Raw genomic sequence first — 57,671 nt, forward strand, 5'->3', positions numbered from 1 at the left:
GTCCGAGTTTGATGTAGTCGAGTCCCACCGCACGCAGCGTTTCCAGCTTGCGCGCGATCACCGGCACGTTCTCGAACAGCTTGAACGCGTCTTCCACCGTCATGTCGAGCACGTCGGCGATGGTGTGGCCCTTGTACATGACCTCCAGCGTTTCCCGGTTGTAGCGCTTGCCGTGGCACACGTCGCAGGGCACGTACACGTCGGGGAGGAAATGCATTTCCACCTTGATCATGCCGTCGCCTTCGCAGGCCTCGCAGCGGCCGCCGCGCACGTTGAAGCTGAAGCGGCCCGGCGTGTAGCCGCGCTGGCGCGATTCCGGCACCTGCGCATACAGCTCGCGCAGCGGCGTGAACAGGCCGGTGTACGTGGCCGGGTTCGAACGCGGCGTACGGCCGATTGGCGACTGGTCGATGTCCACGACCTTGTCGAACAGCTCCAGGCCCTCGATGGATTCGTACGGTGCCGGCTGCTCGCCCGCGCCGTTGAGTTCCATCGCGGCCAGGCGGTAGAACGTGTCGTTGATGAGGGTGGACTTGCCGGAACCGGACACGCCCGTTACGCACGTGAAGGTGCCCACCGGGATGCGCACGTCCACGTCCTTCAGATTGTTGCCGCTGGCGCCCTTGAGCTCGATCCACTGGTCGTCGCGCGCCTGGCGGCGCTTCTCGGGCACCTGGATGCCACGTTCGCCGCTAAGGTACTTCGCAGTGACCGACGCCGGCGACGCCAGCACCTGGTCGAGCGTGCCCTCGGCGACGATGTGCCCGCCGTGCACGCCCGCGCCGGGGCCGATGTCCAGGATATGGTCGGCCGCGCGGATGGCGTCCTCGTCGTGTTCCACCACGATGACCGTGTTGCCGAGGTCGCGCAGGCGGGTAAGCGTGCCGAGCAGGCGTTCGTTGTCGCGCTGGTGCAGGCCGATCGACGGCTCGTCGAGCACGTACATCACGCCCACGAGGCCGGCACCGATCTGGCTGGCCAGGCGGATGCGCTGTGCCTCGCCGCCGGAGAGCGAATCCGCCTGGCGGTCGAGCGTGAGGTAGTTGAGGCCCACGTCGTTCAGGAAGGTGAGTCGCTCGCGGATCTCCTTCACGATCTTCACCGCGATCTCGCCGCGCCAGCCCGGCAGCTTCAGCTTCTCGAAGAAGGTGAGCGCCGAGTCGATCGCCAGGGACGTGAGCTCGGGTATCGCACGGTCGGCCACGAAGACATTGCGCGCCGACGGATTCAGGCGCTGGCCTTGGCAATCGGGGCAGGGATGGTCCGCGATGTAGCGCGAGAGTTCTTCGCGCACGGCGGCCGATTCGGTTTCGCGGTAACGGCGTTCCAGGTTCGGCAGGATGCCCTCGAACTTGTGTTCGCGGGTGACCTTGCCGCCGCGCTCGGTGATGTAGCGGAACGGAATCAGTTCACGGCCGGAACCGTTGAGCACCGCGTTCTGCGCGGACTTCGGAAGCTCGCGCCAGGGCGTCTCCGGATCGAAGCCGTAGTGCTTCGCCAGCGAGGTCACCATCTGGTAGTAGTACGGATTGCGGCGGTCCCAGCCGCGAATGGCGCCGCCCGCGAGGCTGAGCTCCGGATGGCCCACGACACGCGCGGGATCGAACACCTGGGTGATGCCCAGGCCGTCGCAGGTGGGGCAGGCGCCCACCGGGGAATTGAACGAGAAGAGGCGTGGCTCCAGCTCCGGCAGCGAGTAGTCGCACATCGGGCAGGAATAGCGCGAGGAGAACAGCTGTTCCTGCGCCTTGGCATCGTCCATGTCCACGAGGATCACGATGCCGTCGCCGAGGCGCAGCGCTGTCTCGAAGGACTCCGCGAGGCGCTGCTTGATGTCGTCGCGCGGACGGAAGCGGTCGATCACCGCCTCGATCGTGTGCTTCTGGCGCAGTGTGAGCGGCGGCACGGCGTCGAGGTCGTAGACCTCGCCGTCCACGCGGGCACGCACGAAGCCCTGGGCGCGCAGCTGTTCGAACACCTGCACGTGCTCGCCCTTGCGCTCGCGGATCACCGGCGCCAGGAGCATCCACCGCTTGTCGGCATCCAGCGCCAGCGCGGTGTCCACCATCTGGCTGACGGTCTGCGCCTCGAGCGGAATGCCGTGGTTCGGGCACCGGGGAGTGCCTACACGCGCATAGAGCAGGCGCAGGTAGTCGTACACCTCGGTGATCGTACCGACGGTGGAGCGTGGGTTGTGCGACGTGGACTTCTGCTCGATCGAGATGGCGGGCGAGAGCCCTTCGATCGTGTCCACGTCCGGCTTTTCCATCATCGAGAGGAACTGCCGGGCATAAGCCGACAGCGACTCGACGTAACGGCGCTGGCCTTCGGCATAGATCGTGTCGAAGGCCAGCGAGGATTTGCCGGACCCGGACAATCCCGTGATCACGATCAGGCGATCGCGGGGCAGGTCGAGGTCGATATTCTTGAGATTGTGCGTGCGGGCGCCGCGGATGCGAATGCTGTCCATGTGCCGACGTAAATGGGGGAAGTCGATGACTATACCAAGGGTTTCCGGCCTTCATGCCGCGTGGACTTTTGACGGTTCATCACATTTGTTATGAGGGACTGGCAGCCAGCCGGGCGAGGGTGACCAGGCGCCGGCGGCGGGGCTACCATGGCGCGATCCCGGGGAGGGATCAGAGCCAATCATCCGAAGAGGAAGACACGCATGCGTAAGTGGACAGGGATTGCCGCCGGCCTCGTGCTGGCGGGTTGTGCGGGCCAGGCGCTGGCGGCCGTGCCCTCCGAGCAGCAGGTGCGGCAGCTGATGGACGCGGTGGGCATGGGGCGCATGCTCAGCCAGATGAACAGCCAGATGGCGGGGGTGATGCAGAACGCGCTGCCGTGCGTGCCGGCAAGCTACTGGCAGGGCTTCGTGGACGCCAACGCCACCAACCAGCTGATCGGCCGCATGGTGCCGGTCTACCAGAAGCATTTCACGGCCGAGGACATCGACGGCCTGCTCAAGTTCTACCGCTCGCCGCTGGGCCAGAAGGTGATCACGCAGATGCCGGCCACGATGGCCGAGGGCATGCAGATCGGCAAGCAGTGGGGCCAGGAGCGCGGCAAGCAGATGATTGCCCAGCTGCAGAGCCAGGGCACCCTGAACCAGCAGGGCCAGTGCCCGGCCACGGGCGCGGCCAAGCCGGCGCCCGCCCCGGCCCCGAAGAAGTAAGTTGTCAAAGGGTGGGAGCCGGCTATGTCGGCGATCCCGCGGCAGCGGGCAGGCTGCCGCGAGCACCCATCGCCTCTGAAGCGGCTCCCACGGTGCGCCTTTGAAGGTGGCTATCTAAGTGCCTGATCAGTAACGATTATCGTGCGACCGGCGATATGGGGACGCCTGAGAGGTTTATTCTTAACCGCCTGATTGACCTTGCCTTTTGCGGCCCGCTATAATTCGCGGTTCGTACGACCCGCAACACCCAAAAAGAACTACATAATCAGCAACAGGAAACTCCCATGAGCTACGCAGTCATCAAGACCGGTGGCAAGCAGTATCGCGTGATGGCAGGCGAAGTCCTGCGCGTCGAACTGCTCAACGCCGAAGTCGATTCCACCATCCAGTTCGACCAGGTCCTCCTCGTCGGCGAAGGTGAGTCGATCACCGTTGGCGCCCCGCTGGTCGCCGGTGCCACCGTCAGCGCGAAGGTTCGCGCCCACGGCCGCGCCGATAAGATCCGCATCGTCAAGTTCCGTCGTCGCAAGCACTACAAGCGCACGCAGGGACACCGTCAGCATTACACCGAAATCGAGATCACGGGCATCAACGCCTGAGTCGCCGGAGGATATAAGTCATGGCACATAAAAAAGGCGTAGGTTCCAGCCGTAACGGCCGCGATTCGAACCCGAAGTACCTCGGCGTGAAGATCTACGGTGGCCAGGCTGTCGAAGCCGGTAACATCATCGTTCGCCAGCGTGGTACCAAGTTCCACGCCGGCGTGGGCGTCGGCCTCGGCCGCGACCACACCCTGTTCGCGCTGGTCGACGGCACCGTGTCGTTCAAGACCCGCGGCGACAAGGGCCGCAAGTTCGTCGACGTCGTCCAGGCGTAAGCCTTCCCGACGCGATAGCGAAGGCCCCGCCATAGGCGGGGCTTTTCGTTTCTACGGCGGCATCAACTCCATCCAGGTCTCCCTTCCATGAAATTCGTCGACGAAGCGCAAATCAGAGTCTCGGCCGGTGACGGCGGCAACGGCTGCGTGAGCTTCCGGCGCGAGAAATTCATCCCCTTCGGCGGCCCGGACGGCGGCGACGGCGGCAGCGGAGGCTCGGTGTGGCTGGTTGCCGACGAGGGCCTCAACACGCTCGTCGACTTCCGCCACATGCGCTCGTTCAAGGCCCCGCGCGGCCAGGGCGGCATGGGCAGCCAGATGTACGGCAAGGGCGGCGAGGACATCGAGGTTCGCGTGCCCGTGGGCACGGTGGTCACCAACGTCGACACCGACGAAGTGATCGGCGACCTCACCGCGCACGGCCAGCGCCTGAAGGTGGCGCAGGGCGGTCGCGGTGGCCTCGGCAACATCCATTTCAAGAGCTCGGTGAACCGCGCTCCGCGCAAGTCCACCCCGGGCACGCCGGGCGAAGTGCGCGACCTCAAGCTGGAACTCCGCCTGCTCGCCGACGTGGGCCTGCTGGGCTTCCCCAATGCGGGCAAGAGCACGTTCATTCGTGCCGTTTCGGCGGCAACGCCGCGCGTGGCCGACTACCCGTTCACCACGCTGCATCCGAACCTGGGCGTGGTGCGCATCGGCACCGACCAGAGCTTCGTGATCGCCGACATCCCCGGCATCATCGAGGGGGCCGCGGACGGCGCGGGCCTGGGCATCCAGTTCCTCCGTCACGTCTCGCGCACCAGCCTGCTGCTGCACGTGGTCGATATCCGCCCCATCGACGGTTCCGACCCGGTGGAGCAGGTGCGGGCCATCGAGCACGAGCTCCAGCAATTCGACAGCGAACTGGTCGAGCGCCCGCGTTGGCTGGTGATCAACAAGTCCGACGTCATCGACGACGAGGACGAGCTGAAGAGCGTGGTGGACGATATCGTCGCTCGTCTCGAATGGACGGCTCCGTGGTTCGTGGTGTCGGCGGCGGGCGAGGTGGGTACCTGGGATGTATGCCTGAAGGTGCAGCAGTTCTTCGACGCGGAACGCGCGGCACGACGCGAGCGGACGGAAGCGGCGGACGACGTCCGCATGCGCGGCGAATGAGTGGCGCTTGTGTGGGAGCCGCTTCAGCGGCGATGGGTGCTTGCGGTAAGTTGGCCCGCTGCCGCGGGATCGCCGCTGAAGCGGCTCCCACAAAGAGCGGCTCCCATAAAGTGGCTCCTACAAGAAGCGGTTCCCGTAGGAAGGGACCCCAGGCAAGGAGCAACAAAAAAGCCGGCTTAAGCCGGCTTTTTTGCAACAGCGATGTCGCGCAGGCTTACGCCAGGTCGCGGATCTTCGCGTTCAGGCGGCTCTTGTGGCGAGCGGCCTTGTTCTTGTGGATGAGGCCACGGGCAGCGTAACGATCCATCACCGGCACGGCGACGGCGTAGGCGCTGACGGCGCCGGCCTTATCCTTGGCGTCGATCGCCTTGACGACCTTCTTCAGTGCGGAACGCACCATGGAACGCGCGCTGACGTTGCGCAGACGGCGCTGCTCCGACTGACGCGCACGCTTCTTCGCGGACTTGATGTTGGCCAAGGTAAAGCTCCAGAGTTCGGTTGGTTTTAAAAAAGACGCTCATTTTGGAGCCAAAGGCGGGCCGCGTCAATAGCTTAGGGCCTGCTTCCCCTGTGGGAGCCGCTTCAGCGGCGATGGGTGCTTGCGGCAAGCTGACCCGCTGCCGCGGTATCGCCGGCGTAGCCGGCTCCCACAAGGGATTTTAACCGTCATGGCCCGCGAATTTTCAGAAGCCGGACTGTCCTCCGCCCCGGCGTCACTGTCAAACTAGGGGTTTGCGGCGGCTTCCCGAGCCGTGCTGATCGTCACAAGGCAGCTTTCGACCGGATGAAAACCCCCAGTCTCCTACGCGGCGTGCTCAGCTTCAGCGGCATGACCATGGTTTCGCGCGTGCTCGGGCTGGTGCGCGACATGGCCATCAACGCCTCCTTCGGCGCCAACGCGGCCACGGACGCGTTCTGGGTCGCCTTCCGCATCCCCAACTTCATGCGCCGGCTGTTCGCCGAAGGCTCGTTCTCCACCGCCTTCGTGCCGGTTTTCACCGAGGTGAAGGAAACCCGGCCGCATGCCGACCTGAAGCGGCTGATGGCGCTCACCTCGGGCACGCTCGGCGGCGTGCTCACGGTGGTGGTGGCGCTGGGAGTGATCTTCGCCCCGCAGGTCACCGCACTGTTCTCGCCGGGCGCCATCGAGGCGCCCGACAAGTTCGAACTCACCGTGGACCTGCTGCGGCTGACCTTCCCGTTCCTGCTTTTCGTGTCGCTCACCGCGCTGTCGGGCGGGGCGCTGAACAGCTTCCACCGCTTCGGGCTTCCGGCACTCACGCCCGTCATCCTCAACCTGTGCATGATCGCCGGCGCTCTATGGCTGGCGCCGCGCCTGCACACGCCGATCATGGCCATGGGCTGGGCGATCCTGCTGGCCGGCGCCCTGCAACTGGCCTTCCAGCTGCCCGCCTTGCGCAGCCTCGACCTGCTGGCGCTGCCGCGTTGGGGCTGGAGCTCGCCGGACGTGCGGCGGATCATGACGCTGATGGTGCCGACGCTGTTCGGTTCGTCGGTGGCCCAGATCAATTTGCTGCTGGACACGGTGATCGCCTCGCTGCTGATCGCCGGTTCGCAGAGCTGGCTGTCGCAGGCCGACCGCTTCCTCGAGCTGCCGCTCGGCGTGTTCGGCGTGGCCCTCGGCACGGTGATCCTGCCATCGCTGTCGCGCCACCATGTGGCGACGGACAAGGACGGCTTCTCGCGGGCACTCGACTGGGGCCTGCGTACCACCCTGCTGATCGCCGTGCCGGCGATGTTCGCGCTGATGATCCTTTCCGTGCCGCTCGTGGCCACGATCTTCCAGCACGGCCGCTTCACCGCTTTCGACACGAAGATGGCCTCGTTGTCCATTTCGGCGCTGAGCTTCGGCCTGCCGGCCTTCGCGCTCGTGAAGGTGGTGCTGCCCGCGTTCTACGCACGCAAGGACACGAGGACGCCCGTGCGCGCCGGCGTGGCATCGCTGGTGGCGAACATGGTGTTCAACGTCGCCTTCCTGGCGCTGCTGTTTTTCCTCTGGGCGAGCCCGGCGCAGAAGGCGGGCTCGTGGATGCAGGCGATCGCCACCATTCCCGGCCTGCACATGGCCCTGGGCATGGCGAGCGCACTGGCGAGCTACCTCAACCTGCTCCTGCTCTGGCGCTGGCTGGGCAAGGCAGGGGTGTACACGCGCCAGCCGGGGTGGGGGCGTCACCTCGTTCGCCTCGCCGTTGCCTGCGGTGCCATGGTGGCGGTGCTTCTCGCCGGCCTGTACGTCTGGCCCGACTGGAGCGGTGTCGAGAAGTGGGAGAGGGTGTGGCGCCTGACCGTGCTGGTCTGCGCCGGCGGCAGTGCCTATCTCGCCACCTTGTTCGCACTCGGTTTCCGCCTGCGCGACCTGCGCGCCCACTGACGGTCCGCAGCGGGCACGGGGGCCGCTATACTGGCCCGATGGCTTTCATTCCGCATCGATTCCAGGGTGCCCCGGCATGACGCTGCGACTTCATCGCGACGTCGACGGGCCCTGCCTCACGCCCGGTGGCAGCATCGTCGCCATCGGCGCGTTCGACGGGTTGCACCTCGGACACCAGGCGATCCTCTCCGAGGTGCGCCGCCGTGCCGAGGCCGCCGGCCTGGTGCCCGCCGTGATCACCTTCGATCCGCTTCCCCGCGCTTACTTCTCGAAAGAGCCGGTGCCGCGGCTGTCCGGCATGCGCGAGAAGGCCGAGGGCATGACGGCGGCGGGCATCCGCGAGCTGTTGTCCTTGCGCTTCGATCGCGCGTTAACCGAGATGTCCGCGGAAGACTTCGTGCGCAAGGTCATCGTCGGCCGCATGGCTGCCCGTGAGGTATGGGTAGGCGAGGATTTCCGCTTCGGCCACCGCCGCGGCGGCGATTTCGCCCTCCTGCAGGCGATGGGCGCCGAACTGGGCTTCACCGCCCACGCGGTGCCGCCGGTGATCGTCGACGGCGAGCGCGTGTCCTCGTCCCGCGTGCGCACGCTGCTGGCCGAAGGCGACTTCGCCGGTGCCACGCGGCTGCTGGGCCGGCCCTTCGTCATCGATGGCCACGTCGAGCGCGGCAAGCAGCTCGGCCGCACGCTCGGCTACCCCACGGCCAACGTGCACCTCGGCGACCGCATCAGCCCGATCCTCGGTATCTTCGCAGTGCGGATCGGCATCGGCGACGGTCCGTGCAGCTGGCCGGGCGTGGCCAGCCTCGGCTTCCGCCCCACGGTGAACGAGGTGCGCGAGCCGCTGCTGGAAGCACACCTGTTCGATTTCTCCGGCGACCTCTACGGCCAGCGCATCGGCGTGGAGTTCGTGCGGAAGCTGCGCGACGAAGAAAAATTCGACGGCCTCGACGCCCTGACCGCGCAGATGCGCCAGGACGAGATCGCCGCCCGGCAGGCCCTTGGGATGAACCCCATACTTGTCGAAGCCCCATAAATCCCACGGTTCCCCGCGATGACCCAGGACTACAAGAACACCATCAACCTGCCGCAGACGGATTTCCCGATGCGTGGCGACCTGCCCAAGCGCGAGCCGGGCTGGCTGGCCTCGTGGGAGCGCGTGGGCCGCTATGCGCAGATCCAGGAACGCACCGCCGGGCGCGACAAGGTCTTCGTGCTGCACGACGGCCCGCCGTACGCGAATGGCGCGATCCACCTCGGTCACGCCGTGAACAAGGTGCTGAAGGACGTGGTGGTGAAGTCGAAGCTGATGGCAGGCTATCGGGCACCTTACGTGCCGGGCTGGGACTGCCACGGGCTGCCCATCGAGATCGCCATCGAGAAGAAGTTCGGCAAGGCGGGCGACAAGCTCAACGCCGCTGAATTCCGGCAGAAGTGCCGCGAGTACGCCATGGCGCAGATCGACCTGCAGCGCGTGGACTTCAAGCGCCTGGGCGTGCTCGGCGACTGGGAAAAGCCCTACCGCACGCTCGACTTCACCTATGAAGCGGACATGATCCGCGCGCTGGCGCGCATCGTGGCGAACGGCCATGTGGTGCGCGGCGCCAAGCCCGTGTACTGGTGCTTCGACTGCGGCTCGGCGCTCGCCGAGGCGGAAATCGAATACGCCGACAAGACCTCGCCGGCCATCGACGTGGCATATGACGCCGTCGATCCGGTGTCCTTCGGCGCGCTGTTCGGCATTGCCGCCGGCGACGCGTCCATCGCCGTACCCATCTGGACCACCACGCCGTGGACGCTGCCGTCCAGCCAGGCGGTGTCGCTCGGTGGCGAGATCGAATACGTCCTCGTCGAAGGTCCGTCGCGCAACGGCAAGCCGCTGCTGCTGGTGATTGCCGCCGCGCTCGCGGAGAAGGCACTCGCACGCTACGGCGTGGACACGGTGAACGTGCTCGGCCGCGTGCAGGGCGCCGTGCTCGAGAACCAGCCGTTGCGTCATCCGTTCTACGACAAGCACGTGCCCATCATCCTCGGCGATCACGTGTCGGACGAGGACGGCACGGGTGCCGTGCATACCGCGCCCGACCACGGCGCGGAGGACTTCGTCGTGGGCCAGAACTACGGCATTGGCACGCTGAATTACGTGGACGGCCGCGGCGTGTACCGCGCCGACCTGCCGCTTGCCGGCGATGTGTCCTTCGCCGGCGTGCACATCTGGAAAGCCAACGACCAGATCGTCGACCTGCTGCGCGATCGCGGCGTGCTTTTGGCGTCGGCGAAGCTCACGCACAGCTATCCGCATTGCTGGCGGCACAAGACGCCGGTGATCTTCCGCGCCACGCCGCAGTGGTTCATCGGCATGGAGCAGGCCGACCTGCGCCGCACCGCGCTCACTTCCATCAAGGCCGTGCGCTGGGTGCCCGGCTGGGGCGAAGAGCGCATCGCCGGCATGGTCGAAGGCCGCCCGGACTGGTGCATCTCGCGCCAGCGCACCTGGGGCGTGCCGATCACGCTGTTCATCGACAAGGACACGCACGAACCGCATCCGGACAGCGTCCAGCTGATGGAAAAGGTGGCCAAGAAGGTCGCCCTGGAAGGGATCGACTGCTGGTTCACCCTCGATCCGCGCGAACTGCTCGGCGACGATGCCGACCGGTACGAGAAGGTGACCGACGTGCTCGACGTCTGGTTCGACTCCGGCGTGAGCCATTTCGCGGTAGTGGGAGCGCGTCCCGAGCTGCAGGCTGGCGACGCCAGCGAATACAAGGTGATGTACCTGGAAGGCTCGGACCAGCATCGCGGCTGGTTCCAGTCCTCGTTGCTCACGTCGGCGGCCATCCACGGCCGCGCGCCTTACGACCACGTGCTGACCCACGGCTTCACGGTGGACGCGCAGGGCCGCAAGATGTCCAAGTCGCTGGGCAACGGTATCGAGCCGCAGGACATCATGAAGACCCTCGGCGCGGACATCCTGCGCCTGTGGATCTGCTCCACCGACTACCGCAACGAGATGTCGCTCTCGGACGAAATCCTGAAGCGTGTGGCGGATACGTACCGGCGCATCCGCAACACCACGCGCTTCCTGCTCGGCAACCTCGACGGCTTCGATCCGGACAGGCACCTGCTCGCCACCGACGCCTGCCTCGACCTCGACCGCTGGGCCGTGCAGCAGGCCGCCGATGTGCAGGCCGCCATCGTCGCGGCGTATGAGCGTTACGACTTCCCCGAGATCGTGCAGCGCGTGCAGAACTTCTGCACGAACGAACTCGGCGCGTTGTACCTCGACATCACGAAGGACCGGCTCTACACGATGCCGACCGACAGCCTCGGCCGGCGTAGCGCGCAGAGCGCGATGTACCGCATCCTCGAGGGTCTGCTGCGCTGGCTGGCGCCCATCGTCAGCTTCACCGCCGAGGAAGCCTGGGCGGCCATGCCGGGCACGCGCGACGAATCGGTGCTGTTCGAGACCTTCTACGAAGGCCTGGACGTGCGCCAGGACGGCGATACGCGCGCCTGGTGGGCGACGCTGCTCGCCATTCGCGAGACGGCGTCGCGCGTGCTCGAAGGCATGCGCAAGGCGGGCCAGATCGGTGCGTCGCTCGATGCCACGCTCACCATCCATGCCGACACCGCCACGCAGGCTGCCCTGGCCGAATCCGCTTCGGAATTGCGCTTCTTCTTCATCACGTCCGACGTGACGCTCGCGCCGCTGGAGGGCCGTCCGGCCACGGCGGAACGCGTGGAACTCGACGGGGCGGAGGTTTACGTGTCCGCGGCGGTGAGCGACGCGGTGAAGTGCATCCGTTGCTGGCACCATCGTCCCGATGTCGGTATCGACCCGGCGCATCCCGAGATCTGCGGCCGCTGCGTGGAAAACGTGACGGGGCAGGGCGAGGACCGTCGCTACTTCTAGCGGGCCGATATCCGCAGCACCCCGCGCCGTTCACGGCGCGGGCTTCCGTCACGAATGGCTTACCGAATGACCGCACGCCCGAAACCGAACGCCCTCTCCTGGCTCTGGCTTGCCGCCGCCATGATCGTGCTCGACCAGCTGACCAAGTGGTGGGCACTCACGGCGCTGCAGCCGGCGGAGACGCCGCATCCGGTGATCCCGGGCATCCTCAACTGGACGCTCACCTTCAACACCGGTGCGGCGTTCAGTTTCCTTGCCGACAGCGCCGGCTGGCAGCGGTGGTTCTTCGTGCTGCTGGCCGCGGGTGTGAGTGCCACCCTGGGCGTGTGGCTCTCGCGCACCCCGCGAGGCGACTGGCGCACGGCCGCGCCGCTGGCGCTTATCCTTGGCGGGGCCCTGGGCAACGTCATCGACCGGCTGCACGCCGCCAAGGTCACCGACTTCATCCAGGTGTTCCTGGGCAGCTATCCCTTCCCGGTCTTCAACGTCGCCGATTCGGCCATCAGCGTGGGTGCCGTGGCGTTGATCGTGTTCAGCATGTTCGGCGGCCAGAAACCCGCGACACCCTGACCGCCGCCCCTGTAGGAGCCGCCATGGCGGCGAGGGGAGACTTGCCACGGTTCGCGAGGTTTCCTCGCCGCCATGGCGGCTCCTACACAGGTCCCGGTCAGCGGCTCGTGCGATAATCGTCTCGTTCATGCGCCCACCAGCGCTCAAGCCCGCTATCACGGCCCCTCAGGGCCCCGAGGTTCCCTTGGACATCATCCTCGCCAATCCCCGCGGATTCTGCGCCGGCGTCGATCGCGCCATCGCCATCGTCGAGCGTGCCCTGGAATCCTATGGCGCGCCCATCTATGTGCGCCACGAAGTGGTGCATAACCGCTATGTCGTGGAGCGCCTGCGTGCCGACGGCGCGGTGTTCGTCGAGGAACTGCACGAAGTGCCGGACGGCGCCACGGTGATCTTCAGCGCGCATGGCGTGCCGAAGGCCGTGCGCGAAGAAGCCGACCGCCGCCGACTCAACGTGTTCGACGCCACCTGCCCGCTGGTGACGAAGGTACACATGGAAGTCGCGCGCCTCGGTCGCGCCGGCCACGACGTGGTGCTGATCGGCCACGCCGGCCATCCGGAAGTGGAAGGCACGATGGGGCAGTGGAACCCCGGCAACAGCGGCAGCATCTACCTCGTGGAATCGGTGGAAGACGTCGAGGCCCTGCAGCCGAAGCAGCCGGACAAGCTGGCCTTCGTCACCCAGACCACGCTGTCGGTGGACGACACCATCGCCATCATCGGCGCGCTGCGCGCGAAGTTCGCCACCATCGAGGGCCCGCGCAAGGACGACATCTGCTACGCCACGCAGAACCGCCAGGACGCCGTGCGCCGCCTGGCCGACGCCGTGGACCTGGTGCTCGTCGTCGGCTCGGTGAACAGCTCGAACTCGAACCGCCTGAAGGAACTGGCCGAGAAGCAGGGTGTCACGTCCTACCTCATCGACGGCGCCGAGCACATCGAGCGCAGCTGGCTCGAAGGCAAGTCACGCATCGGCGTCACCGCGGGAGCCTCGGCACCCGAGAAGCTGGTGCAGGAAGTCATCGCCCGCCTGCAGTCCTGGGGTTCCGGCATCGTCCGCGAACTGGACGGCGAGGCCGAGAACATCACCTTCGCGCTTCCCAAGGAACTGCGGATGGCCGGCTGAAGCCGGCCCGCATCTTCTAAGCGGCGTCCACGGGACGCCGCTCCATCTATTGCAGGCGCACGCGATGCATGCGCCTGCCCTCGATCAGCCCAGCTTCGCGATCGCTTCGGCCACGCCGCGGCCGTAGTCCGGATGGCAGGCCGTGCAGTTGGCGATGTGCCGCTGCACCACCTGCTCGGACGCGCCCTTGATCGCCCTTGCCGTGTTGCCGAACAGAGCCTCGCGCTGGGCCGGCGTCATCATTTCGAAGAGCTTGCGCGGCTGCGAGAAATAATCCGTGTCCTCGCGGTGGTTCCAACGCTTCGCCACGGCTTCGCCGAGGTCCAGCGGTGGCTCCGAGTAATCCGGCTGCGCCTGGAGTGCGCCATAGCTGTTCGGCTCGTAGCTGGTGGACCCGCCGCCGTTGCCGTCGACGCGCATCGCGCCGTCGCGGTGATAGGCGTGGACGGGGCAGCGCGCCGCGTTGACGGGGATCTGCGCGTAGTTCACACCGAGCCGGTAGCGCTGCGTGTCGCCGTAGGAGAACAGCCGGCCCTGGAGCATCTTGTCGGGCGAGAAGCCGATGCCCGGCACGATAATGGCCGGCGCGAACGCCGCCTGCTCGATGTCCTGGAAATAGTTCTCAGGATTGCGGTTGAGCTCCATCACGCCCACTTCGATCAGCGGGTAGTCGGCGTGCGGCCACACCTTCGTGAGGTCGAACGGGTTGTAGGGCGTGTTCGCGGCTTCGGCCTCCGGCATCACCTGGATGTACATCGTCCAGCGTGGGAACTCGTTGCGTTCGATGGCCTCGTACAGGTCGCGGTGATGGCTCTCGCGATCGTGCGCCACCACGGCGGCCGCCTCGTCGTCGGTGAGGTTCTGGATGCCTTGCTGCGTCTTCAGCGTGAACTTGACCCAGAAACGCTCGTTGTTGGCGTTGATGAAGCTGTACGTATGGCTGCCGAAGCCATGCATGTGCCGGTAGCTCTTCGGCACGCCGCGCTCGCTCATCACGATGGTGACCTGGTGCAGTGCCTCGGGCAGCAGGGTCCAATAGTCCCAGTTGTTGTTGGCGCTGCGCAGGCCCGTGCGCGGGTCGCGCTTGATGGCGTGGTTGAGGTCCGGGAACTTGAGCGGATCGCGGATGAAGAACACCGGCGTGTTGTTGCCGACGAGGTCCCAGTTGCCTTCCTCGGTATAGAACTTCAGCGCGAAGCCGCGGATGTCGCGCTCCGCGTCAGCGGCGCCGCGCTCTCCCGCCACCGTGGAAAAGCGCGCCATCATCTCGGTGCGCTTGCCCACCTCGGAGAAGATCTTCGCGCGCGTGTAGCGGGTAATGTCGTGGGTAACGGTGAATGTGCCGAACGCACCCGCGCCCTTGGCATGCATGCGCCGCTCGGGAATCACCTCGCGGTCGAAGTGGGCAAGCTTCTCCAGGAACCACACGTCCTGGAGGAGGGCGGGCCCACGCGGTCCCGCGGTCATGGTGTTGTTGTCGTCGACGACGGGAGCGCCGAAGGCGGTGGTCAGCTTGCTCATGCTCGTACCTTGCAGGGGAAGAGGGCGCGGATGCGCGGGTGACGGAACGGTAAGCGCGGGCCGCCGATTTGGGAAATTCATTCTCACGACTGAGTCGATAGGTGTCGGCTATCGATGATCGATCCGTCTGTGCGCGGGCGATGATCGCGTCGGGGGCGGCGGGGCGGCTTGGAAGATCTTCCGCCGCCATGGCGCGCGCGCCGCGCTGCCTGGGGACGTGCCCGCCGGATCGGCGGCGCCCCCTTCTTGCGCACCGCCGCCTGGTCCCCTAGAATTCCGCTTCTCGCCGGAATAGCTCAGTTGGTAGAGCGCGTCATTCGTAATGATGAGGTCGTAGGTTCGATTCCTATTTCCGGCACCACGAACTAGTCCAAGGGCGTCCACACGAGTCCACAGGCAGCAACTAAACCAGCGGAAATGCTGGTTTTTTTGTGCCCAGACGTACAAGGCCGTCCACCCGCATCCATCTCAGTGTGTGAGTACCGATGTGAGTACAGTCCGCGAAATCGTCCTCGCCGGGATTCTGTACTCACGTGCCCGCGCTGACCGCCGTCCGCATTCGCTCCCTGAAACCGCGCCCGAAACGCTACCGTGTCGCCGGCAAGGCAAACCTGCTGGATATTGGCCACAATCCAGAGGTGGCGCTCCAGGAGGCGTAAAAGGAACGCGATCGTCAGCGCTCTGCTCGCGCAGGTCGCCGCGGATTCCACTCGATAGTGTCACCCCTCCTCAACGAGGAGGGGTTCAATGGCGACTAGATCGAGCGGCATCCGCCGCACTGTGAAATGGTTGGAGCGCGCGGCCTACAACCACCTCCAATAACATGCCTAAACCCCAAAAAATGACGCAGGCATGGGTTGGGCTTCGACACACCAAAGGCTGTCGTGATGTGGTGAACTTGCACCGACGAAGGACGTAATATCGGCGCATGAGGAAGGGGAAGCGTCAATGAGGCTTATCTTAGATCCGACCCCTGTTGCGGGTCATCCGGTATATCTCGATTGGTCGTTTTGGGCCGTCGTCGTCGCGACTCTCGCGCTTGTTCTTTCCCAGTTACCGCCGTTGGTCACGTTGTTTAGGCGTGGGAGCCTTGATGTTTTCGTTCATAAGATTGTTGCCATTACCCACAAAGTGGGAAATCCGAATCTAATGACTTTCGTGGCCATCTCCCATCGCGGCGGTAGAGAGGTGCAAATTGATCATATGCACGCAGTCCTGAGAAGGGACGGTGCTCAGCTCGTCGATTTAGATGCACAAGGATACTTTGAGAGACAAGCAGATCAGAACTCATTGCTCTTTGTCCCCTTTCGTTTAAAGGCTAAGGGGCGCTGGGCACACGTTGTTGCGATCCATAATGTGCTGAGCCGTCAAGCAGATAAAGATTTTCGGAAAGCGCTTTCAGTCCTTCAGGCCGACATCGAACAGAAATTGAAAGCTAGACCAATCGACGATAAGAACTTGGTCGTGGCTGACCCGAACAATGTGCAGTTTTTTCTTGACCTCTTCGAACAGCAATTTGTATGGACCCCGGGCGAGTACGAGCTGGACCTGATAGTGACGTGTATACCTGCGGCATCGTCCGTTACAAAGCGGTATCGTTTCACGCTTTTTGAGTCCGATACAGAAGACCTAAGGCGCCACGTGGAAGATTACAAGTACGGTGGTGGTGGTATTACATTCGAATCGGACAAGACGTTCAGGGCTTTCATTCCGTTGCAGCCACGCGATTGAGCTACGCGGCATATTGCTTGTCGCGAGAAGAGTGATGAGCGCATCGATCAATACTTGGATTTCGATATCGACCCTGGCTTCTATTCAATTCTAAACTCGAATCGTAGATCGTTGCCCCGCTACTCATTGAGCTGAGCGGCCCCTCCCCTGGCAGGGGGATGAAATCGGGCTTCGCTCCAAGTTCGAGCTCAGGGTTGCCGCCAGTTGCGCGCAATGGATGACCTCGGTACATGACTGTCGCTTGGTGCGATGGTCAGATTGATGTGGGTGAGCAAGTCGGTTGCCGGGCTCAAGGAACCGGCGGCCATGCCGATATCCAAAGGGACCAAGAGGGGGCGAAACAAATGCCGAGACCGCTGAAATGCTTCGACAAGTCGGCGCCTGCCGATGCTCCGCCGGTCACGGTGCCCAAAGCGGAGGCAACAGGTATACCTGCGGCAGATCAGGCGGTTTGTGATCAATTCCTGATGCTGCACCACGCGAGTAATGCGGCGGTGGCTGGTCGTTACGTTGTAGCTGCCGACGAGATATTGAGCTTGTTTCTCTACATGACTTTACCCGGCCTTTGGAGGGTGGTGCCCATAATTATGGCGGTCATCGGGGCAGTGTATGGCGTTGTTACATTTGTCTCCGAATTGAATGCGATGCATCCGTGAGGCGCTCGATCCGTAGGTGAAAGAGCCTCTAAAAACAGTCATTGCGGGGCCGCACGGCCGCATTCATCACGGTGCAAATCTCTGGAAGCGCCTACGCGCTGTCGGTACTTCTAAAGGATGTGGCTATGTCGTGCGCTGCCCTCTCACCTTCGGCAGCACTACGGCCACGGCTACGCGGCTGTTCTCACGTGCCACGGTGGGCGTCGCCTGTGCGGTGATTGATGATGTAGAACATCCAGTGTGGGGAGGCCGCAAATGAAATTACTACAGGAGGCGAGGTCCAGGTGGCTATGTGGCAATTTTCTGGCCGCTTGTTATCGCCGCTCGCAAGCGGCGCCTGCTCAGGGCTGGCTTTTTTTTCATCAATTTACACATGACGAAAAATAAAGGGCCTCCACCGTTGCAGGCCGTTTTAAGTGCCTAATGCCCGAAGTTGGGCTAGAGTCAACGAGTATCGATTAACAGTCAGGCGTTTTCGCAGTAGATTACTTCGGCGATTCGTCATCAACCTCGGCGATGGAGGCTCCCAAGAGACCTCGCTTCAACGACTTTGCGCTAACTGTCCCAACATTCGTTGTAGAGATCAGGTCTGCCAACGAAGATCCAATGCGCCGCTTGTTCATCGCTGCAAGATATTCCACGATTGTCGGATCAACCGACGGTTCCGAACGACTAACTTCCAGCTTCTGGATTCGGGAGGACAGTCCGTGGACCAAGCCGAGAACTTCGTCGAGTTTATCCCCGTCGGTGCGTGGCGCGGTGGGAACTGGGGCATTTGTGGTCTCTATTATCTGCTGTAGTTTCGTTTCGAAACTGACCCAGTGCGCCTCCACGGAGGCGTCTACTATTGCGCCGTCCAATGGCTCGCTCGTCGCGAGATTCACAGTATGAGCAAGCTGTCGCATCCCCTCGAAATCGCGTCCCGTAGCGTTGAACTGGCTCAGCGGCATTCTTAGGTCTGAGGCGCTCATATCGATGAGAAGCGGGATCACCCGGGACTGCGGAAGCCCTTTGGCAAGGGCGCCGGCCTCAAACAGAAGCCACGGCGCATTGACGTTCTCAGTTGTAATGCAAAGGATTCCGACGTTGGTCTCGCCTAGGACGCTACCGATCTCTCCAGCCCAAAGGGCGCCGCGGTCGATGCCGGTGGATACCCACGGCTTTGACGCCTGGATCACTGTCTTGAGCCAACCCTTTAGCAGATCCGCAACCTGTCGCGACCGGTCGCCAGACCAACTGATGAAAACTCGCATGATTGTCCCCGAACTGGGGCCATTCGGCCCCTTGAAAACCGTTGGCCTCATCCTAGCTCTACCAACAAGACAGGATCAATGAGCCGCGAGGTAACTACCGGTAACAAGTTAAATTATCTTGCAACGTGCGGGACTAAAGTCGCTCAGTCGCTGGCCCTTCTTGCGGAGAACGGAGTTTACATACCTCCTCTCGCAGCAGGCCTCCGACATCCGCCCTAAAGTGTGTGGGATGGCGCGCACTGACCTGAGCGGCCATCGCTTGGCTCAGGCTCTCGGCATTTCATGGGTCACAGAGGCAGACAGAAAAAAGGCGTCCTATGAGCCTTTATGCTTCGAAGCCTGTTTGGTCGGACCGCAGCGCAAACGGCGTCGTATTCGGCTCGAGCTTAGCTTCGGCTAGCTGGTGTCCGCCTCCCTCTCTGGGCGTAAACCGGAACGAGAAGGCACCCTTCGGGTGTCTTTTTCTCGATCTGGATGGCCAGAACAAGCTGCGAAAATTGTGCGTAGGGTTGTGAATGCGTTTCAGCTCAGTATAATCCACTTCTTGGTGCCCAGCAGCTATAGGGTCTCGTCGGACCCCGTTTCCGGCACCATCGATTTCCCCTCCCGAACTGCCGGCGCGCGGTCCCGGAGGAAGCAGAAAAACCCGCTCACGCGGGTTTTTTTGTGTCCGCTACGCGAGGCCCAGCGCTGCCGCGAGTTCGTTCATGGCCGGCGCTTCGTGCCATGTGGGTATCCCGGGAGGAATGACGAGCCAGGCCTGCTTGCGGCGCGTCCACATGTGGGCGACGCAATCGAGCTCATGGCTGCGGTCTAGCGTGCCGGCACGGAGCACCGCGAAGCCGTGGCCGCTGTTCGTGTTGTAGACCCGGGTGTGGCAGGTGGGGCAGATGCGTTGCCGCGACACGCGGCCCGACGTGCCCTCCAGTTCGTAGACGACGAGCTCGCCCGTGATCGTCAGCGCATCGGCGGGCAGGATGCAGCTCTGGCTGAAGGCCACGCCCGTCCATGTCTGGCAATCCAGGCAATGACACGCGTAACTGGGCGGAGGCGTGTCCGTGGAAAGCGTATACCTGACCTGTCCGCAGCGGCAGCCGCCGGTGACTGTACTCAAGGGGCAACTCCGGGCTTGAGGGAAAGATGGATTGCGCCGAGGATACTGAAATGGATACTCCCGCATTCACCGCCATCGCCACACCACGGCTGTGCCTCGACAGGCTCGTGCCCGCCGACGCCGCCACTCTTTTCACCTACCGGGGCGACGCCGCCGTGGCGCGCTTCCAGGGTTGGAAGCCGGTCGATCCGGTCGAAGCCGAATCCTTCATCGACAGGCAATCCGCGCAGGCGTTCGCAGAGCCCGGCAGCTGGTTCCAGCTCGCCATCCGCGAGCCCGAAACGCGGGAACTGATCGGCGACCTCGGCATCCACTTTCCCGGCAGCCACCTCGATGCCATCGAGTTCGGCGTTACGTTGAGGCCGGATAGGCAGGGGCGAGGCTATGCGCGGGAGGCCATGGCCGCGATGATCGACCTCGCTTTCGGCGCGTGGGGGTATCGGCGCGTCGTGGGTTCCGTGGACCCCCGCAATGTCGCCAGCGTCGCGCTGCTGCGCTCGTTGGGTTTCCGGCAGGAAGCGCACCATGTGGAGAGCTACCTGATGCGCGGGGAATGGACGGACGACCTGGTGTTCGCGCTGCTGGCGCGCGAGTGGAACGCGGATGGGCAAGGCGGGGCAGGAGGCGGGAGCCGATAGCCGGCGTCGCGATCCTGCGGCGGGCCAACCACTCCGGGACGGTATTTCGAGTCCGAAACCGCTAGGCGGCCGCCAGGCGCGCCATCGCAGCGGCGGTGGGTGGCGACAGGTGGCGGAGCGGGGCGTCTGGAATGAAGCGCCAGTCGCCAAGGCGTCGCGGCAGGCGGGCGGACGCGTAGCGTTCGCGAAGATCGCGAATGGCGTCTTCCGGAATATCGTACCGGCCGACCTCGAGTTCGTCGCGAAGGGCCCTCCAGCGATGGCCGTGGCGAACGATGCGAAACGCGGCCTCGGTGGAACTGAAAACATACTGCGCGAGCACGGACGATCTCCCAATTCAGTCCGCTTATTCTCCGCGCGATTTCGTGACCGCTCCGTTATACGGAGGCGACGCCGACGTGTCCGTGAGGCACGTGGCGTCGTGTCGGTCGAGCCCGGTTCAGTCTGGCGCTTTCGCCGGGACGAAGGGCGATACCGGATCGCTGGCCGGGAAGGTCTCCTCCAGCGCGTGGTCCTGGTTCTCGTCGGCGTGCTGCTTACGCTCCTTCTTCTCGATCTCGCTTTCCTTGTGCTTCGGCTGGCCGTGGTCGGGGTGTTTTACGTCCTGGCGGTCGTGGGTCATGGTGAAGCCTCCTGCATATGGGGGACGGGACCATGGAGCAACGGAGACCGTGAATTCCGGGTAGTGGGCAAGTGGATGCCGCCCGTCGGCGTTTTCTGACCGCTAGTCGGCTTAGACTTGCCCGGGCCGGCGTTCGGGCCGATGCTCCAGCGTGCCGGATAGGGTCCGGCGACGGGGGTTCAGGGTGATTCATCGGATATCGCGCGGGCGCGTTGACGGCGTCTCGCTCATCGAAGTCATGGTCGCGGTCCTGGTGTTCAGCATCGGGCTGCTGGGCATTGCGATGCTGCAGATGCGCGGCGCGCAGTTCACCAAGGAATCCGGCTCCCGGACCAGCGCGATCATCCTCGCGCGCAGCCTCGCGGAGTCGATGCGGGCGAACCCCAAGGGAGCGATCCCCACTTCCGGCGACAGCGCCTATCTCTACGACGGCACGACCACGTACACCGATGCCGACTGCGCGTCCACGACCCTGGACACGCCGACGGCGGTCGCCAAGCGAGACCTGGCCTGTTGGCAGCGTGCGCTGGCGAAGAGCCTGCCGGCACCCGCCGCAGGCCATAGCGTGGCGACCGTCACGCGCGACGCGAACCTCGGGACGCTCATCATCAAGGTGTCCTGGGCGGGTGTTGCCGACGACGAAAGCAGCGACGCTACCCAGACTTACAGCTTCAGCTACCTGCAATGAGGAGCGATCGAATGCCGCTTTCCGGTCGGTCCAACCGCGGCTTCTCGCTGGTTGAACTCATGGTTTCCCTGGTGATCGGCCTGATCGTCGTCGCCGGGCTCATCAGCGTGCTCATGGCGAATCGGCAGGCGTTCACGCTCCAGCAGAGCAACAATTTCAACCAGGAGAATGTGCGGTTCGCTGCGTCGCGCCTGGCCTGGTCCCTACGCATGGCGGATTTCTGGGGTGGTGTGAAGCCGAACGTCATCGCTCCCACCACCCACCTGACAGGCATCGGCGGCGCCGGCTGCGACGCGGCGTGGGTGCTGAATGTGGGGCCCGGGAAGCAGAACGGAATCTTCGGCTACGACGGGGGCGATACGTTCCCCATCGCCGATTGCGTCGACGATGCCAACTATGTGAAAGGCTCCGACGTCGTGGTCGTCAGATATGCCGATACCACGGGCTACGACCCCAACAAGGGTCCGGACACACCGGCGTTCGATTCCACCGACCCTAACGTGGTGCCCAACCAGACGAGCATCTTCGTGGTGTCGGGCGTGGGCCAGCAGGCCGCGCTCTTCCGCCGCGACGACGCGGTGCCCAAGTCCACGTTGACGACGGCCACGGGCCGGTATGTCTATCCGTTCCAGCTCGAAATGTACTACCTCCGACCGTGTGCCGATCCGGGTGCCAACGGTATCTGCGATGCGAGCGACGACGGCGGCACACCGTCGCCTTCCCTGGTACGCATGCGCCTGGATGCCACCGGCGCGCCGCTTTCCGAGGTGGTCGTCGACGGGATCGAGCAGCTTTCGTTCGAATATTCCTGGTTAGCCGGGCCGGACGAGGAACATCTCCAGCCGGTGCCGTTCGCCAAGGCCTCCGACACCCAGTGGCCGACGGTGACGCAGGTCCGCGCCAGCTTCGTGGCCAGGTCGACCACGCGCGATACCCGCGTTCCCCATGGCGACACGTTCGTCGTCTCGCCGCATTGCGCGTACACCATCGCAAAAGACGGAGCGGTGACGTATCCGGATACCACGGACACCAATCTCTGCAAGGACCAGCCGGCAGGCACGTACGGCGACAACCCTCAGCAATACACACGAACCTTGAACTCCCAGGTCGTGCTGTTGCGTAACCGGGTAAGAGGATGACCATGCGTACCTATTCCGCACCCGCCGCGCAGCGCGGCATCGCGCTCTTCATCGGGCTTATCTTCCTCCTGGTGCTTTCCATCGTGGCCGTCATGGCCATGAAGGGCACACTGGTGGAAATGCGCATGGTCACGAATTCCGCACGGCATGAAGCGGCGTTCGAAGCTTCCGAAGCCCTTCGGGCCGTGCCGATCACGCTGTTCGACGAACACGTGTTCGCGCGCGGCTGGCCGTCGTCGTTCAACGGCGACGTGCCGGATTCCGAATTCACCTATTCGTCCGATATTCCCGCGGGCATGCTCACCAAGGTGAAGGCCTCGCTGCAGAACGACTGTTCGGGCAAGGCGTCGCTCTTCTTCGGCACGCTCCAGCCAGCTTGCGGCGATCTGCCGAAGGAAACCCTGTACGACGCCAGCACCTGGCATCCCGACATGGTGATCGGCATATGCGACACGTCTAGCGAGTCCTGCAGCGCGGACGTGGACGCGAAGGTGGCGGTGGTTCCCGACGGCACCGTGATGAAGGAAGGCGCGGGTGGTGCGCAGGCAGCGGGTTACCGCGGTTTGGGCATCGGCGCTGCCGCGGGCGGTGCCGAGATGTATTTCGAAGTGAAGAGCGTCGCCACCGCGCCGGGTAATGGCGCGGCGACGACGCATACGCAATACCAGCAGACGATCCGCAACTGATCGCGTCCAGGACAGCCCGATGATCACCTTCCGCTTGAACCGCCACGGATTCCTGCTCGGCGCACTCGTCGCGTTCCTGGGTGCTGGCTTCGGCACGGCCCCGATGGCGAGCGCCACGGCCATCTCGAGCTCGCTGCAACAGGCGAGCGCCTATGCCGTCGACCCGCCGCTCGGCGTCGCCGGGGCGGCGCCGCTGGTCATGCTGAACCTGTCGCGCGACCACCAGTTGTTCTACAAGGCGTACAACGACTTCTCCGACCTCAACGGCGACGGTGCGCTCGACACCACGTACAACAATAGTCTGACGTATGCCGGCTATTTCGACTCGACGAAGTGCTACGCGTACTCGAACAACATGTTCGTGCCGAAGAGCATCACCACGAATCATTACTGCACGAGCCAGTGGTCGGGCAACTTCCTGAACTGGGTCACCATGACCCGCATGGACGAGGTGCGCAAGATTCTCTACGGCGGCCTTCGCTCCACCGATACCAGCGATACCACGGTGCTCGAGCGCGCGCATCTGCCGATGGATGCCCACTCGTTCTCCAAGTTCTACAACGGCACGGATATCGCCAAGCTCACGCCTTACAGCCCCTCGATCACCCGTCCGACGCAGACGTTGACCAAGAGTTCGAACTACGTCTACAGCAGTACCACGACGCTTGGTGAGAACAATACGTCGTACACCCTTCTCCGCTTTATGGGTTTGGACGGTACCCTGAAGATTCAACAGGGCGACCAGATCCGAATCTCGACCAGCGACTCCAACGGCACCCTGATCCTCGATGCTCCCGTGCGCTTCTACAATGACGCACATGTCGACAGTAACGGGAACACGAGTAATGCCGACAAGACCTACATCCAGAAGGCAGCCACGAACAGGGTGGAGCTTCGCGTGCAGGCAGGAATGTTCAGCGGTACGAAAGTCGGTACGTCAGCTTGCAATAGCGTGTCGACCTGCATGGCGACGCTCGTGGGAATCAGTACATGGAACATGACCAATCTGACCCGGACGGGTATCAGTTTCTGTAATACGACGCCGCAGGGCAGCAAGAACAATATGTCGCAGGGGGACGACGCTGCGCCGCGGCTTCGTATGCAGACGGGCGATATGTCGCTATGGGGCTCGAACGAGAGTCTTCAGTGCCAATGGGCTGAGAACAAATCAAATTCGCAGAGCGGCTTCGACGACGGATTCCTGAGCAACGGCAACCGGGCCGCCTTTTCCGGCCTCGGCGCGTCCGCCGAGAATCCCAGACAAGCGAACGGCACCAGCGGTACCGACTGGGCCGAGCTCAATGTGCGCGTCCAGGTCTGCGTGGCTGGCCTGATTGGTAATGAGAACTGCAAGAAGTACCCGAACGACCAGGCGACCAGCCCGATCTACAAGCCCGTCGGCCTCCTGCAGAAATATGGGGAGTCGGGCAACATCAAGTTCGGCCTCGTCACGCCCAGCTTCGACAAGAATGCGTCGGGCGGCGTGGTGCGCGCGGCCCTTCCCGGCCCCGACAAGAACTCCGGCGACTTCATCGACAACGAAATCGACGCGGCTACCGGCGTCTTCAAGACGACGACGGACGCCAAGGGCATCATTTCGAACATCAATGCCTTGCGCATTTACGGATACCAATACGGTTCGGGCAACAACTACGGCAACGGCAACGGTTGTACCTATCAGCAGGTAGGTATCACCTCCGACTCGACACAGGCAGGCAAGAACGGCCTCGTGGCGGAGGGCAACTGTTCGTCGTGGGGCAACCCCATGGCCGAGAGCTACATCGAAACGCTGCGTTACCTGTCCGGCGGCAAATCGCCCAATCCTTCCTTCGTGCCGACCTCGACGGGAACGACGGAAGACGCGACGCTCGGCCTGACCGCGGTCACCAGCTGGACCAGCCCGATCACGGAAGCCAACTTCTGCGCGGCGCTGAACGTCATCAATTTCAATGCGAGCTCGCTTTCCTACGATACCGACCAGGTGTCCGGATTCGACGACCTCAACACGAAGAAGTCGGTCGGTAGCTGGACCAATCTGGTGGCGACGGGCGAGGGCATCACCGGCAAGAGCTGGTTCGTCGGTAATGCGCCGGGGACCACGACGGGCGTCGACCTCTGCTCCGCAAAGGTGATCAGCGATCTCTCGGGCGTGCAGGGCATTTGTCCGGAAAGTCCGGCGCTGAAGGGCGGTTACCTGATGGCGGGTGCGGCTTACGGAGCGCATATCAACCGTATCCGCGACCTCGGCAACGATCCGAAGACGGGCGACCCCATCGTGCCGGTGGAAGATCGCACCTCGCTGAAGGTCACGACGTTCGGTGTGCAGCTTGCCACCAATACACCGCAGATTCGCGTCTCGGTTCCGGGCGGCGGCGGCAAGGTCGTTACGATCATTCCAGCCTACCGCCTGACCCTGGGCACGGGCGTTGGCGGTGGCGCGCTGGTCGACTTCAAGGTGCTCGATCAGCGGGTCACCACGATCAACGGTGTGGCAACCGCCACCGGCAGTTTCTACGCCGACTGGGAAGACAGTTTCGCCGGCGGCGACTACGACCAGGACATGTGGGGCATCATCAGCTACGCCATCACGAGCGATTCGGTAAAGATCACGACCAAGCCGGTGGCGGCCTCGACGAACAATGGCCAGGGCTTCGGTTACATCGTCTCGGGCACCACCAAGGACGGCCCCCACTTCCATTCGGGCATCTACAACTTCAACTACACCGATCCGACGTCGCCGACGATCGTCGATGCCAACGGAAATACGCTCAACAGTACCGACACTAGCAAGAAGATCAACGCGAGCGGCGGCTGCCGGAACTGTACGGTCAGCGATCCGGCGACTACCGGTGTCTACGCGGTCGGTAGCAGCGCGGCGGGTACGCTGCAGGATCCGCTGCTCTATGCCGCCAAGTGGGGCGGGTTCCGTCTGGATACGTCGAAGGCCGATGGCACGGATACGCCCGCCAACGACCTCGATCCGCTGGACACCAGCAAGTGGGATGCGGACAAGGACGGCATTCCGGACAACTATTTCCTCGTGACGGACCCGGGCAAGCTCGAGACCTCCCTCGATGCGCTGTTCCGCAAGATCCTCGCCAAGATCGCATCCGGCACGGCGGCCGCCACGGTGGCGACGAGTGCCAACGGCACCGGTGTGACCTACCAGGCGTTGTACGAAGCCGAGCGGACCGACAACTCCGGCAAGCGGGCCACGTGGTCCGGTTCCCTGTCCGGTCTTTGGACCGACCAGTTCGGGCTATTGCGCGAGGACGGCAACCATAACGGGCAGCTCGACGATTACGTCACCGATCCGGTCATCCAGTACATCTACCAGGCGGGCGGGCAGAAGACCGTGGCGACCCGCTTCACCAGTACCGACCCGGACACTTTCGTTCCGGGCACCGGCACGACGATCGAACTGGCCGACATCCGCTCGCTCTGGAATGCCCGCAATCTCCTGTGGGATCCGGAACTCAAGACCAACTTGAAGCGCGACTACACCACCGCCTTCAGTGATGCCTCCGGCCGTTACATCTTCACGTGGATCGATGCGAACCGGAATGGCAACGTCGATGCGGGCGAGGTGCAGCCGTTCGCCTGGGACAGCGCGGGCAGCACGTCGTTCAACGCGAACAACTATCGCTTCCTCAACACCGACAACGCAGCGGAGGCACAGAACATCGTCAGCTGGATCCGCGGTACGGAAGTCACGGGTCTGCGCAACCGCACGGTGGATTACGGTCCTGACGCCAGCCTGGTCGGGCGTGTGGCACGCCTGGGCGATATCGTGAACTCGACGCCGCTGGTCGTCAGCGCCCCCGCCGAAGCATACGACCTGCTGTACAACGACACGTCGTATTCGGACTTCCGCAACACGTACCGCAATCGCCGCCAGATGGTGTACGTCGGTGCCAACGACGGCATGATTCATGCCTTCAATGGCGGTTTCTACAACACCAGTTGCCAGCGGTTCACCACGCAGCCGACCAATGCCATCTGTACGAAGGACACCCCGGACGCCACCGGTACGGTGACGGTGGCCCGTACGGCACATCCGCTGGGCGGCGAAGTGTGGGCCTACGTGCCCGGCAATCTGCTGCCGCATCTGCGCTGGCTGGTCGATCCAAACTACAAGCATGTCTATTACGTGGACGGCAGCCCACTCGCGTTTGACGTGAAGACCTTTCCCAAGGATGCCGACCACGTCGAAGGGTGGGGCACGGTGCTCGTGGTGCCGTTCCGCCTCGGTGGAGGCACGATCAGTGTGCCTACCTCCACCGATCCGAAGACGCCCAATACCTTTACAGGTGAATCCGCCTACGTGGTGATGGACATCACCAATCCCGAGAAGCCGCCGCGCGTCCTGGCGGAACTGAGTTTCCCGGGCGCGCGCACGACGTCGCAGCCGGCTTTGGCGGTAATCCGCGACGTGCCGACTGGCGATCCGAACCAGTTCTACCTGGCCATCGGGTCCGGTCCGACCGACGCGAAGCGCGTGGCGTCGAGCGCTAACTTGCGCGTCAAGATCTACAACATGAAGGACTTGACGGCATCGGTGCCGGTGGTGTCGCCGACGACCATCGACCTTGGTGCCAGCGATACGAAGGCGACGAAGAGCTTCGCCGGCGATCTGATCGCGTCGGACTTCAACCTCGACGGAAAGGCGGAGGCGATCTATTTCGGCAGTGTCTACGACCGGGGAACCAACGAGTACGGCGGGCACTTCTGGAAGATCGCGATCAACGGCCAGCCCGACGCGACGAAGTGGGGCACGGCGACGGGTACCGGGAAACTGCTGGACCTGACTGCGACGGACGCGCCCGACGGCCTGCCCGTGACGATCCGCCCCACGCTGGGCCGGAACGATCGCGGCGCGCCCATGGCGTTCTTCGGCACGGGGCGTCTCTTCACGACGGCGGACAAGACGACCGCTGCCCAGCAACGGATCTTCGGCATCATCGATACGTCGCTTCTCACGGCGGACGACCCGCAGGGGAAGACGGCGGTGACGATGGGCAACCTGGTCAACGTCACGAACTTCAATATCTTCGGCGATAAGTCCGTCACCGGCATTCCCACCGACAGCACCCTCGTACCGAAGGATACGAACACATTCGATGCCTTGTCGGCGGTGTTCGACAGCCCGTCCGTCGCGGGCTGGTACCGGAACCTGCAGGTCAATGGACAGAACCCTTCGGAGCGCGTGGTAAGCGCGCAGGCGCTGCTCGGCGGATTGCTGCTGACCACGACCTACGTGCCCGGCACATCGATCTGCACCGGCCTGGGCAATGCCTACCTTGTGGCCAACAACTACAAGACGGGTACGGCCGATCCCGGGGCGGCGATCTTCGGTACCGGTTCCGGTGGGCGCATCAACGAAACCACATCGCTTGGCCAGGGCCTGCCTGCGCCGCCGAGCCTGCATTCGGGCAGCGCCGGTGAAGACCGGAACGGCAGCAAGAAAATCACGGCGTGCACGCAGACGTCGACAGGTGCCATCGTGTGCAAGGATGTGGCTACGCTGAAACCCGTGACCAGCGGCGAAACGTCCTGGCGCGAGCCACTGGGAGGCAAATGATGATCGGTAGAAAACAGCAAAGGGCTTCCGGGGGCTTTACGCTCATCGAGCTGGTGATCGTGGTCCTCATCGTGGCCATCCTCGCCGCCGTCGCCATCCCTTCCTACCGGAAGTACGTCATCCGCTCGCATCGGGTCGATGCACAGGCGGCACTGATCGACCTGGCCGCGCGGCAGGAGCGGTACTTCTATTCGAAGAACGCGTACACGGACGACCTTGCCAACCTCAATGCCACGAGCGCGATGGCGGGCGACCGGTATGAGATCGGCGTGGCCGTCGCGACAAGCACGGCCTTCCGCGTGGAAGCGAAGGCCCTGAACGATCAGGCGGCGCACGATCCGGATTGCCAGACGCTCACGCTCAACAACCTCGGCGCCCAGGGTTCGACGGGAACGAGGGCGAACGATCCGGCGTGCTGGAGCAAATGATGAAGACGTCGCTCGGGCCCTGGCTTGCCTCCTTCCTTCTTGCGACGGCGGGCGCGGCCGCGGCGCAATCCGTGAGCGTATACAAATGGACGGACGCCTCGGGAACGGTGCACTACACCGACCAGCCGCCTCCGCAGGGACGCAGCGCGACGCGGGTGACCGTCAAGGGCGGAACGGAGGCGGTGGCCACGCCTGCCGCTACGCCGCCTGCCAACGACGCCAAGCTCGACCAGGCGGAGTCGGCCGCGAATACCCGCAATTGCGACTCGGCGCGGGCGAATCTCGCGACGTTGTCGAGCGGCTCCATGCTCGTCGACAGCACCGATCCCACGGCCTCCCGCCGGCTGCGGCCGGATGAGGTCGAGGCAGCACGCAGGACGGCGCAAGCCGATGTGGACACATACTGCGGCGCGGGGAAGAAATGATGGGCCGCCGGCACTCATTCGGGTTCACGCTCATCGAGTTGCTCGTGACGGTGACGGTTCTTGCCGTCCTGGCAGGACTCGCCGCGCCGTCGTTCATCGACTTCATGCATCGCAACCAGGTCGCTTCGCAGAGCAACGCGTTCCTCGGTGCGCTGCGGCTCGCAAGAACCACGGCGATCACCCGCGGAACATTCGTCTCTATCTGCCCGACGCTCGATGCGGCCGTGGATAACCCCGAATGCGCGGCGTCCGCGGATTACGCCACGGGTTACCTCGTCTATACCTCCACCGCTCCGGCGAAGGGGTTCGCGGCCGGGGACGAACTGATCAAAGTGTCGCAGGCCACGCCGGCTGTTTCGCTGCGCGCGCCGAGCGCCAACAAGGTGCTGACGTTCAGCGCGAGGGGCGCCTCGACCGCCGGCACGGTGAGCCTGCTGCTTTGCGCACGTCGAGGCAGCGAGGCGATCGGAGAGAGCACCTTGCGCGTCTCGGGCAGGCGGTTCGACATACAGGCCTCGGGCAGGGCGGGTTTGGTGGAACTCCCTACGAGTGCCAGTCCCGACGCGGCGGCCGGGTACTGCACGCCGGCCTCGTGAGGCGATTGACCGGGTCCGCGAAGGCCTGTAAGATCCGCGGCTCGCGATGGGCGGTTAGCTCAGCGGTAGAGCACTGCCTTCACACGGCAGGTGTCACAAGTTCGATCCTTGTACCGCCCACCATCGATTCCGAAAAACCCGGCCCCGCGCCGGGTTTTTTTTCGGGTGTACTCCCGTTTTCCGCTAAGCCTCCATCCAGCGTGGCCGTCTAGAATGGGCGACCTCGCACGCCCCCGGACACCGCCATGCATGAAGCCCTTGCCGATCTCCACCTCCTGACCCTTACGCCCTGGAAGATCATCGGTCTTCTCGGCACCCTGCTGTTCACGGCGCGCTGGTTCGTGCAGTTCTATGCCACGAAGAAGAACAAGAAGGTCACCGTGCCGATGTCCTTCTGGTACCTGTCGGTCAGCGGCAGCGTGCTGACCCTGGCCTATTTCATCTGGGGCAAGAACGACTCGGTGGGCATCATCCAGACGGCCTTCCCGATGCTGGTGTCGTTCTACAACGTGTTCGCGCACCTGCGGCACAAGGACAGGCAGGAAACCGTCAAGCCGGGTGGTCCCGAGGACTAACCCTTGTGGGAGCCGGCTACGCCGGCGATCCCGCGGCAGCGGGCAAGGTTGCCGCGCGCATCCATCGCCTCTGAAGCGGCTCCCACACAAAACTGATCAATCCGGGTCGTAGTCCAGGTACGGTGCCAGCCAGCGCTCGGCTTCCGTGCGGTCCCAGCCCTTGCGCTTCGCATAGTCCTCCACCTGTTCGCGGGTCAGGCGCCCCACGACGAAGTACTGGCTGTCGGGGTGGGAGAAGTACCAACCCGACACCGCCGCGGTGGGATACATAGCGAAGCTGTCGGTGAGTTCGATGCCGGTGTGCCTGGTGGCATCCAGCAGGTCGAACAGCGTGCGCTTCTCGGTATGTTCGGGGCAGGCCGGATAGCCCGGGGCGGGGCGGATGCCGCGGTAGGCCTCCGCGATCAACGCCTCGTTGTCCAGGGTTTCTTCCGGCTCGTAGCCCCAGAACTCCTTGCGCACGCGCTGATGCATGCGCTCGGCAAAGGCTTCGGCGAGGCGGTCGGCCAGGGCCTTCAGGAGAATGGCCGAATAGTCGTCATGCACGGCTTCGAAGCGCGCCACGTGCTCGTCGATACCGATGCCGGCCGTGACGGCGAAGCCGCCGATCCAGTCGTCCACGCCGCTGTCGCGCGGCGCCACGAAGTCGGCGAGACAGAAGTCCGGACGTTCCACGGGCTTGTCGGCCTGCTGGCGCAGATGGTGCAAGATGGCGACCGGCTTGCGCCTGGCGGTTCCCGGCTCGGCATAGACCTCGATGTCGTCGCCGTGCTGCGCCGCTGGCCAGAAGCCGATCACGCCGCGGGCGGTGAGCCACTTCTCCGCGACCATCTTGTCCAGCATCGCCTGCGCGTCGGCATAGAGTTCGCTTGCCTGCGCGCCGACGACCGCGTCGGTGAGGATCGCGGGAAACTTGCCCGCCAGCTCCCAGGCGTTGAAGAACGGCGACCAGTCGATGTAGCCGCGCAGTTCCGCCAGGTCGTAGTCGTCGAACACCGTGATGCCGGGCTTGCGCGGCACCGGCGGCCGATAGGCCTGCCAGTCGCCCCGGAAGCGCTGCTCGCGCGCCTTCGCCAGCGGTACCAGTTGCTTGCCCGTGCCGCGATTGCGGTGCCGCTCGCGCACTTCGGCGTACTCGGCGCGGACCTTCGCCATGAAGTCGTCCACAAGGTCCTTGCTGACCAGCGACTGTGCCACGCCGACGGCGCGCGAGGCGTCCTTCACCCAGACCGTGGGCGACTTGTAGTGCGGCTCGATACGCAACGCGGTATGGGCGCGCGACGTCGTCGCGCCGCCGATCATCAGGGGTACGTGGAAGTCCTGGCGCTGCATCTCGCGCGCCACCTGGCTCATCTCTTCCAGCGACGGCGTGATGAGGCCCGACAGGCCGATGATGTCCGCGTTTTCCGCGCGTGCGGTGTCGAGGATCTTCTGTGTGGGCACCATCACGCCGAGGTCGATCACCTCGAAGTTGTTGCACTGGAGCACCACGCCCACGATGTTCTTGCCGATGTCGTGCACGTCGCCCTTCACGGTGGCGAGCACGATCTTGCCGTTGTTCTTGCCCGCATCGCCGGAGATGCGTTTTTCTTCCTCGATGTACGGGATGAGGTGCGCCACCGCCTTCTTCATCACGCGCGCGGACTTCACCACCTGGGGCAGGAACATCTTGCCCGCGCCGAACAGGTCGCCGACCACGTTCATGCCCGCCATGAGCGGACCCTCGATCACGTCCAGCGGACGGCGTGCGGCGAGCCGGGCCTCCTCGGTGTCTTCCACCACGAACTGGTCGATACCGTGCACCAGGGCGTGGCTCAGCCGATCGACCACGGGCTTTTCGCGCCATGCGGCAGTCTCCACGGCCACCTCGCCCTTGCCGCCCTTGTAGCGGTCGGCGATCTCCAGCAGGCGTTCGGTGGCGTCGGCGCGGCGATTGAGCACCACGTCTTCGACGCGCTCGCGCAGTTCCTCCGGCAGGTCGTCGTAGATGGCGAGTGCACCCGCATTGACGATGCCCATGTCCATGCCCGCGGCGATCGCGTGGTAGAGGAACACCGAGTGGATCGCCTCGCGCACCGGGTTGTTGCCGCGGAACGAAAACGACACGTTCGACACGCCGCCGGAAACGTGCGAGGAGGGGAAACGCTTCCTGAGTTCGCGCGTGGCCTCGATGAAGTCCACCGCGTAGTTGTTGTGCTCCTCGATGCCGGTGGCGATGGCGAAGATGTTCGGGTCGAAGATGATGTCTTCCGGCGGGAAGCCCAGTTCGTCTACCAGCAGCTCGTAGGCACGCGAGCAGATCTCCACCTTGCGTTCCTTCGTATCCGCCTGGCCGGCTTCGTCGAAGGCCATGACCACCACGGCCGCACCGTACTGGCGCACCTTGCGCGCATGCTCGAGGAAGGCCGCCTCGCCTTCCTTCATCGAGATGGAATTGACGATGCCCTTGCCCTGCATGCAGCGCAGCCCGGCCTCGATCACGCTCCATTTCGAGGAGTCGACCATGATCGGCACGCGGGCGATGTCGGGCTCGGACGAGATGAGGTTGATGAAGCGGGTCATCGCCGCTTCCGAGTCGATCAGGCCCTCGTCCATGTTGATGTCGATGATCTGCGCGCCGTTTTCCACCTGCTGGCGCGCGACCTCCACCGCTTCCTCGTAACGGCCTTCCTTGACCAGCTTGCGGAACTGCGCCGAGCCCGTGACGTTGGTGCGCTCGCCGACGTTGATGAAGTTGAGGTCCGGCGTGAGGACGAGGGGCTCGAGGCCGGAAAGGCGCGTATATCGAATGCTCATGCGGCTTGCGCGAAGTCCTTGATGGCACGCGGCGGGTAAGGCGCCACGGCGGCGGCGATGGCCGCGATATGGGCGGGCGTCGTACCGCAACACCCGCCGACGATGTTGATAAGGCCGTCGGCCGCGAAACCACGAATGGTTTCCGCCATGCTCTCAGGCGTCTCGTCGTATTCGCCGAACGCGTTGGGCAGGCCGGCGTTGGGGTGCGTGCTGACGGCGCTGCCGGCGATGCGCGCGAGCATCTGCACGTGCGGACGCAGGTCCTCGGCACCCAGCGCGCAGTTCAGGCCCACGGACAGCGGCTGGATATGCTCCACCGAATAGAAGAACGCTTCGGCGGTCTGGCCCGAGAGCGTGCGGCCCGAGCGGTCGGTGATCGTGCCGGAGATCATCACGGGTACGCGCCCGCCCAGCTCGTGGAAAAGCTCGCTCAGGGCGAACAGCGCCGCTTTCGCATTCAACGTGTCGAAGATGGTTTCCACCATGATCGTATCCGCGCCGCCCTCGATGAGCGCGCGGGCGGATTCGATGTAGTTGGACTTCAGTTCCTCGAACGAGACGTTGCGGAAACCCGGGTCGTTCACATCGGGCGAAATGGACGCGGTGCGGCTGGTAGGCCCGAGGACGCCGATGACAAAGCGCGGCCTGTCCGGCGTGCGCGCGGTCATCGCGTCGCAGGCCGCGCGGGCGATGCGTGCGCCTTCGCGATTGAGTTCGGGCACCAGGTGTTCGAGGTGGTAGTCCGCCTGGCTCACGCGCGTGGCGTTGAAGGTATTGGTTTCGATGAAGTCCGCGCCCGCTTCGAGGTACGCGTTGTGCACACCGCGGATGATCTCCGGCTGGGTAAGCAGGAGCAGGTCGTTGTTGCCCTTCAGGTCGCACTCGCCCGGATGGTCGTGACCGTGGTCGTGCGTGCTGTCGTTGCCGCCCGCGAAGCGCTCGCCCCGGTAGCCGGACTCGTCAAGCTTGTGCCCCTGGAGCATGGTGCCCATGCCGCCGTCGAGGATCATGATGCGTTCGGCCAGGCCCTTCTGCATAAGGGCGACGCGATCAGGGTGAAGCCAGGGTAGTTGGCTCATGGGGCACGCTCCGTGGTGGGCTTGCGGGCAAGCAGGCTGATGACTTCGAAATGCGGCGCGCGGCGCTCGCGGCTCAGGCGTTCGCAACTGACCACCTCGAGCCCGGCCTTCCTGGCCATGGCGGTGAGGGCGTCGCAGGTGAAGCCGAGGTTGCGGTGGTCGAACGGCTCGACGACGGCGCGATGGTCGTGCTCGCCCAAGGTGGAAGCGAGCACCCGGCCCCCGGGCTTGAGTACCCGGGCCACCTCGTCGAACACCTTCTGCGGTTCGCTCGAGTAGGTGAGGGCGTGCAACAGCAGCACGAGGTCGAACTGCCGGTCGCGCAGGTCGAGCGCATGCATGTCGCCAGTGCGCACGTCGACGTTGGCGAAACCGGCAAGGCGCTGTCGCGCCGCTTCCACCACGCGTTCCGAGCTGTCGATGCAGACGATCGAATGCGCATGCGGGGCCAACAGTTCCGCCGTGACGCCGTCGCCGGAGGCGATGTCCAGCACGTCGCCCGTGGCGAGCAACTGGAGGAGGGAGCGCGCCAGCGTTTCCCATGTGCGGCCAGGCGAGTAATGGCGCTCCATGTCACCGGCCACGGTATCGGCCCAGCCCTCGGCGCGCGCACGCTGGGCCAGCACCGCGGGCAGGCGCTCGGCATCCTCGCGGAGCAGCGCGTCGCTGAGCGTGTCGCGCAGGGAAGCCACAAGCGCGGCGAGCGTCGGGTCGGCCTCGGCGTTGGCGCGATAATAGGCGGACACGCCGGCGCGCCGGTCGCGCACCAGCTCGGCTTCCTTCAGCTTGGCAAGATGGGTGGACACGCGCGGCTGGGCCAGGTGCAGCACGGCAGCCAGTTCCGCCACGGTCAGTTCCTCGCGATCCAGCAGGGCAAGGAGGCGGACGCGGGTGGGATCGGCCAGGAGCCGGAGCGCCGTGGAGGCCGTGGACAGGTCCATCCAACATCCTTATATCGCGATACAGAGATACGAAGGATGCGGGCAGCGTCGGCGGCCGTCAAGGCCGCATGTTGCAGTGCACGGCGGCAACCCGCCAAACGACCGTTAGAATGGCGGGCTTGTCTCCACCCCACGACTGCCGTCCGCCCCGGGCGGCCCGAGGAACACCCCATGGATTTCCGCTTTACCGACGACCAGCTGTCGATCCAGTCCATCGCGCGCGATTTCGCACAGAAGCGCATCGTGCCCGTGGCCGCCGAATTCGACGCCAAGGGCCAGTTCCCTCTGGAAAACATCCAGGAGATGGGCCAGCTGGGCCTGATGGGCATCGAAGTGCCGGAAGAGTACGGCGGCGCGGGCATGGACCCGGTGGCCTACGTACTGGCGATGGTCGAGATCGCGGCGGCCGACGCGGCTACCTCCACCATCATGTCGGTGAACAACTCGCTGTTCTGCAACGGCATCCTGAAGAACGGCACGGAAGAGCAGAAGCAGAAGTACGTGCGCGCCATCGCCTCGGGCGAGGCCATCGGTGCCTATGCGCTCACGGAACCGCAGTCGGGCTCCGATGCTTCCAACATGCACACCCGCGCGGTGAAGAACGCCGACGGCGACTGGGTCATCAATGGCAAGAAGAGCTGGATCACCTCCGGCCCCGTCGCCCGTTACATCGTGCTGTTCGCCGTGACCACGCCGGGCATCGGCGCCCGTGGGGTGTCTGCCTTCATCATCGACACGAAGCGCGAGGGTTTCCTCGCCGGCAAGACCGAACCCAAGCTGGGCATCCGCGCCTCGGCCACCTGCGAAATCGAGTTCCACGATTACGTGTGCCCCCAGGAAGACATGCTGGGCGAGGAAGGCAAGGGCTTTGCCATCGCCATGGGCGTACTCGATGCCGGCCGCATCGGTATCGCATCCCAGGCCGTGGGCATCGCCCGGGCCGCCTACGACGCCACCCTTCAGTGGTCGCGCGACCGCAAGGCCTTCGGCCAGCCCATCGGCACGTTCCAGATGACCCAGGCCAAGATCGCCGACATGAAGTGCAAGCTCGACGCGGCCCTGCTGCTCACGCTGCGCGCGGCGTGGACAAAGGGCCAGGTGGAGAAGACCGGCGGCCGCTTCGGCACCGAGGCCTCGATGGCGAAGCTGGTGGCCTCGGAAGCCGCGATGTGGATCACCCACCAGGCGGTACAGATCCACGGCGGCATGGGCTATTCGAAGGAAATGCCGCTGGAGCGCTACTTCCGCGACGCGAAGATCACCGAGATCTACGAGGGCACCAGCGAAATCCAGCGCCTCGTCATCGCCCGCGCGGAAACCGGCCTGCGCTGAGCACCCCCGTGTAGGAGCCGCCATGACGGCGAGGGAGCGCGCCTCACAGCTACACCGCTTCGTGGGCTTCTCGCCGCTGTAGCGGCTCCCACAGTCGGCGGACCCTCGCCGCCATGGCGGCTCCTACATTAAGCTCACCCTTTGGCCTTGCCTGGGGAGCTTCCATGATCGATCACACCGGCGTCATCGTCAGCGACTTCGAGCGCAGCAAGCTGTTCTACAAGAACGCCCTGGCTGCCATCAACTATGAGCTGATCGCCATCTTCCCCGGGGGCGCCAACCGCCGCACCGATGTCGCCGGCTTCGGCGAGGACGGCAAGCCCGACTTCTGGATCTACAAAGGCGAGCCGAACCGGCCGCCCGTGCACGTGGCCTTCCGTGTCACGTCGCAGCAACTCGTTCGCGCTTTCCACGAGGCGGCCCTCGCCGCCGGCGGCCGCGACAATGGCCCGCCCGGCCCGCGCTCGCACTACCACGCAGGGTATTACGGCGCCTTCGTACTCGACCCCGACGGTCACAACATCGAAGCGGTCTACCACGCGCCGTAAGCAGCGGATGATCCAATGTGGGAGCCGCTTCAGCGGCGATGGACGCTTGCGACAAGGTTGCCCGCTGCCGCGGGATCGCCGCTGAAGCGGCACCCACATCCCAAATGCGACTTTGACCTCTTTTCTTATCGTCCAAAAAAAGCCCGGCTTTCGCCGGGCTTTTTCGTTACGGGCGGTCGGTGCCTCGCCTTGGATCCGAATCGAAGGCGCGCACGTCGCCGACGTTCGGGGCGTGGGGGCCGACGTTCGTCGACGGGTTGCCGCCGTGCGGGCCATTGCCGCCGCCGTGTGGACCGTGGCCACCGCCGTCCGGTCCGTCGCCGTGGTGGCCGAGGTGCGACACCTCGTCCAGCTTGTCGCCCAGCATGCGGCGTACCGACACGTAGAACACCGGGATCAGCAGCAGGCCGAGGAACGTGGCGAACAGCATGCCGCCGATGACGCCCGTGCCGATCGCGTGGCGGGAGTTCGCACCCGCGCCGGTCGAAATGGCCAGCGGGAACACGCCGAGGATGAAGGCCAGCGACGTCATCAGGATGGGGCGGAGTCGCAGGCGGGCTGCCTCGACCACGCCGTCGCGCAGCGTCCTGCCTGCCTGCTGCTGTTCCACCGCGAATTCCACGATCAGGATTGCGTTCTTCGCTGCGAGGCCGATGACGGTGATCATGCCGATCTTGAAGTAGATGTCGTTCGGCAGGCCACGCAGCATGGAGAACACCACCGTGCCCAGGATGCCCAGCGGCACCACCAGCAGAACGGAGACCGGGATCGACCAACTCTCGTAAAGGGCGGCAAGGCAGAGGAACACGATCACCACCGAAAGGGCCAGCAGCATCGTCGACGAGTTACCCGAGAGGATTTCCTGGTACGACTGGCCGGTCCAGTCGTAACCGAAGCCCTTGGGCAGCTTGTCGTTGACGATGCCTTCGACGATCTGCATGGCCTGGCCGGTCGAATACCCCGGCGCCTGGTTGCCCACGATTTCCACCGCCGAGTAACCGTTGTAGCGGTTGAGCGTGGGCGCCGCCATCGTCCACTTGGAGTCGACCACCGTCGACAGCGGGATCATGGCGTTGTCCACCGGTGAGGTGGTGCTTGCCACGCTTGAACCGTCCGTCGACGACGTCGACGAGGACGCGGCGAGGGTGCTCGGCGTGAAGATGTGCGAGAACGCGTCGGTACCCATGCGATACGGCGCATCGGCCTGCAGCATCACGCGCTTCACGCGACCTTCGTACGAGAAGTCGTTGACGTACACCGGCGCCAGCGTGAGCTGGATCGCGGTATAGATGTCGCTGACCGAAAGGCCCATCGTCTGCGCCTGGGTACGGTCCACATGCAACTGCAGCAGCGGCGCGTCTTCCAGGGTGTTCGGGCGCACGCCCACGAGTGCGGTGTTCTGCGCCGCGGCGCCGAGCAGCATGTTGCGCGCCTGGGTCAGCTGGTCGCGCGACTGGCCGGCACGGGCCTGCAGATACATGTCGATACCGCCGAACTGCGACAGGCCGCGGATCGTCGGCAGGTTCACCACGAAGATGGTGGCGTCGCGCACGGCCTGCATCTTGCCGTTCGCCTGCTGGATGAACTCGGTGGCGGTGAGGTCGCGGTCGCCCCAGTCCTTCAGGCGGATGAAGGTCATGCCCACGTTCTCGCCCTGACCCACGAAGCTGAAGCCGGAGATCTGGAAGATGCCGTCCACGGACGGATCCTTCAGCAGGATCGCACGCTGGTCGGCCATCACCTTTTCGGTGCGGGCAAGGCTGGAACCGGGCGGCAGCTGCACGATGGCCAGCGCGTAGCCCTGGTCCTCGTCGGGCACGAAGCTCGTCGGCAGGCGCACGAACAGGAAGCCGCACACCACGGCGATCAGCACGAACACCACCATCCAGCGCGGGGCGTGGCGCACGGCGCTGCCCACATGACCGGAGTAGGTGTGGGTGACCCAGTCGAATACCTGGTTGAACTTGCGGTAGACGACGTTCTTCTTCTCGGCGTGCTCTGCCCGGAGGATCGTGGCGCAGAGGGCCGGCGTGAACGACAGCGCGAGGAAGGCTGAGAAGCCCATCGACACCGCGATCGTCAGCGCGAACTGCTTGTAGATGATGCCCGACGCGCCCGGCTGCAGCGCCGAGGGCACGAACACGGCCGCGAGCACCACGGTGATCGCGATCACCGCGCCGGTGATCTGGCCCATCGCCTTGCGCGTGGCTTCCTTCGGCGACAGTCCTTCCTCGGACATGATGCGCTCGACGTTCTCGATGACCACGATGGCATCGTCGACGACGATACCGATCGCCAGCACCATGCCGAACAGCGTCAGCTGGTTGACCGTGAAGCCCAAGGGCGACAGACCGAGGAAGGTGCCGAGCAGGGCCACCGGGATAACGAGGGTCGGGATGATCGTGGCGCGGAAGTTCTGCAGGAACAGCAGCATCACGAGGAAGACGAGGATGATCGCCTCCACCAGCGTGTGCACCACTTCCTCGATGGAGATGGTCACGAACTTGGTGGTGTCGTACGGGGCGAACCACGTCACGCCGTCGGGGAAGCTCCTGGCCAGTTCGTCCATCTTGCCGCGCACGGCATTCGCCACGTCCAGCGCGTTCGCGCCGGGCAGCAGCTGCACGCCGAACGAACCGGTGGCCGTGCCGTTCCACTGGGCGTTGAAGCCGTAGTTCTGCGGACCGAGTTCGACGCGCGCGACATCCTTCAGGCGCACCACGGTGCCGTCGTTGTTGGCGCGCAGGATGATTTCGGAGAACTGCTCGGGCGTGGTGAAGCGTCCTTCCGCCGAGACGGTGGCACTGAAGCCCTGGCCGTTGACGGCCGGGTCGGTACCGATCGAACCCGCGGCGAACTGCACGTTCTGCGTGCTGAGCGCGTTGCGCAGATCGGTGGCCGAGAGGCCGTAGCCGCGCAGCTTGTCCGGATTCAGCCAGACGCGCATGGCGTATTCGGCACCCAGCTGGCGCGTGTTGCCCACGCCGGGGATACGCGCGATCTGGTCGAGCACCTGCGACGACACGATGTCGGTCAGGCGGTTGCCGTCGATCGCCGGATTCGACGAGGTGAGCGCGATGAACATCAGGAAGTCGGGGTTGGACTTCGCCACCACGACACCCTGCTGGGTCACTTCCGAAGGCAGGCGCGGAGTTGCCAGCGCCACCTTGTTCTGCACCTGCACCTGCGCGATGTCGGGATCGGTGCCGGATTCGAAGGTGAGCGTGACCTGGGCCGTGCCGCTGGAGCTGGACGAGGACGAGAAGTAGAGCAGGTGGTCGATACCGGTCAACTGCTGCTCGATGACCTGCGTCACGGTTTTCTCGGTCGTGTCCGCACTCGCGCCCGGATAGGTCGCCGAGACGACGACCTGCGGCGGGGCGATGTTCGGATACGACTCGATACCCATGTTGAGCAAGGAGATCGTGCCGCACAGGCTGATCAGGATCGCCACCACCCACGCGAAGATGGGGCGGTCGATGAAGAAACTCGGCATGTCGGTTTCCTTTTACTGCTTGCCGGCGGGCGCGTCGGCACCGGGGCCGGCGGCTGCCGCCGGGGCGGCCTGGGCGGGGGACGCCTTCACGGGCGCGTTCTCCCTCGCCTTCGGCAGGCCCTGGATGATGATCTGGTCGCCCGGCTTGAGGCCGCCGGTGACCACCCAGTTGGCGCCGCTGAGGCGTTCGGCCTTGATCGGGCGACGGACGGCGGCGGAGGGTACGGTGGTGTCGGCGCCCGTCTTCGGGTCCTTGGCGTGGCCTTCGCCGACGACCATCACGTAGGCGTCGTTGGCGTCGCGCAGCACAGCCGCCTGCGGCACGAGGAACACGTTGTGCAGGTCGCCGAGCGTGGCCTTCACCGTCACGAACTGACCGGGCAGCAGGCGCTCGTCGGTGTTCTCGAGCAGCGCGCGCAGGTTCACCGTGCCCGTCTGCGGATTCACGGTGGCCGACGAGAAGTCGAGCATGCCCTGCTTGTCGTAGGCGGTACCGTCGGGCAACTGAATGCTCACGGTGGCTTTGTCCGTGGGCGACAGCGTGGCGGCGCCGGCGGCCGCGGCGCGGCGCATGGCGTCGAGGTCGGAGACCGACACGCTGAAGTTCACGTACAGCTTGTCGATCTGGTCGACGCGGGTGAGCAGGGTGGTATCGCCCTGGCCCACGAGGGCACCTTCGGTCACCTGCTGCTGGCCCGCACGGCCGTCGATCGGCGAGACCACGTCGGTGAAGCCGAGGTTGATGCGGGCCGACTGCACGTTCGCTTCGGCCTGCTTCACCGCGGCGTTGCCCGTGCGTTCGTTGGCCTCGGCCGTGTCCAGGTCCTGCCTGGACACGTAGTTCTTGCCGATCAGCCCGCGGGCGCGGTCGGCCTGGGCCTTGGCGTTGGCGGCCGAGGCGCGGGTGGAGGCAAGGTTGGCGAGCTGTGCGTCCAGTTCGGCCTTGAGCGGCTGCGGGTCGATCTGGAACAGCTTCTGGCCGGCCTTGACGTCCGTGCCTTCCTCATAGAGGCGATGCAGGAGGATGCCGGGCACGCGGGCGCGCACGTCGGCCGTACGGTAGGCCGACAGGCGACCCACCTGGTCCTGGACCAGCGGGGTGTCCTGGGGTTGCGCGGTAATGACGCCCACCTCGGGCGGAGGTGGCTGCTGCGGGGCTTCCTGCTTGTGGCAGGCGGCAAGCGCCGCGGCGAGGCCGAGGGCCAGCAGGGACGAGCGCAAGGGCAGGGGAGTCATGAGAACTTCGTTCCTTTTCCAGGTTTCTTGTTCGTTCGCGCTGCCGCACCGGGACGGTGCCGCTCGCAGGCATGCATACAGTTACTGTGTGTCCGGCCCGCCGTCCTGTGCCTTCCGGCCTCTTGCTTGTACCTAAAGGACGCCCGTGGCGCTGCCGAGCGCTCGGCGCAGCCGTAAGCATGATTCAGCACGTAAGTATACCGTCCAGTTTAGAATCTCCGGTGAGCTAACGTCAACGGGTTGTTTACACATTCGCGCGCCAATTGCTGCGATGCACACGATGTCCTGATTCGTTAGTGCCGACCCAACAGAGCGTCGGGTGCATCCGCGTGCGGCGATGCAGTGAAAAAACGCCAACGCGCATCGTCTTTCGGTGTGGCTACATGACGCCACAGGGAGCTATGCTTTCACGGATTTCCGTCCTCCCCACATCGATAATCCGCCCATGAATGCGATTCGCGCTGCCGAAAACGGCCCGTTCCACGCCGTTGTCTTCGATGAACTGAAAAAGCTCGACTATCCCGCGGAGCGCCTCAACGAGGCGCGCTTTTTTATCGAGGCCTTCTTCGAGCGGATCGCCCCCGCCGACCATGCGCTGCATGCGCCGGAGCGATGGGCCGCGCTGATCGCCGACCTGCTGGCCTTCGCCCGCGAGCGCACGCCCGGAAAAGCGAAGGTCCGTGTGTACAACCCGGGCCAGTCGGGCTCGCGTGCCGTGGTGGAGGTCGTGACCGACGACATGCCGTTCCTGGTGGACACGGTGTCGATGGTGGCTGCCGCGCATGCCGACATCCACGCCACCATCCATCCGGTGGTGCCGGTGGTGCGCTCGTCGTCGGGCGTGCTCGAGTCCATGGGTTCCGGGGAGAAAACGGAATCGGTCATGCGCTTCGAGATCGACCGAATCGACGACACCGAGCTGGACACCCTGAAGGCGAACGTCGAATCCGCGCTCGCCGACGTGCGCGAAGCGGTGGACGACTGGCGGGCCATGCGCGGCAAGATGCTGGAGGTTGCGGACGAGCTGGGTAAACGCTCGCTGCCGTACACCCCGGAAGAAGTCAGCGAAGCCTCGGAGTTCCTGCGCTGGGTGGCCGATAACCATTTCACCTTCATGGGCTACCGCGAATACGAAGTGGCGGCCGACGCGGGCGACCAGGTACTGAAGACGGTGGAAGGCTCCGGCCTCGGCATCCTGCGTGCCGCCGAGCGTTCACTGGCGCCGCGCTCGCTGCGCACCCTGGTGGCGAGCGAGCTGCCGCGCTCGGGTGCCACCGACGCCATCATCCTCACCAAGACCAACGCACGCTCGCCGATCCACCGTCCGGGCTACATGGATTACGTCAGCGTGCTCAAGTTCGACGAGCAGGGTCATCCCGTCGCCGAACAGCGCTTCCTGGGGCTGTTCTCCTCGAACGCGTACATGGCCCACCCGCAGCACGTGCCCCTGGTGCGCGACAAGTGCGAGGCCGTGATGAACCGCTCGGGCCTGAAGCGCGATTCGCACTCGGGCAAGGCCCTGCGCCACATCCTCGACACGCTGCCGCGCGACGAACTGTTCCAGTGCAGCACCGACGAACTTTACGCGCTGGCCATGGGCCTGCTGGAACTGGCCCAGCGCACGCGCACGCGCCTGTTCATCCGCCGCGACAGCTACGGCCGGTTCTTCTCCTGCATCGTGTACATCCCGCGCGACCGCTTCAATACGAGCGTGCGCGAACGCGTGGAGAACGTGCTGCGCGAGGCGTTCCATGGAGAGCACCTCGATTCGGCCGTGCTGATGGGCGAGGCCGCGCTGGTCCGCCTGCACGTCGTGGTGCGTCCGCGCATCGGCGACCATCCCGTTTACGACGCCGCCGCCATCGAGGCGCAGATCGTGTCGATCGCGCGTAACTGGTACGACGAACTGCGCGACCGGTTGATCGAGCTGACCGGCGAGCAGCAAGGCATCATCCTCGCCAACCGCTACGGCAAGGCCCTCCCGGCCGGCTACGTGGACGAGGTGTCGCCCGAGATCGCGGCGGCCGACGTGAAGGCGCTGGCTGGCCTCGACGGTCCGGACGCCATCAGCATGTCGTTCTACCATCCGCCCCATCGTCCGGAGGAACTCCGCTTCAAGGTCTACCGTTCCGGGTCGGACATCGCGCTTTCCGAAGTGATGCCGCAGCTGGAGAACCTGGGCCTGCGCGTGCTTACCGAGCACATGTACGAAGTGAAGCTCGGCGAGGGCCATCTGTTCGTGCAGGACTTCGAAGTGCAGCCGGTGGGCCGCCTCGCATTCGAGGTGGAGCAGGTCGGCAAGATCTTCGAGGATGCCTTCGAGCACATCTGGCGCGGCAGCGCGGAGAACGACGGCTTCAACCGCCTCGTGCTGGGCGCCAAGCTCGGCTGGCGCCAGGTCGCGGTGCTGCGCAGCTACTGCAAATACCTGCTGCAGACGGGCGTGGCGTTCTCGCAGGCGTACATGGAAGACGCCCTCAACCGTTATCCCGCCATCGCCGGCCTCATCATCGAGCTGTTCAACGCACGCTTCGATCCACACCGCGAGAGCCTCGACGGTGCCGAACGCGAACGTGCGGAAAGCATGCTCTCGCACGAGATGCACGCGTTGATGGACGCCGAGACGCTCGCCGCGCAGCCGGGGCTCATCGGCAACCTCGTGGCGTCGCTGGGCCGCCCGCGCACCGAACAGGTCGCGGCGGTGGAAGAGGCGATCAACGCCCTGCTGGACAATGTGTCCAGCCTCGACGAAGACCGCATCCTGCGCAGCTTCATCGCGCTGGTGCACGCCACCCTGCGCACGAACTTCTTCCAGGCCTGGGACGGCGCCTTCCGCCCGTACCTCAGCTTCAAGTTCGACTCGCACCGCGTGCCCGACCTGGCGAAGCCGGTACCGTTCCGCGAGATCTTCGTCTACGCGCCGCGTGTGGAAGGCATCCACCTGCGCTTCGGCTCGGTGGCCCGTGGCGGCCTGCGCTGGTCCGATCGCCGCGAAGATTTCCGCACCGAGGTGCTCGGCCTGGTGAAGGCGCAGATGGTGAAGAACACCGTCATCGTGCCGGTCGGCTCGAAGGGCGGCTTCTTCGTGAAGCGCCCGCCGGTCGGCGGCGACCGCGATGCGCAGCTGGCCGAGGGTATCGCCTGCTACCGCATGTTCATCAACGGCCTGCTCGACATCACCGACAACCTCGTCGAGGGCAAGGTGGTGCCGCCGCACGACGTGGTGCGCCATGACGAGGACGATCCGTACCTGGTCGTTGCCGCGGACAAGGGCACGGCCACGTTCTCGGACATTGCCAATGCCATTTCGACCGAACACGGTTTCTGGCTCGACGACGCGTTCGCTTCCGGCGGCTCCTACGGCTACGACCACAAGGGCATGGGTATCACCGCAAAGGGCGCCTGGGAGTCGGTGAAGCGCCACTTCCGTGCGCTCGGCCGCGATTGCCAGACCCAGGACTTCACCGTGGTCGGCGTGGGCGACATGTCGGGCGACGTGTTCGGCAACGGCATGCTGCTTTCCGAGCATATCCGCCTGCTCGCCGCGTTCGATCACCGCCACGTCTTCCTCGATCCGAATCCGGATGCCGCGAAGTCGTTCGCGGAACGCCAGCGCATGTTCGCGCTTCCGCGTTCCTCGTGGGACGACTACGACAAGTCGCTCATCTCGGCGGGCGGCGGCGTGTACCCGCGCAGCGCGAAGTCGATTCCGGTGTCGCCGGAAGTGCGGGCGGCGCTCGGCATTCGTGCCGAGGTCACGCACATGGCGCCCAGCGACCTGCTCGCCGCGATCCTGAAGGCCCCGGTGGACCTCCTCTGGAACGGCGGCATCGGCACTTATGTGAAGGCCACCAGCGAAACCCACGCCGACGTGGGCGATCGTGCCAACAACGCCCTGCGCGTGAACGGCAATGAGTTGCGCTGCAAGGTGGTGGGCGAGGGCGGCAACCTCGGCATGACCCAGAAGGGCCGCATCGAGGCCGCACAGGCCGGCGTGCTGCTCAACACCGACTTCATCGACAACTCCGCGGGCGTCGACACCTCCGATCACGAGGTGAACATCAAGATCCTGCTGAACGACGCGGTGCAGCGCGGCGAACTGAGCTTCGACGACCGTAACCGCCAGCTGGCGGAGATGACGGACGAAGTGGCGCGCCTGGTGCTGTGGGACAACTACCGGCAGAACCAGGCCATCACCATGATGGAACACCAGTCGGTGCGCCGCCTGGGTTCGATGGCGCACTTCATCGGCACACTGGAAGCCGAGGGCCTGCTCGACCGCCAGGTGGAATCGCTGCCGACAGCCGCCGAACTCGCCGAGCGCAAGCAGCGCGGCCAGGGCATGACCCGTCCGGAACTGTCGGTGCTGCTCTCCTACGACAAGATCCGCCTGTTCCAGCAGCTGCTTGAATCGGACGTGCCGGAAGATCCCTACCTGTCGCGCGAACTGGTGCGTTACTTCCCCGTGCCGCTGCACGAAAAGTACGCCGAGCACATGCAGCGTCACCGCCTGAAGCGGGAGATCATCGCCACGGCGGTCACCAACTCCACGATCAACCGCATGGGCGCGACCTTCATGATGCGCATGCAGGAGGATACGGGGCATGGCCCCGCGTCCATCGCGAAGGCCTATACCGCAGCACGCGAGATCCTGGATGCCCGCGACCTGTGGGCCGAGATCGAGGCGCTGGACGGCAAGGTGGCCGAGGATACGCAGATCGACGCGATCCTGCAGATCTGGTCGCTGCTGCGCCACCTCACCCGTTGGCTGCTGAACCGCCCCGGCGGCTCGCTCGACATCGCCGCAAACGTCGACCGTTATGCGAGCGAAGTCAGCGTGCTGCGCAAGGCGTTGCCGGATGCGCTCACCGATACCGGCCGGGGCGACTTCGCCGCCAGCCAGGAGAAGTGGGAAGGACTGGGCGTGCCCAACGCGCTGGCGGTGCGGCTTGCCCGCGTTCCCGTGCTCCGCTCGGCGCTCGACATGGTCGAGGTGTCCAAGCAGAGCGGCAAGGACGTCGCTATGGTGGCCACGGTCTTCTACGAGCTTGCCGAGGCGCTGGATCTCGACTGGCTGCGCGGCCAGATCGAAGCCCTGCCGGTGGAAGGCGCGTGGCATGCGCAGGCTCGCGGGTCGTTGCTGGACGAGCTCAACGCCCAGCACCGCGCACTCGCACTCCAGGTACTGGCGATCGCGGGCGATCGCACCGACATCAGCCCGGTCAAGGCCTGGCTGGATCGCGACGACGCCACGCTGAAGTACACGCGCGCCATGCTCGCGGAAATCCTTACCCAGAACGCGGACTACCCGATCGCCTCGGTCGCCGTCCGCCGCCTGGCCCAGCTGGCGCAGATTCCGGTGTGACGCAGAAGGCCGCCTGCGCCGTGCGGCTCAGGCGGTTTTCTGTGGGAATCCGGCTTTGTGTGGGAGCCGCTTCAGCGGCGATGGACGCTCGCGGCAAGCTCGCCCGCTGCCGCGGGATCGCCGGCGTAGCCGGCTCCCACAGTCCGCCCTACCCGCTGCGGTCGTTAGGCACTAAGCTCCGGGTTGGACCCGGATGCCCATTCCCCATGCGCCTAGCCTTCGTCGCCAGCGAAACCGAAGTCGCCCAACGTGCCCGCGCCACGCTCGTCAAGCGTTACCGCGGTGTCGAGCCTGCGGATGCCGACATCATCGTGTCGCTCGGGGGCGACGGCTTCATGCTGCGCACCTTGCACGCGCACCGCACCCTCGGCGTCCCGTTCTACGGCATGAAGCTCGGCCGTCTCGGGTTCCTGATGAACCAGCACGACGTCGACCACCTTCCCGATCGCATCGAGAAGGCCCATCCCGCCGTGCTGCATCCGCTTGAAATGCACAGCACCTGCTGCGACGGCGCCGAACACCGCGCACTGGCCTTCAATGAAGTGGCGCTCTTGCGGCAGACCAACCAGGCGGCACACCTGCGCGTGAGCCTGAATGGCGAGATGAAGCTGGACGAACTCGTCTGCGACGGCATCCTCGTCTGCACGCCCGCAGGGTCCACCGCGTACAACCTTTCCGCGCACGGCCCCATCCTGCCGCTTGACGCGAACGTGCTGGCACTCACGCCCATCAGCCCGTTCCGGCCCAGGCGTTGGCGCGGCGCCATCCTGCCGCATGCCACGCGGGTGGGTTTCGAAACGAAGGATCCGAACAAACGGCCCATCAGCGCCACCGCGGACTTCCACGAAGTGCGCGACGTGCGTTCGGTCGAGGTCAAGCAATCGCGGCGGAACGCGGTACGCCTGCTGTTCGACCCGGAACACAACCTCCAGCAGCGCATTCTCGACGAACAATTCGCCCCATGAACGATCCCGACACCATTCACGGCATCGGCGACGCCACGCACGGCGCCCACGCGGAATCCTCGGTCGGCGACAACCGCCTCGTCGTGGCCATTTCCTCGCGCGCCCTGTTCGACATGGGCGACAGCCACGAACTGTTCGAACGCGAAGGGCTGGACGCCTACCGGGCCTACCAGATCGAGCACGAAGACGAACTGCTGAAGCCCGGCGTGGCTTTCCCCCTGGTGCAGAAGCTGCTCGGGCTGAACGCGCTGTCGGGCGACGTGCCCGCGGTGGAAGTGATCCTCCTGTCGCGCAATTCGGGCGACACCGGTCTGCGCATCTTCAATGCGATCCAGCACTACAAGCTGGGCATCTCCCGCGCCGCGTTCACCAGTGGCGCGCCCACGTCGGATTACATCGCGCCGTTCCGCGCCGACCTCTTCCTCTCGGCCAACGCCGAGGACGTGGGCCGCGCACTGCGGGCCGGCGTGGCCGCGGCCACCATCCTGCCTTCCACGGCGCCGCAGCGATCCAGCGAGCAACTGCGCATCGCCTTCGACGGTGATGCGGTGATCTTCGGCGACGAGGGCGAACGCGTGTCGAAAGAGCAAGGTCTCGACGCCTTCCACCGCAACGAGACCGAGCGCTGGGCCGAGCCGTTGTCCGGTGGCCCGTTCCGGGGCTTCCTGGCCGCACTGCACCGTTTGCAGGCTGCTTTCCCGGCCGAGACCTCGCCGATCCGCACCGCGCTGGTCACCGCGCGTTCCGCGCCGGCGCACAAGCGCGTGATCCTTACCCTTCGCCGCTGGGGCGTGCGTATCGACGAAGCGCTGTTCCTTGGCGGGCGCGACAAGGGGCCGTTCCTGGACGCCTTCGGCGCGGATATCTTCTTCGACGATTCGCCGGCCAACGTGGAGTCGGCGCGCAAGCACGTGGCGACGGGCCACGTACCCCACGGCGTCTCCAATTCGTAGAGCTCGCTTGTGTGGGAGCCGCTTCATCGGCGATGGGTGCGCGCAGCGAGCGTGCCCGCTGCCGCGGGGATCGCCGGCATAGCCGGCTCCCACATCAGCAGGTCACACGATATTCGTCCAGCGCCACCACTGCGTCTTCTTGTCCTCGCGCACGAAGGTGAACAAACCGGCGCCGAGGATCATCGCGATGCCGATGAGCATCGGCCAGTCGAGGTGGTCGTGGAACAGCAGGTAGCCGAACAGGATCGCCCATAACATCTGGCTGTACTGGGTAGGGGCTACCCGGTTCGCCGGCGCATGCTGCGTGGCCAGCATCAGCAGCACCGCGCCCGCCGCGGCGAAGAGGCCGTAGCCCAGCAGCAGGAACCACTGGTGGGCGTTCGGCCATACGAAGTGCGGCAGCATCATGATGAAGCCCGCGATCATCGGGCCGACGACGCCGGCGCCGTAAAGGGTGATGCGTTTCTCGGTGGCGCCGGCCATGCGCAGGGCGACGATGGAAAGGGCGCCGGCGAGACCGCAGACGATGGCCGCGACATGCCCCGTGCCCAGGTGCCGGAATCCCGGCCGGAGCACCACCAGTACGCCCAGGAAGCCCACGATCACGGCCGACCAGCGCCGCCACCCCACGTGCTCGCCGAGGAACACTACGGAGAGGATGGTGACGAAGATCGGCAGCAGGAAGATCAGGCAGAAGGCTTCCGCCATCGGGAGGGCCGTAAAGGCCATCACGGCGGTGACGTTGCCGATGGCACCGGCCAGCGCCCGCAGCAGCCACAGGCCCGGGAGCCTCGACACCACCACCTCGCGCCAGCGGTCGCCGGGCTTCTTCAGGAACGGAAGGGCGGCCATGGCAAGGATCGCACCGAAGAACACGGCCTCGTAGGCGGGCAGGGTGCCTTCCAGGGATTTGACGAAGGCGTCGCTCCACGCATAGGCCGCGTAGCAGGCGAAGCCGAGGAGTACGCCTTTGAACATGGGTGGTATCCGGCGGCGGGGACGGCCCCATTATGACGGCACGGCGCGGCCGGATTGTTGCGCACCGCCATGACCGCGGACGGCCCCATGGCTACAATCGGGAGTTTCCGGCTGCCCATCCAAGAGTACCCGCATGGCCCATCGTCTCGACCCGCTCGATCTCTACGACGTCCGTTCGCTTCTCACCGACGAGGAGCGCGCCGTGCAGGACGCCGTCGGCCGCTTCGTCGACGAAAAGGTCCTGCCGATCATCGGCGACGCCTTCGATCAGGGGCGCTTCCCGTCCGAACTGGTGTCCGAGATTGCCGGGCTGGGCCTGCTCGGCGCCACGCTGCCGGAAGAATACGGTTGCGCGGGCATGAACGGTGTCAGCTACGGCTTGATCTGCCAGGAACTGGAGCGCGGCGATTCCGGCCTGCGCAGCTTCGCCTCCGTGCAGAGCTCGCTGTGCATGTACCCGATCTTCGCCTATGGCTCGGAAGAGCAGAAGCGCGAGTACCTGCCGCGCATGGCGGCGGGCGAGGTCATCGGCTGCTTCGGCCTCACCGAGCCGCATGGCGGTTCCGACCCGGCGAACATGAAGACCGTCGCGCGCAAGGACGGCGACGACTGGGTGATCAACGGCGCCAAGATGTGGATCACCAACGGCAACCTCGCCCATATCGCCATCGTCTGGGCTCAGACCGACGACGGCATCCAGGGCTTTATCGTGCCCACCTCCACGAAGGGCTTCGCGGCGCAGGAAGTGCACAAGAAGATGAGCCTGCGCGCGTCGGTCACCTCCGCGCTGTTCTTCGACGACGTGCGCGTGCCCGACAGCGCACGCCTGCCGAACGCGAAGGGCCTCAAGGGTCCGCTCGGCTGCCTCAACCAGGCGCGCTACGGCATCACCTGGGGGCCCATCGGTGCCGCCCAGGCCTGCCTGAAGGAAGTGCTCGACTACACCGCGCAACGCGTGCTGTTCGGCCGCCCGCTGGCCGCCAACCAGGCCGTGCAGCTGAAGCTGGCGGACATGGCCCGGCGCATCACCACGGCGCAGCTGCTGTCGTTGCAACTCGGCCGGCTGAAGGACGCCGGCCGCCTGCAGCCCACGCAGGTGTCGCTCGCCAAGTGGAACAACGTGCGCATGGCGCTGGACATCGCGCGCGAGTGCCGCGACATCCTCGGCGGCGCGGGCATCACCACGGAACATTCGGCCATCCGCCACGCGTTGAACCTGGAATCGGTCATCACCTATGAAGGCACGGAGACCGTGCACCAGCTGGTGGTCGGCCGCGAACTCACCGGCATCAACGCGTTCTGAGGTCCGTATGCACGGCCTGCGCATCGAGACGGACCGCCTGATCCTGCGGCCCACGGCGGCGGAGGATTTCGACGCCTGGGCCGAATGCATGGCCGACCCCGAAGTGAACCGGTTCCTCGGCGGCCCGCAGCCGCGCGCGATCGCCTGGCGCAACTTCATGACCATGGCGGGCTGCTGGAGTCTCCAGGGCTTCGGCATGTTCTCCGTGATCGAGCGGTCCAGCGGCCGCTGGGTCGGTCGCCTTGGGCCCTGGCATCCGGAGGGCTGGCCCGGGCACGAGATCGGGTGGGGCCTGCTGCGCGAGACCTGGGGCAAGGGCTACGCCACCGAGGGTGCGGCCGCCTCCATGGACTGGGCGTTCGAACATCTGGGCTGGACCCAGGTCATCCACTCCATCAGCCCCGAGAACCACGCATCGATCGGCGTCGCCAGAAAGCTCGGCTCGACCCTGCTGGGGCCGGGCAAGCTGCCGCCACCGTTCGAGGACGACGTGGTCGACCTATGGGGGCAGACGCGCGAGCAATGGTTCGCCCGTCGCCGTTGAATCCTTCCACACGAGCAACCGCCTTGAACGCTACCGCATCCACGGGGCCCACCATCTACGGCTGGCGCGCCTCCGGCAACTGCTACAAGTTGCAGCTCCTCCTGGACATGCTCGGCCGTCCGTACCGTTGGATCGAAACGGTGACCACGGAAGGCGCCACGCGCACGCCCGAATTCCTGGCGTTGAACCCGAACGGCAAGGTGCCTCTTCTCGTGCTGGAAGACGGGCGCCGCCTCGCCGAGTCCAACGCGATCCTCTGCTACCTCGCGGAAGGCACGGCCTATCTGCCGGACGATGCGTGGGAGCGGGCGCGGACGCTGCAATGGCTGTTCTTCGAGCAGTACAGCCACGAGCCCTATATCGCGGTGGCGCGCTTCATCTGCCGCTGGCTGCCCGCGGATCATGAGCGGCAAGCGGAACTTCCGCGGCTTCGCGAGCGGGGCGGCACGGCGCTGGATGTCATGGAGCGCCACCTGGAACAGGAGCCGTGGTTCAGCGGCGGCCCCTTCGGCATCGCCGACATCGCGCTCTTCGCCTATACGCACTGCGCTTCCGAAGCCGGGTTCGACCTCACGCGCTGGCCGCATGTCGGCGCGTGGCTGGAGCGCGTCCGCGCACAGCCCGGCTTCACTCCGATGATCGCCTGATTCCCTCCTTCCCGCCGAGTCCCCCATGTCCGTCCCGCAACCCATCGCCGCCCGCCACAAGGGCTTCAACCGCGCCGAGATCGTCGACCAGAACTTCGTCGAGTTCGTGCAATCGTGGCAGGGCGATGTCGCGCGCGCGCCGCGCGACCATGAACCCGTGTTGCCCGGCAGCGCGCTCGACGCACGAGGCTTCCGCGACCTGTTCGAATCGCAGCTGATCAGCCGGCACCTCGACCTGATGGCGCGCGTCCTGCGCGTGCAGAACAAGGTGTTCTACACCATCGGCTCGTCGGGGCACGAAGGCAACGCCATGGTGGCGCGCCTGGCCCGGCACACGGATCCCGCGTTCCTGCACTACCGCAGCGGCGGATTCATGGCGGAACGTTTCCGCAAGCTGCCCGGGATGGACCCGGTGATGGATTCCGCGCTGTCGTTCGCGGCGAGCAGCGAAGACCCGGCATCGGGCGGGCGGCACAAAGTATGGGGAAGCAAGCCGTTGTGGGTGCTTCCGCAAACCTCGACCATTGCCTCGCACCTGCCCAAGGCGCTCGGTACCGCCATTGCCATCGAGCAGGCACGCCGCATCGGCCATGCCTTGCCGGTACCCGACGACGCCATCGCCATCTGCTCGTTCGGCGACGCGTCTTCCAACCATGCAACCGCGCAGACGGCTTTCAACGCGGCCGCCTGGACGGCCTACCAGAAGTTGCCCGCACCCGTGCTGTTCGTGTGCGAGGACAACGGCATCGGCATTTCGGTGAAGACACCGAGCGGATGGGTGGCGAACAACTTCCGCAACCGCCCCGGCCTTGATTATTTCTACGCCGACGGTCTCGACCTCGCCGGTGGCTATGCCGACGTGCAGCGTGCGGTGGAGCATTGCCGCACGACGCGGCGGCCGACGTTCCTCCATCTCGGCACCACGCGCATCATGGGTCACGCCGGTACGGATTTCGAGATCGAATGGCGTTCGGTGGAAGAACTGGTGGCCCTCGAAGCCACCGATCCGCTGTTGCGCAGCGCCGCCATCGCGCTCGCTTCCGGACTCTTCGACCGCGAAGGGCTGCTGGACCTGTACGAGGCCATCCGCAAGCGCTGCTTCGAAGCGGCGGAAGACGCGGATCGCCGGCCTCGCCTCACGCGCCTGGACGACGTGATGGCACCGCTGGCGCCGTACTCGCCGGAGGCCGTTCGCACCGAAGCCTCGCGTGTCGCCGATGCGGCAGAACGCGAGCGTGTATTCGGCGGCACGGACAAGCTGCCTGAAAAGCAGCCGCCCCGGCACCTGGCCATCCAGATCGGCCAGGCGCTGCACGACCTGATGGCAAAGTATCCGGAGAGCCTGCTCTTCGGGGAGGACGTGGCGCAGAAGGGCGGCGTGTACACCGTGACGAAGGGCCTGCACAAAGCCTTCCGCAACGCCCGCGTATTCAACACGCTGCTCGACGAGACGATGATCCTCGGCCTGGCGCAGGGCTACGCGAACATGGGCATGTTGCCGTTGCCCGAGATCCAGTACCTCGCGTATTTCCACAACGCCTGCGACCAGATTCGCGGCGAGGCCGCGTCGTTGCAGTTCTTCTCCAACGACCAGTACCGCAACCCGATGCTGATGCGTGTGGCATCGCTCGGCTACCAGCGTGGTTTCGGCGGCCACTTCCACAACGACAATTCGATCGCCGCGTTGCGCGACATACCGGGTCTCGTCGTGGGCTGCCCGAGCCGGGGCGACGACGCCGCCACGATGCTGCGCACGCTCGCGGCCCTGGCGAAGGCGGACGGCCGTGTCACCGCCTTCCTGGAGCCGATCGCGCTGTACATGACCAAGGACCTCTACGAAGCGGGTGACGGCCAGTGGCAGTTCGCCTATCCGGCGCCCGACGAAGCGATGTCTCTCGGCGAGGGGCGCGTCTATGACGAGGCCGCGGACGACCTCGTGATCTTCACCTTCGGCAACGGCGTGCCGATGAGCCTGCGCGCGGCGCGGCGCATCGGTACGGAGAAGGGCTGGAAGGTGCGTGTGGTCGACCTGCGCTGGCTGGTGCCGCTCAATGACGCGTTCATCGCCAAGCAGGCGGCCAGTGCCAAGCGCATCCTGGTCGTGGACGAAGGCCGCAAGAGCGCCGGCGTGGGCGAGGGCGTGATCACGGCCATCGTCGAGGCCGGGCTCGGGCACCTTCCGCTGCGCCGCGTGGTGGGCGCCGATACGTTCACGCCACTGGCCGGCGCGGCGTTCCTGGTGCTCCCCGGCGACGACGACGTCGTGGCGGCAGCGACGGCGCTGGCCTGACCCTTGTGGGAGCCGGCTTTGCCGGCGATCCCGCGGCAGCGGGCAGCCTCGTGGCGAGCACCCATCGCCGCTGAAGCGGCTCCCACAGGGTCGACGTTTACCCGACCTCAGCCCGGCGGACGAGCACGGGGCCGGCATGGCCGGCGCATATCGCCCGGTTCCGCCCGGCCAGCTTCGCCTGGTACATCGCCGCATCGGCCCGCTCCACCAGTGACTGCACGGTGTCGGCGGGTGTGCGCATCGCGACACCGATGGATATCGTGAGCATGTCCGCGGTGCTTACGTGCACATCGAGCCGATGCACGCGACGGCACAGCCGCGTGGCGATCTGCATCGCGTTTTCCTTGTCCACGCCTTGCAGCAAGGCGACGAACTCCTCGCCGCCATAGCGCCCGAGCAGGTCGGAGGGACGCAATTCCTGCCGCAGGGCGGCGGCCACGGCGACCAGCGCCTTGTCGCCCGCCGCATGGCCGTGGCGGTCGTTGAGCGCCTTGAAGTGGTCGAGGTCGAAGAACAGCACGGCCACGGGCCGGGCCAGGCCCTGGTCCAGCACGTCCAGCGCCGCGTCCGTCCACGCACGGCGGTTGAGCAGCCCGGTGAGCGGGTCGCTGTCGGCCAGCTGGCGTGCGCGGTCCCGGTCGTGGCGGATGGTGAGGGCGCGGTCGGAAAGGCCGATCGAGAGCACGATAGCCTCGAACGCGCCCATGGCGATCGCCGCGTCGGGCAACCATGGCGCTCCCGCGAGCATGCCCTGCAGCTGCACCCCGCATAGGGCCGTCAGGATCAGGAGCGGGGTCCAGCCCACGAGGAAGAACCAGGCATGCCGCGAACCCCGCGCCGCGGCGAAGGAGCCGGCCACCAGCAGCAGGAGGGCGCCGAGGAGAACCAAGGGCTGCAATAGTAAGTGCGCCATGTTGGCCAGGACATCGACGCCGGTCGCGCGCAGGACGATGAGCAGCGGCATCACCACCGCGAACGACAACACCGGCGTACGCAACAGGGGCACGTATTCGTCGACGCGGGCGAAGCGCAGCATGAAGAGCGCAGCGAACGACACGGAAAGTGCCGTGGCGGCGTCGCCGAGCACGTCGGCGGCGCCGGCGAGCGATTGCAGTTCCAGCGGGTGGAAAACGAAGCCCGAGCGCAGGCCCTGGATCAGGCCGTAGCAGATCAGGTAGGCGGCATACCAGCCGAAGGTCATGTCGCGCAGGATCAAGGCGAAGCACAGGGCCATCAGCGCCATGGTCAACATGACGGCGAACGAGCCCGTGGCGAATACCATCCAGGCGCCATCGTCCCGCAGGTAGTCGGGCCAGGCGTCGAGCGAGATGGTCACGGCCCCCGCGGGTGACGCGCTGCCGTGGAACTTGAGCAGGAGCGGCCGCGACGCGGGAATGGACTCGGGAACGCTGAAGATCACCCGCCCATGGCCGTGCAGCGGCGGGCCGAAATCCTGCAGCGACGTGGTGGCGACGAGGGTGTTCCCGTCGTACAGCGAAATCGATCCCATGCCAGGGTGGCGCACGCTCAATACGCGCTCGCCGCTCGTCCAGGGTGGCGGCGTGCGCACGACGACCCAGGACCCGTTGGGCGAATTGGGGAGCACTTGCAGGTGTGTGGGGTCGAAGGATGGGAACGGGCGCTGGGCCGCTTCGGCCAGGACGTCGACGGGCTGTTCGCCCGGGCGCGCTTCCCGCGCGTTGGCGAGCAGGGTGGTGGCGGCGGCCGCGCCCGTGAAGAACAGGGCGCAGACGAACGCCGTCTGCAGGAGACGGACGATCCAGCCGTGTCGTCGGTTGCAGAAACGCATTCCGAACCCCGCGAAAAGCTCAAGGTGCGCCGGTCTGGCGCACGGCGTGGATCCGGAAGCGTTTCGATCGAAAGCCCGTCTCCCCCTTCGACTGCAAGGCCATTGTGCCTTGCCGCCGGCAGGATGTCGCCTTGGCCGTTCGGGCTAGGTGAAGGCCCGAACGGCAGGCCGGGCCACCCGGTCAGGGCGCGGCGAGGCCGCCGAAGCGCTCCAGCAGCTGGGTCTGCGCGTCCCGTGTGGGCTGTCCGGCCGATGGCTGGGGGAGGGCATAAGTGCCATCCGGCTGTTGGACCCACGCCGAGTGGTTGTCGGTGAGGTAAAGATCGAGTTCGCGCCGGATACGCTGCCGGAGCTTCTTGCCCTCCACCGGGAAGCAGGTTTCCACCCGGCGTTCCAGGTTTCGCTCCATGAGGTCTGCGCTGGCCAGGAACACGTCCGGCTCCCCGTCGTTGAGGAACCAGTACACGCGGCTGTGCTCCAGGAACCGGCCCACCACCGAGCGCACCCGGATGTTCTGCGACACG

Annotated in this window: 45 protein-coding genes and 2 tRNA genes (1 of these 47 running past the window's edge); 32 read left to right on the forward strand and 15 right to left on the reverse strand. The window is 65.3% G+C overall.

The window, feature by feature from the left end:
* Nucleotides 1–2,470: excinuclease ABC subunit UvrA (gene uvrA, locus ACPYOD_RS09565; protein WP_481301514.1), on the reverse strand; the 2,470-nt coding region annotated here is incomplete at its 3' end.
* Nucleotides 2,471–2,671: 201 nt separating this feature from the next.
* Here uvrA and ACPYOD_RS09570 point away from each other — a divergent pair.
* From ACPYOD_RS09570 to cgtA, 4 genes are all read left to right on the forward strand, one after another.
* Nucleotides 2,672–3,178: a DUF2059 domain-containing protein gene (locus ACPYOD_RS09570; protein WP_481301515.1), complete on the forward strand. Its 507-nt coding sequence runs from the start codon at nucleotides 2,672–2,674 to the stop codon at nucleotides 3,176–3,178.
* A 284-nt stretch (nucleotides 3,179–3,462) separates the two neighbouring features.
* A complete protein-coding gene (gene rplU / locus ACPYOD_RS09575; RefSeq protein WP_167025594.1) occupies nucleotides 3,463–3,777 on the forward strand; it encodes a 50S ribosomal protein L21 in 315 nt (104 codons plus the stop codon).
* A 20-nt stretch (nucleotides 3,778–3,797) separates the two neighbouring features.
* Entirely contained in the window at nucleotides 3,798–4,055 is a 258-nt protein-coding gene (gene rpmA / locus ACPYOD_RS09580) for a 50S ribosomal protein L27 (RefSeq protein ID WP_072321611.1), read from the forward strand.
* Between the two features lie 87 nt (nucleotides 4,056–4,142).
* Entirely contained in the window at nucleotides 4,143–5,210 is a 1,068-nt protein-coding gene (cgtA, locus tag ACPYOD_RS09585; RefSeq protein WP_481301516.1) for an Obg family GTPase CgtA, read from the forward strand.
* 214 nt (nucleotides 5,211–5,424) lie between these two features.
* On the opposite strand, the gene rpsT is transcribed toward cgtA, so the two are convergent.
* Nucleotides 5,425–5,688: a 30S ribosomal protein S20 gene (gene rpsT / locus ACPYOD_RS09590; RefSeq protein ID WP_072321609.1), complete on the reverse strand. Its 264-nt coding sequence runs from the start codon at nucleotides 5,686–5,688 to the stop codon at nucleotides 5,425–5,427.
* Nucleotides 5,689–5,994: 306 nt separating this feature from the next.
* On the opposite strand from rpsT, the gene murJ reads away from it, so the two are divergent.
* The 5 genes from murJ to ispH all read left to right on the forward strand — a co-directional run bounded on the left by murJ (nucleotide 5,995) and on the right by ispH (nucleotide 13,211).
* Nucleotides 5,995–7,602, forward strand: a complete 1,608-nt coding sequence (gene murJ / locus ACPYOD_RS09595; protein ID WP_481301517.1) for a murein biosynthesis integral membrane protein MurJ — start codon at nucleotides 5,995–5,997, stop codon at nucleotides 7,600–7,602.
* Between the two features lie 76 nt (nucleotides 7,603–7,678).
* Complete coding sequence (locus tag ACPYOD_RS09600) at nucleotides 7,679–8,638, forward strand: bifunctional riboflavin kinase/FAD synthetase (RefSeq protein WP_481301518.1); 960 nt, start codon at nucleotides 7,679–7,681, stop codon at nucleotides 8,636–8,638.
* A gap of 18 nt (nucleotides 8,639–8,656) precedes the next feature.
* Nucleotides 8,657–11,515 (forward strand): isoleucine--tRNA ligase, encoded by a 2,859-nt coding sequence (gene ileS, locus ACPYOD_RS09605; RefSeq protein WP_481301519.1) that lies wholly within the window; start codon nucleotides 8,657–8,659, stop codon nucleotides 11,513–11,515.
* Nucleotides 11,516–11,581: 66 nt separating this feature from the next.
* A complete protein-coding gene (gene lspA / locus ACPYOD_RS09610) occupies nucleotides 11,582–12,085 on the forward strand; it encodes a signal peptidase II (protein WP_481301520.1) in 504 nt (167 codons plus the stop codon).
* A gap of 184 nt (nucleotides 12,086–12,269) precedes the next feature.
* Entirely contained in the window at nucleotides 12,270–13,211 is a 942-nt protein-coding gene (ispH, locus tag ACPYOD_RS09615; protein WP_481301521.1) for a 4-hydroxy-3-methylbut-2-enyl diphosphate reductase, read from the forward strand.
* 84 nt (nucleotides 13,212–13,295) lie between these two features.
* Here the strand turns inward: ispH and ACPYOD_RS09620 are convergent, their stop codons facing one another.
* Entirely contained in the window at nucleotides 13,296–14,732 is a 1,437-nt protein-coding gene (locus ACPYOD_RS09620; protein ID WP_481301522.1) for a catalase, read from the reverse strand.
* Between the two features lie 285 nt (nucleotides 14,733–15,017).
* On the opposite strand from ACPYOD_RS09620, the gene ACPYOD_RS09625 reads away from it, so the two are divergent.
* The 4 genes from ACPYOD_RS09625 (at nucleotide 15,018) to ACPYOD_RS09640 (ending at nucleotide 17,119) form a co-directional block, all read left to right on the forward strand.
* A tRNA-Thr gene (locus tag ACPYOD_RS09625) sits at nucleotides 15,018–15,093 on the forward strand.
* Nucleotides 15,094–15,265: 172 nt separating this feature from the next.
* A complete protein-coding gene (locus ACPYOD_RS09630; RefSeq protein ID WP_481301523.1) occupies nucleotides 15,266–15,391 on the forward strand; it encodes a hypothetical protein in 126 nt (41 codons plus the stop codon).
* A gap of 289 nt (nucleotides 15,392–15,680) precedes the next feature.
* A complete protein-coding gene (locus ACPYOD_RS09635; protein ID WP_481301524.1) occupies nucleotides 15,681–16,463 on the forward strand; it encodes a hypothetical protein in 783 nt (260 codons plus the stop codon).
* A gap of 230 nt (nucleotides 16,464–16,693) precedes the next feature.
* Nucleotides 16,694–17,119 (forward strand): hypothetical protein, encoded by a 426-nt coding sequence (locus ACPYOD_RS09640; protein ID WP_481301525.1) that lies wholly within the window; start codon nucleotides 16,694–16,696, stop codon nucleotides 17,117–17,119.
* A gap of 485 nt (nucleotides 17,120–17,604) precedes the next feature.
* Here the strand turns inward: ACPYOD_RS09640 and ACPYOD_RS09645 are convergent, their stop codons facing one another.
* Together ACPYOD_RS09645 and ACPYOD_RS09650 are read right to left on the reverse strand one after the other, a co-directional pair.
* Entirely contained in the window at nucleotides 17,605–18,372 is a 768-nt protein-coding gene (locus tag ACPYOD_RS09645; RefSeq protein ID WP_481301526.1) for a hypothetical protein, read from the reverse strand.
* Nucleotides 18,373–19,045: 673 nt separating this feature from the next.
* Complete coding sequence (locus ACPYOD_RS09650) at nucleotides 19,046–19,486, reverse strand: GFA family protein (protein WP_481301527.1); 441 nt, start codon at nucleotides 19,484–19,486, stop codon at nucleotides 19,046–19,048.
* 50 nt (nucleotides 19,487–19,536) lie between these two features.
* Here ACPYOD_RS09650 and ACPYOD_RS09655 point away from each other — a divergent pair, with 50 nt between their 5' ends.
* Nucleotides 19,537–20,124, forward strand: a complete 588-nt coding sequence (locus tag ACPYOD_RS09655; protein ID WP_481301528.1) for a GNAT family N-acetyltransferase — start codon at nucleotides 19,537–19,539, stop codon at nucleotides 20,122–20,124.
* A gap of 61 nt (nucleotides 20,125–20,185) precedes the next feature.
* Here ACPYOD_RS09655 and ACPYOD_RS09660 read toward each other — a convergent pair whose 3' ends face one another.
* Both ACPYOD_RS09660 and ACPYOD_RS09665 read right to left on the reverse strand, forming a co-directional pair.
* On the reverse strand, nucleotides 20,186–20,446 hold the full coding sequence (locus tag ACPYOD_RS09660) for a hypothetical protein (RefSeq protein ID WP_481301529.1): 261 nt from the start codon (nucleotides 20,444–20,446) through the stop codon (nucleotides 20,186–20,188).
* A 117-nt stretch (nucleotides 20,447–20,563) separates the two neighbouring features.
* Nucleotides 20,564–20,746 (reverse strand): hypothetical protein, encoded by a 183-nt coding sequence (locus tag ACPYOD_RS09665; RefSeq protein WP_481301530.1) that lies wholly within the window; start codon nucleotides 20,744–20,746, stop codon nucleotides 20,564–20,566.
* A gap of 184 nt (nucleotides 20,747–20,930) precedes the next feature.
* On the opposite strand from ACPYOD_RS09665, the gene pilV reads away from it, so the two are divergent.
* From pilV to ACPYOD_RS09710, 9 genes are all read left to right on the forward strand, one after another.
* A complete protein-coding gene (gene pilV, locus ACPYOD_RS09670; RefSeq protein WP_481301531.1) occupies nucleotides 20,931–21,434 on the forward strand; it encodes a type IV pilus modification protein PilV in 504 nt (167 codons plus the stop codon).
* 11 nt (nucleotides 21,435–21,445) lie between these two features.
* Nucleotides 21,446–22,573, forward strand: a complete 1,128-nt coding sequence (locus tag ACPYOD_RS09675; protein ID WP_481301532.1) for a PilW family protein — start codon at nucleotides 21,446–21,448, stop codon at nucleotides 22,571–22,573.
* A 2-nt stretch (nucleotides 22,574–22,575) separates the two neighbouring features.
* Complete coding sequence (locus ACPYOD_RS09680) at nucleotides 22,576–23,259, forward strand: pilus assembly PilX family protein (RefSeq protein ID WP_481301533.1); 684 nt, start codon at nucleotides 22,576–22,578, stop codon at nucleotides 23,257–23,259.
* Nucleotides 23,260–23,278: 19 nt separating this feature from the next.
* Entirely contained in the window at nucleotides 23,279–28,840 is a 5,562-nt protein-coding gene (locus ACPYOD_RS09685; protein ID WP_481301534.1) for a pilus assembly protein, read from the forward strand.
* Entirely contained in the window at nucleotides 28,840–29,268 is a 429-nt protein-coding gene (locus tag ACPYOD_RS09690; RefSeq protein ID WP_481301535.1) for a type IV pilin protein, read from the forward strand. Before ACPYOD_RS09685 ends, ACPYOD_RS09690 begins: the two co-directional genes overlap by 1 nt.
* Complete coding sequence (locus ACPYOD_RS09695) at nucleotides 29,268–29,693, forward strand: DUF4124 domain-containing protein (protein WP_481301536.1); 426 nt, start codon at nucleotides 29,268–29,270, stop codon at nucleotides 29,691–29,693. The genes ACPYOD_RS09690 and ACPYOD_RS09695 overlap by 1 nt, the downstream gene beginning before the upstream one ends.
* A complete protein-coding gene (locus ACPYOD_RS09700) occupies nucleotides 29,693–30,289 on the forward strand; it encodes a GspH/FimT family pseudopilin (protein WP_481301537.1) in 597 nt (198 codons plus the stop codon). Before ACPYOD_RS09695 ends, ACPYOD_RS09700 begins: the two co-directional genes overlap by 1 nt.
* 48 nt (nucleotides 30,290–30,337) lie before the next feature.
* Nucleotides 30,338–30,412 (forward strand) — tRNA-Val (locus tag ACPYOD_RS09705).
* A 122-nt stretch (nucleotides 30,413–30,534) separates the two neighbouring features.
* The gene (locus ACPYOD_RS09710; RefSeq protein WP_448102108.1) at nucleotides 30,535–30,864 is read left to right on the forward strand and encodes a lipid-A-disaccharide synthase N-terminal domain-containing protein; all 330 of its coding nucleotides are present in this window, start codon (nucleotides 30,535–30,537) and stop codon (nucleotides 30,862–30,864) included.
* A 96-nt stretch (nucleotides 30,865–30,960) separates the two neighbouring features.
* Here the strand turns inward: ACPYOD_RS09710 and metH are convergent, their stop codons facing one another.
* The 3 genes from metH to ACPYOD_RS09725 are packed head-to-tail and all read right to left on the reverse strand — an operon-like array spanning nucleotide 30,961 to nucleotide 35,680.
* On the reverse strand, nucleotides 30,961–33,660 hold the full coding sequence (gene metH / locus ACPYOD_RS09715) for a methionine synthase (RefSeq protein ID WP_481301538.1): 2,700 nt from the start codon (nucleotides 33,658–33,660) through the stop codon (nucleotides 30,961–30,963).
* A complete protein-coding gene (locus ACPYOD_RS09720; RefSeq protein ID WP_481301539.1) occupies nucleotides 33,657–34,739 on the reverse strand; it encodes a homocysteine S-methyltransferase family protein in 1,083 nt (360 codons plus the stop codon). The genes metH and ACPYOD_RS09720 overlap by 4 nt, the downstream gene beginning before the upstream one ends.
* Nucleotides 34,736–35,680 (reverse strand): ArsR/SmtB family transcription factor, encoded by a 945-nt coding sequence (locus ACPYOD_RS09725; protein WP_481301540.1) that lies wholly within the window; start codon nucleotides 35,678–35,680, stop codon nucleotides 34,736–34,738. Before ACPYOD_RS09725 ends, ACPYOD_RS09720 begins: the two co-directional genes overlap by 4 nt.
* Nucleotides 35,681–35,851: 171 nt before the next feature.
* Between ACPYOD_RS09725 and ACPYOD_RS09730 the strand changes: the two genes are divergently transcribed.
* Nucleotides 35,852–37,012, forward strand: coding sequence for an acyl-CoA dehydrogenase family protein (locus tag ACPYOD_RS09730; protein ID WP_481301541.1), 1,161 nt, complete (start codon nucleotides 35,852–35,854; stop codon nucleotides 37,010–37,012).
* Nucleotides 37,013–37,176: 164 nt separating this feature from the next.
* Complete coding sequence (locus ACPYOD_RS09735) at nucleotides 37,177–37,560, forward strand: VOC family protein (RefSeq protein ID WP_481301542.1); 384 nt, start codon at nucleotides 37,177–37,179, stop codon at nucleotides 37,558–37,560.
* Between the two features lie 166 nt (nucleotides 37,561–37,726).
* Here the strand turns inward: ACPYOD_RS09735 and ACPYOD_RS09740 are convergent, their stop codons facing one another.
* Entirely contained in the window at nucleotides 37,727–41,056 is a 3,330-nt protein-coding gene (locus ACPYOD_RS09740; protein ID WP_481301543.1) for a multidrug efflux RND transporter permease subunit, read from the reverse strand.
* A 12-nt stretch (nucleotides 41,057–41,068) separates the two neighbouring features.
* The gene (locus ACPYOD_RS09745; RefSeq protein ID WP_481301544.1) at nucleotides 41,069–42,292 is read right to left on the reverse strand and encodes an efflux RND transporter periplasmic adaptor subunit; all 1,224 of its coding nucleotides are present in this window, start codon (nucleotides 42,290–42,292) and stop codon (nucleotides 41,069–41,071) included.
* 445 nt (nucleotides 42,293–42,737) lie between these two features.
* On the opposite strand from ACPYOD_RS09745, the gene ACPYOD_RS09750 reads away from it, so the two are divergent.
* The 3 genes from ACPYOD_RS09750 (at nucleotide 42,738) to ACPYOD_RS09760 (ending at nucleotide 49,575) form a co-directional block, all read left to right on the forward strand.
* Nucleotides 42,738–47,657, forward strand: a complete 4,920-nt coding sequence (locus ACPYOD_RS09750) for an NAD-glutamate dehydrogenase (RefSeq protein ID WP_481301545.1) — start codon at nucleotides 42,738–42,740, stop codon at nucleotides 47,655–47,657.
* A gap of 206 nt (nucleotides 47,658–47,863) precedes the next feature.
* Nucleotides 47,864–48,622, forward strand: a complete 759-nt coding sequence (locus ACPYOD_RS09755; protein ID WP_481301546.1) for an NAD kinase — start codon at nucleotides 47,864–47,866, stop codon at nucleotides 48,620–48,622.
* Nucleotides 48,619–49,575 carry a 5'-nucleotidase gene (locus ACPYOD_RS09760; protein ID WP_481301547.1) on the forward strand — a complete coding sequence of 319 codons (957 nt, stop codon included), beginning with the start codon at nucleotides 48,619–48,621 and terminating at the stop codon, nucleotides 49,573–49,575. Before ACPYOD_RS09755 ends, ACPYOD_RS09760 begins: the two co-directional genes overlap by 4 nt.
* A gap of 102 nt (nucleotides 49,576–49,677) precedes the next feature.
* Here ACPYOD_RS09760 and ACPYOD_RS09765 read toward each other — a convergent pair whose 3' ends face one another.
* On the reverse strand, nucleotides 49,678–50,553 hold the full coding sequence (locus ACPYOD_RS09765) for a DMT family transporter (protein ID WP_481301548.1): 876 nt from the start codon (nucleotides 50,551–50,553) through the stop codon (nucleotides 49,678–49,680).
* Nucleotides 50,554–50,686: 133 nt separating this feature from the next.
* Here ACPYOD_RS09765 and ACPYOD_RS09770 point away from each other — a divergent pair, with 133 nt between their 5' ends.
* Genes ACPYOD_RS09770 through ACPYOD_RS09785 form a run of 4 tightly spaced genes read left to right on the forward strand, consistent with a single transcriptional unit; the run spans nucleotide 50,687 to nucleotide 55,337 of the window.
* Nucleotides 50,687–51,856, forward strand: a complete 1,170-nt coding sequence (locus ACPYOD_RS09770) for an acyl-CoA dehydrogenase family protein (RefSeq protein WP_481301549.1) — start codon at nucleotides 50,687–50,689, stop codon at nucleotides 51,854–51,856.
* 7 nt (nucleotides 51,857–51,863) lie between these two features.
* On the forward strand, nucleotides 51,864–52,400 hold the full coding sequence (locus tag ACPYOD_RS09775; protein ID WP_481301550.1) for a GNAT family N-acetyltransferase: 537 nt from the start codon (nucleotides 51,864–51,866) through the stop codon (nucleotides 52,398–52,400).
* A 23-nt stretch (nucleotides 52,401–52,423) separates the two neighbouring features.
* Nucleotides 52,424–53,047 carry a glutathione S-transferase family protein gene (locus ACPYOD_RS09780; protein WP_481301551.1) on the forward strand — a complete coding sequence of 208 codons (624 nt, stop codon included), beginning with the start codon at nucleotides 52,424–52,426 and terminating at the stop codon, nucleotides 53,045–53,047.
* Between the two features lie 25 nt (nucleotides 53,048–53,072).
* The gene (locus tag ACPYOD_RS09785) at nucleotides 53,073–55,337 is read left to right on the forward strand and encodes a thiamine pyrophosphate-dependent enzyme (protein WP_481301552.1); all 2,265 of its coding nucleotides are present in this window, start codon (nucleotides 53,073–53,075) and stop codon (nucleotides 55,335–55,337) included.
* Between the two features lie 97 nt (nucleotides 55,338–55,434).
* Here ACPYOD_RS09785 and ACPYOD_RS09790 read toward each other — a convergent pair whose 3' ends face one another.
* Together ACPYOD_RS09790 and ppk1 are read right to left on the reverse strand one after the other, a co-directional pair.
* Nucleotides 55,435–57,147, reverse strand: a complete 1,713-nt coding sequence (locus ACPYOD_RS09790) for a GGDEF domain-containing protein (protein ID WP_481301553.1) — start codon at nucleotides 57,145–57,147, stop codon at nucleotides 55,435–55,437.
* Nucleotides 57,148–57,328: 181 nt separating this feature from the next.
* Nucleotides 57,329–57,671, reverse strand: partial view of a polyphosphate kinase 1 gene (ppk1, locus tag ACPYOD_RS09795; protein ID WP_481301554.1) — the 3' portion only. 1,802 nt of this gene lie beyond the right edge of the window; only the last 343 of its 2,145 coding nucleotides appear in the window; its start codon lies beyond the right edge, outside the window; its stop codon occupies nucleotides 57,329–57,331.

Source organism: Luteibacter sp. HAY1-4A (assembly GCF_056755355.1).

What these genes read in the sequence shown, in the direction of transcription:
- ACPYOD_RS09765 (WP_481301548.1), bottom strand. Translation starts at nt 50,553, where the DNA reads ATGTTCAAAGGCGTACTCCTCGGCTTCGCCTGCTACGCGGCCTATGCG.
- ACPYOD_RS09655 (WP_481301528.1), top strand. Translation starts at nt 19,537, where the DNA reads ATGGATACTCCCGCATTCACCGCCATCGCCACACCACGGCTGTGCCTC.
- ACPYOD_RS09640 (WP_481301525.1), top strand. Translation starts at nt 16,694, where the DNA reads ATGACTGTCGCTTGGTGCGATGGTCAGATTGATGTGGGTGAGCAAGTC.
- ileS (WP_481301519.1), top strand. Translation starts at nt 8,657, where the DNA reads ATGACCCAGGACTACAAGAACACCATCAACCTGCCGCAGACGGATTTC.
- ACPYOD_RS09745 (WP_481301544.1), bottom strand. Translation starts at nt 42,292, where the DNA reads ATGACTCCCCTGCCCTTGCGCTCGTCCCTGCTGGCCCTCGGCCTCGCC.
- ACPYOD_RS09645 (WP_481301526.1), bottom strand. Translation starts at nt 18,372, where the DNA reads ATGCGAGTTTTCATCAGTTGGTCTGGCGACCGGTCGCGACAGGTTGCG.
- ACPYOD_RS09730 (WP_481301541.1), top strand. Translation starts at nt 35,852, where the DNA reads ATGGATTTCCGCTTTACCGACGACCAGCTGTCGATCCAGTCCATCGCG.
- ACPYOD_RS09600 (WP_481301518.1), top strand. Translation starts at nt 7,679, where the DNA reads ATGACGCTGCGACTTCATCGCGACGTCGACGGGCCCTGCCTCACGCCC.
- lspA (WP_481301520.1), top strand. Translation starts at nt 11,582, where the DNA reads ATGACCGCACGCCCGAAACCGAACGCCCTCTCCTGGCTCTGGCTTGCC.
- ACPYOD_RS09760 (WP_481301547.1), top strand. Translation starts at nt 48,619, where the DNA reads ATGAACGATCCCGACACCATTCACGGCATCGGCGACGCCACGCACGGC.
- ACPYOD_RS09710 (WP_448102108.1), top strand. Translation starts at nt 30,535, where the DNA reads ATGCATGAAGCCCTTGCCGATCTCCACCTCCTGACCCTTACGCCCTGG.
- rplU (WP_167025594.1), top strand. Translation starts at nt 3,463, where the DNA reads ATGAGCTACGCAGTCATCAAGACCGGTGGCAAGCAGTATCGCGTGATG.
- cgtA (WP_481301516.1), top strand. Translation starts at nt 4,143, where the DNA reads ATGAAATTCGTCGACGAAGCGCAAATCAGAGTCTCGGCCGGTGACGGC.
- ACPYOD_RS09755 (WP_481301546.1), top strand. Translation starts at nt 47,864, where the DNA reads ATGCGCCTAGCCTTCGTCGCCAGCGAAACCGAAGTCGCCCAACGTGCC.
- ACPYOD_RS09720 (WP_481301539.1), bottom strand. Translation starts at nt 34,739, where the DNA reads ATGAGCCAACTACCCTGGCTTCACCCTGATCGCGTCGCCCTTATGCAG.
- ACPYOD_RS09685 (WP_481301534.1), top strand. Translation starts at nt 23,279, where the DNA reads ATGATCACCTTCCGCTTGAACCGCCACGGATTCCTGCTCGGCGCACTC.
- murJ (WP_481301517.1), top strand. Translation starts at nt 5,995, where the DNA reads ATGAAAACCCCCAGTCTCCTACGCGGCGTGCTCAGCTTCAGCGGCATG.
- ACPYOD_RS09620 (WP_481301522.1), bottom strand. Translation starts at nt 14,732, where the DNA reads ATGAGCAAGCTGACCACCGCCTTCGGCGCTCCCGTCGTCGACGACAAC.
- metH (WP_481301538.1), bottom strand. Translation starts at nt 33,660, where the DNA reads ATGAGCATTCGATATACGCGCCTTTCCGGCCTCGAGCCCCTCGTCCTC.
- ACPYOD_RS09775 (WP_481301550.1), top strand. Translation starts at nt 51,864, where the DNA reads ATGCACGGCCTGCGCATCGAGACGGACCGCCTGATCCTGCGGCCCACG.
- ACPYOD_RS09680 (WP_481301533.1), top strand. Translation starts at nt 22,576, where the DNA reads ATGCGTACCTATTCCGCACCCGCCGCGCAGCGCGGCATCGCGCTCTTC.
- ACPYOD_RS09725 (WP_481301540.1), bottom strand. Translation starts at nt 35,680, where the DNA reads ATGGACCTGTCCACGGCCTCCACGGCGCTCCGGCTCCTGGCCGATCCC.
- ACPYOD_RS09675 (WP_481301532.1), top strand. Translation starts at nt 21,446, where the DNA reads ATGCCGCTTTCCGGTCGGTCCAACCGCGGCTTCTCGCTGGTTGAACTC.
- ACPYOD_RS09735 (WP_481301542.1), top strand. Translation starts at nt 37,177, where the DNA reads ATGATCGATCACACCGGCGTCATCGTCAGCGACTTCGAGCGCAGCAAG.
- ACPYOD_RS09570 (WP_481301515.1), top strand. Translation starts at nt 2,672, where the DNA reads ATGCGTAAGTGGACAGGGATTGCCGCCGGCCTCGTGCTGGCGGGTTGT.
- ACPYOD_RS09750 (WP_481301545.1), top strand. Translation starts at nt 42,738, where the DNA reads ATGAATGCGATTCGCGCTGCCGAAAACGGCCCGTTCCACGCCGTTGTC.
- ACPYOD_RS09790 (WP_481301553.1), bottom strand. Translation starts at nt 57,147, where the DNA reads ATGCGTTTCTGCAACCGACGACACGGCTGGATCGTCCGTCTCCTGCAG.
- ACPYOD_RS09740 (WP_481301543.1), bottom strand. Translation starts at nt 41,056, where the DNA reads ATGCCGAGTTTCTTCATCGACCGCCCCATCTTCGCGTGGGTGGTGGCG.
- ACPYOD_RS09665 (WP_481301530.1), bottom strand. Translation starts at nt 20,746, where the DNA reads ATGACCCACGACCGCCAGGACGTAAAACACCCCGACCACGGCCAGCCG.
- ACPYOD_RS09635 (WP_481301524.1), top strand. Translation starts at nt 15,681, where the DNA reads ATGAGGCTTATCTTAGATCCGACCCCTGTTGCGGGTCATCCGGTATAT.
- ACPYOD_RS09695 (WP_481301536.1), top strand. Translation starts at nt 29,268, where the DNA reads ATGAAGACGTCGCTCGGGCCCTGGCTTGCCTCCTTCCTTCTTGCGACG.
- ACPYOD_RS09690 (WP_481301535.1), top strand. Translation starts at nt 28,840, where the DNA reads ATGATCGGTAGAAAACAGCAAAGGGCTTCCGGGGGCTTTACGCTCATC.
- ACPYOD_RS09700 (WP_481301537.1), top strand. Translation starts at nt 29,693, where the DNA reads ATGGGCCGCCGGCACTCATTCGGGTTCACGCTCATCGAGTTGCTCGTG.
- ACPYOD_RS09770 (WP_481301549.1), top strand. Translation starts at nt 50,687, where the DNA reads ATGGCCCATCGTCTCGACCCGCTCGATCTCTACGACGTCCGTTCGCTT.
- ACPYOD_RS09785 (WP_481301552.1), top strand. Translation starts at nt 53,073, where the DNA reads ATGTCCGTCCCGCAACCCATCGCCGCCCGCCACAAGGGCTTCAACCGC.
- rpmA (WP_072321611.1), top strand. Translation starts at nt 3,798, where the DNA reads ATGGCACATAAAAAAGGCGTAGGTTCCAGCCGTAACGGCCGCGATTCG.